The sequence below is a fragment of the Pelagibacterium lacus genome, assembly GCF_003345525.1.
Taxonomy (GTDB): domain Bacteria; phylum Pseudomonadota; class Alphaproteobacteria; order Rhizobiales; family Devosiaceae; genus Pelagibacterium; species Pelagibacterium lacus.
This window is the reverse complement of record NZ_QQNH01000001.1, coordinates 1-55,960: the sequence shown is the minus strand read 5'-3', so window position 1 is coordinate 55,960 and position 55,960 is coordinate 1. Positions and strand designations below refer to the sequence as shown.

Here is a 55,960-nt window from a genome sequence, read left to right as displayed (position 1 = left end):
CAGGAACTCCCAAGGACCCACGCGGCGCCCCTGGATGACGCCATCACCCCGCAAGAGGCCGAGGCCATGGCGCGGGCGGTGGTCAATCTGTTCGGAAAATGGCAGTTGAGCGATGCGCAGGCCCGCGACGTGCTCGGCGGGCTGGCGGCGCGCACCTATGCCCGCTGGAAGGCCGGCGATATCGGGCGGATCGACCGCGATCTGGCCACCCGCCTGTCGCTGCTCATGGGCATCCACAAGGGGCTGCGCTATCTTTTTACCGATCCGCAGCGGGGCTATGACTGGATCAAGGTTCCCAATGCCGTGTTCGGCGGCAAGACGCCTCTGGCGCTGATGGTGGAGGGCGATATCTTCCAGCTCGGCCGCGTCCGCTCCTATCTCGACGCCGAGCGCGGCGGCTGGTGACGCCTGAAATCGCCACGGTGCGGGTCGCCTGGCCACGGGCCTGCCGCGTCATCCGCTCTATCCATCCCCCGATCGATCTCTTCGAGGATATCGCCGATCCGCGCGATTGGGAGGCCTTGGCCTCGGCTGAATCCAAGACCAATCCGCGCCTCTGGGACAAGCTGGGCCGGCTCGATCTCGTGCCCCCGGCGCGGCGCGTCTCGGGGCCTGGCGCGAGCTGGCTGATGGCGCCCTTCGTGCATGTGAGCCATGACCGCCCCGGACGCTTCACGGCTGGCGGCTATGGGGTCTACAGCGCCGGCGACAGCGAGGAGGTCGCCTTGCGCGAAGTGGCCCATCATCACGGCCGCGCCATGGCCGTCAGCGCCCAGGCGCCCGGCTGGACCTCGCAGTTCCGCGTGCTGGTCAACAGCATCGACCTCGACCTCCACGACGTGCGCGACCTTGAAGACTGCCACCATCCCGACGATTACGGGCCGGCCCAACGCCTCGGCCGCTCCTTGCGCGAAGCGGGCAGCAATGGTGTCCTCTACCGCAGCGTGCGCGCGCCGGGCGGGCAGTGCGTCGGCATTTTCTGGCCCGACCTTCTCCCGATTCCCGCCCAGGCCGATCACTATGATTTCCACTGGGACGGCCAAACCGTCGACCGCATCCGCAACGCCCGCACCCACGCCATCTACGCCCTCGCGTGAGGCGAGGGCGGGACGGGGGCGTCGCACACGTCGATCAACGCATGCACGGCGGCGATCTTGGAGCCGGCGCGGTTCCACAGGATGCCCGTTTCCCGGACCGCCGCGTCGGGAAGCGCGATCTTGCGCAGCTTGAGGCCTTCGGGCCAGGGCGGCGCCCAGTCGGGGACGATGGCCACGCCCAGTTCCCGGTGCACCAGGGCGGCTATGGCGTCCAGCGCGTCGAGCTCGAGCCATTCGCGCACCTTGATCCGGTGCAGCCGCAGATAGTCGTCGACCAGTTGCCCGCCCCACTGGTTGCGGTCGTAGCGGATGAAGCGGTGCCGGGCGATGATGGCGTGTGGATCGTCCGGCGCGAGGGCGCGCGAGGCGATAAGCACCAGCGGCTCCTCGCGCAGCGTCAGCCAGCCCATGGATTTGGGGATCGGGAATTGCGGCCGCACGATGATGGCCGCGTCGAGCTCGCGCGCCAGCACGGCGTGATAGAGATCGACCGAGGAGCCGGGCCGCACGAAATAATCGATGCCGGGATAGCGCGCGCTAAGGCCGGCGATGATGCCGGGGAGGAGGCCGGTCAGCGCCGTGGCGGTCGAGCCAAGGCGCAACTGCCCGGCCGGCATGTCGTTGGCGGCGATCGCCTTGAGGTCGTGGGCCGCCTTCACCAGTTCGCGGGCGTGGGGCAGCACGGCCAGCCCCGACCCCGTGGGGCGCACCGTGCGCCCGGTGCGGTGGACGAGGGCATGGCCGAGGTCGCTTTCGAGGGTCCTGAGCCTTTGCGCCAGGGTGGCGGGGGTGACGTTGAGCCGTCTTGCGGCTTCGGCGATGGAGCCGAAGTCTGCGACGGCGACGAAACTTTCGAGAAAGCGGATGTCCATGAAGATGGATTTTCTATCTTTTGAAACTGTAATTGGGAAGATTATATTTCTTCCCCAATGCCTCTAGAAGGGGCTTGTCATTGATTTCATCCACTGTCTGCAAGGAGCGTCCGCGTGTCGATCGAAACCAAATTCGCAAGGTTGGGCACGGACAATGCGCCCGGGCAGGAAGTCCGGCAGGATGCCGGCGCGGTCGAAACCGTGCTGCGCGGTGAGCGCCTCGAGGGCGTTCCGGTCGATTTCTCCCATGGCGACGTCGATGCGCATGAACCGACGCCGGGCGCGTTCGAGGTGTTTTCGGCGGGCGTGGCGCTGGGTGGCAAGCAGGCCTATACCGAATATCGCGGCGATATCGGCATCCGCGAAACGCTGGCCGAACGGCTGGCCGGTTTCACCGGCGCGCCGCTCGATGCCAGGGACGGGCTGATCATCACCCCGGGCACGCAAGGGGCCCTGTTCCTGGCGGTGGCCAGCACCGTGGCGCGCGGCGACAAGGTCGCCATCGTGCAGCCCGATTATTTCGCCAACCGCAAGCTGGTCGAGTTCTTCGAAGGCGAGATGCTGCCGGTGCGGCTCGATTATGCCGGGGCCGAGCCGGGCCGCTCGGGGCTGGATCTCGGCCAGCTCGAAGACGCCTTCCGCAAGGGCGCCAAGGTCTTTCTCTTCTCCAATCCCAACAATCCCACCGGCGTCGTCTATTCCGCGGACGAGATCGCCCGCATCGCCGCGCTGGCGGAGCGCCATGGCGCGACGGTCATCGTCGACCAGCTCTATTCGCGCATGCTCTATTCCGGCGTGACCTATACCCATTTGCGGGCCGAGCCGGGCACGGCCGGCAATGTCCTGACCATCATGGGGCCGTCCAAGACGGAATCGCTTAGCGGCTATCGCCTCGGCGCCGCGTTCGGGCCGGCGGAGATCATCGCGCGCATGGAAAAGCTGCAGGCCATCGTGTCGCTGCGCGCCGCGGGCTACAGCCAGGCGGTGCTGCGCACCTGGTTCGATGAACCGGCGGGGTGGATGGAAGAACGCATCCGCAGGCACGAGGCCATTCGCGACGATCTGGTGGCCATCCTGGGCGGGGTGGACGGCGCCTTCGTGCGCACGCCCGAGGCGGGCAGCTATCTATTCCCGCGCCTGCCGGCGCTCGGCGTGCCTTACGACCTCTTCGTCAAGATCCTGCGCGAGCAGGCCGGCGTGGTGGTGACGCCTGGCACAGAGTTCGGTCCCCATTCGTGCGACAGCGTGCGGCTGAACTTTTCCCAGGACCGCCAGGCGGCCATCGCCGCAGCCGAGCGCATGGCGCATCTCGTCGCGCGGTATCGCGCATGACGGCGGGGATCGCTCACGGACAGCCCGTGCCGCAGGGCGCCTATGTCGCGGCCAAGCGGCATGGCAATTTCATCTTCACTTCGGGGATGACTCCGCGCCGCGACGGCGTGCTGATGTTCGAGGGGCCGGTCCGCAGCGATGTCGGGCTGGAAACCTATGAGCCTGCGGTTGTACTGGCCGCCAGCAACGCGCTGGCCGCCGCCCGCAACCTTTTGGCAGAGGGCGAGGCGATCGCAACGGTGGTGAGCCTCACGGTCTACATCGCCGCTGAGGCCGGTTTCACCGGCCATTCCCTTCTGGCCGACTACGCCTCGCGTTTCCTCGCCGAAAAGCTCGGCCCGGCCGGCATCGGGGCGCGGGCCGCGGTCGGCGTCGCCACGCTTCCCGGCAACGCGCCGGTCGAAATCCAGCTCGTCGCCGCGCTCTGACGAGAGCGATCATGCGGCCTTGCCCCTGCCGCGGCATTCCGGCCGGGGCCATTTCCGGGGTTGCGTCGGCGAATTTGTAATGTAATAACATGACAAATTCGCTTCCCCCAAAGGCTCGCAAATCCCCGTCATGGCCGACGCTTGTATCACCTTTTCCGATCTGACTCTGGGCTATGACAGCCATCCGGCCATCCATCACCTCGATGGGGTGGTGGAGAAGGGGGCTTTGCTCACCGTGGTCGGCGGCAATGGCTCGGGCAAGTCGACGCTGATGAAGGGCATTGTCGGCATGCTTAAGCCGATGGGCGGCGCCTGCGCCGTCGCGCCGGGCACCCGTATCGCCTATCTGGCGCAGCAATCGGAACTGGATCGGTCTTTCCCCGCACAGGTGCGCGATCTGGTCGCGCTCGGCCTCTGGCCGCAGCGGGGCCTTCTCGGGCGCCATACGGTTAAGGATCGCCAAACCGTCTCCAAAGCGCTTGCCGCCGTGGGGCTGGAAGGGTTCGAAAAGCGCCCCATCGACACGCTGTCCGGCGGGCAATTGCAGCGGGCGCTGTTCGCCCGGGTGCTGGTGCAGGACGCCGACCTGATCCTCCTCGACGAGCCCTTCAACGCCATCGACGCCAGAACGGTCGCCGATCTCATCGCGCTGATCAAGGGCTGGCACGGCGAGGGCCGCACCATCCTCGTCGTCGTGCATGATCTCGATCTGGTGCGCGAGCACTTCCCCGCCGCTCTGCTGCTGGCGCGCCAGCCGGTCGCCTGGGGCGAGGCGCGCAAGACACTCTCGGCCAAAAATCTGCTGCGTGCCCGTCAATACCACGAAGCCTGGGATCGGCACGCGCCCTGGTGCGCGCCGGACAATGCCGTCAGTACTGCGCGCAATCACACGGGAGCCGCGTGATGGGCTGGATCGAAGCGGCCTTCCTCGTGCCTTTTGTCGAATTCGCCTTCATGCGGCGCGCGCTTCTGGGCGCGCTGATGCTGTCGCTCAGCGCCGCGCCGGTCGGCGTGTTCCTGATGCTTCGCCGCATGAGTCTCACCGGCGATGCCATGTCCTACGCCATCCTGCCCGGCGCGGCGGCGGGGTTCCTGCTCTATGGCCTCGAGATCGTGCCCATGACCCTTGGCGGGCTCGTCGCCGGCATTGTCGTGGCGCTGGCGGCGGGGGCGGTGTCGCGTCTCACCGTGCAGAAGGAGGACGCCTCCATGGCCGCCTTCTATCTGATTTCCCTGGCGGTCGGGGTGGCCATGGTGTCCATTCGCGGCTCCAGCGTCGATCTCATGCACGTGCTGTTCGGCACCGTATTGGCCCTCAATGACGATGCCCTCATCCTCATCGGCCTTGTGACCGCGACGACGCTGATCACGCTGCTGGTCTTCAAGCGCGCCCTGATCGCCGAATGCCTCGACCCCCTGTTCCTGCGTTCGGTCTCCAAACTGGGTTCGCCGGTGCATTTCGTCTTTCTGGGGCTGGTGGTCATCAACCTCGTGGCCGGCTTTCAGGCGCTGGGCACGCTGCTCTCGGTCGGGCTGATGATCCTCCCCGCCGCTGCCGCCCGCTTCTGGAGCCAGCGCGTCGAAACCATGTGCCTGCTCGCCATTGTCATCGGCGCGCTGTCCTCGATCTCGGGCCTGCTGCTCTCCTACCACGCCGCGCTGCCCTCGGGCCCGGCCGTCATCCTCTCGGCCGGCTGCGCCTATGTGGCGTCGGTTCTCGTGGCGCCCCGTGGGGTTCTCGTCACCCGCCTGCCGCGCACCGCCCACCGAACCGCTTAGCCAGGAGTTTTTCATGACCACATGCCGGATTCAGCAGGCCTTAATTTGTTATGTTATAACATTTACTTCTCAGGTTGCCTTCGCGCAGGAAGACCGCCTCGTCGAGGCCAGCGGCACCGAGGCGCAAATCGTCGAACTCACCGCCGGCGCCGATATCCTCGAGGACCCGGCGGGCGGGCATTATCACTTCATCGGCGATGAGGCGATCTTCCACGCCGAGCCCCATGATCCCCACGCCTGGCAGTCGGTCGCCAACGCCAAGGTGTATGTCGAGAACATCGCCACCGCCTTTTGCGCCGCCGATGCGGCGGGTTGTACCACCTACGCGGAAAACGCGCGAAGCTATCTCGCGGAACTGACCGCGCTCGATGCGGAAATCCACGAAACCATCGCCGCCATCCCCGAGGACCGGCGTGTGGTCGTCGTCGCCCATAACGCCTTCCGCTATTTCGAGCGCGACTACGGCATCAGCTTCCTGTCCCCACAAGGCGTCTCGACCGAATCCGAAGCCGCCGCCGCCGATGTCGCGAGCCTCATCCGCGAAATCCGCGCGCGCAAGGCCGGCGCGGTGTTCGCCGAGAACATCGCCGATTCCCGCCTGGTCGGGCAGATCGCCTCCGAGGCCGGCCTCGCGCTGGGCGGTACGCTCTATTCGGATGCGCTGTCGGGGTTGGACGGGCCGGCCCCGACCTATGTGCTGCTGATCCGGCACAACCTTTCCACCCTCAGCACGGCGCTCGCCGCCGACTGAACCGATCGTGCGCGGCACGGCCCCCATTCTCAAACCCATGGAGATCAATCGATGAAATCAATGCTGCTTGGAACCTCGGCCCTGACGCTGATTGCGTCACTGGCCGGCGGCGCCCTCGCCGATGAGGAGGTGACCGCCTGGCGGCTGTTCGTCTCCGATCACGGCCAGCCCATCGTCACCGTCATCGACGCGGTCGAAGGCGCGGTGATCGATAGCTTCGCCATCGGCAGCCCCGCCAGCCTTTACCGCAGCGACAGCGGTGAGACGGTGTTCGCCGTGCAGGGCGCGGCCGGAGCCGTCGCCGCCATCTCGACCGGCATCGCCTTTGACGATCACGGCGACCATGCCGATATCGACGTCGATGCGCCGGCGCTCACCGGCTTTGTCGCCGAGGGCCAGAGCCCGTCGCATTTTGTCGAGCATTCCGGCCGGTTCGCCGCCTTCTTCGATGGCGAGGGCGTGGCTCGCGTCTTCAGCGAAACCGATGCGCTGGCCGGGGCGGGCGATCTGCGCGAGTTCGCGGCGGATGCGCCCCATCATGGCGTCGTCATCTCCTACGCCAACCATGACATCGTCTCGATTCCCAATCCCGAGGACCCCTCCAGCGCGCCGGTCGGCGTGCGCATCCTCGACCGCGACGGCAATGCGGTGGGCGACGACATCGCCTGCGCGGGCCTGCATGGCGAAGCCACCTCGGGCAATCTGGTCGCCATCGGCGGCTGCGCCGACGGCATTCTGGTCGTCCACTCCACCGGCGGCGTGCCCTCGGTCGAACCGCTCACCTTCACCGAAGGGCTGGGCGAGGGCCGCGTTTCGACGCTGATCGGCGGCCGGGGCCTGCAATACTTCCTCGGAAATTTCGATGCCGACACGGTGGCTATCATCGACCCGGCCGAGGATGACGCCTTCCGTCTGGTCGATCTGCCCACGCGCCGCGTGCATTTCGTGGTCGATAACGTCCGGGCGCGCTTTGCCTATGTCCTCACCGAGGACGGCCATCTGCATCAGCTCGACGTGCTCTCGGGCGAGATCGCCCAATCGGTACAGGTCACCGGCCCCTATTCGGTCGGTGGCAGCTTTGCCGATCCGCGTCCGCGCGTTGCCGTGGCCGGTGACACGATCGTCGTCACCGATCCGCTCGAAGGCAAGCTGCATCTGGTTGATGCGGCGCGCTTCGAAGTGACTGGCGAGATCGCCGTCGAGGGCATGCCCTTCAACATCGTCGCCGTGGGCGGCACCGGCGTCGTGCATGGCGACCACGATCACGACCACGATGATCACGAAGGCCATGATCACGACTGATCGCGCCGGCTTCCCGTCCTGACCTTCAGCGCCCGGCCACTGGCCGGGCGCATGCCTCACACCCTATCCACGAAGCGGATTTATCCATGCTCGACACCCCCAAACCGCAAACCCGGCTTCCGGTCACGGTCCTTTCCGGCTTTCTGGGCGCCGGCAAGACCACGCTGCTCAACCACGTGCTCAACAATCGCGAGGGCAGGCGGGTGGCGGTCATCGTCAACGATATGAGCGAGGTCAATATCGACGCCGAACTGGTGCGCGAAGGCGGCGCCAATCTCTCGCGCACCGAGGAGCAACTGGTCGAAATGACCAATGGCTGCATCTGCTGCACCCTGCGCGACGACCTTCTCACCGAGGTGCGGCGGCTCTCCGAGGAAGGCCGTTTCGACTATCTTCTGATCGAGGGCACCGGCATCGCCGAGCCGCTTCCGGTCGCCGCGACCTTCGATTTCCGCGACGAGAAGGGCGAAAGCCTTTCCGACGTTTCCCGCCTCGACACCATGGTCACCGTGGTCGACGCTGCCAATCTGCTCAAGGACTATGCCTCCCACGATTTCCTGCGCGACCGCGGCGAGATTTCGGGGAAGGGGGACGATCGCACCCTGGTCGATCTCCTGGTCGAGCAGATCGAATTCGCCGATGTGATCGTGCTCAACAAGGTCTCCGATACCCCGGTCCATGATCTCGACCTGGCGCGCAAGATCATCAAGGCGCTCAACCCCGACGCCGAGATCGTCGAGACCGATTTCGGCAAGGTGCCGCTCGACAAGCTGCTCGATACCGGCCGCTTCGATTTCGAAAAGGCCGAGGAGCATCCGCTCTGGTTCAAGGAGCTCAACGGCTTTAGGGACCACATTCCCGAAACCGAGGAATACGGCATCCGCTCCTTCGTCTATCGCCAGCGCCGCCCCTTCGATCCGGCAAAATTCAAGGCCTTCATCGACCGCTCCTGGCCCGGCGTCGTGCGTTCGAAAGGCTTTTTCTGGCTCGCCACCCGCCCGGACATGGCCGCCGAGCTGAGCCAGGCCGGCGCCCTGGTCCGAACCCAGAAGCGCGGCACGTGGTGGTCGGCGGTCCCCGAAAGCCGCTGGCCGGCCCATCCCGAATGGCGGCGCGTCATGGCGCCCTATTTCGATGTGGAATGGGGCGACCGCCGCCAGGAAATCGTCTTCATCGGCACCGATCCCATGGACGAGAAAAAGATCCGCGCCGAGCTCGATGCCTGCCTCGTGGAGGCCGCCAGCTTCACCCCCGAGACCTGGCGCGGCCTGCCCGATCCCTTCCCCGTTTGGGGCTGAGGCCCCTGAAAACACAGGAAACGACATGACCGAAACAGTGGATTATGACGTGGCGGTCATCGGCGGCAGCTATGCCGGCATGGCCGCGGCGCTGCAATTGGCCCGGGCGCGGCGATCGATGCCGGCCAGCGCCGCAATCGCTTTGCCAGCCATTCGCACGGCTTTCTCACCCAGGATGGCGTCGCGCCCGGCGATATTTCCGGACGCGGCAAGGCGCAGCTTCGCTATTATTTCAACCTCGTCTGGCGCGAGGGAAGCGCCGAGCGGGCGCGCAGGCTCGGCGCCGATGGCTTTGCGGTGACGCTGGACGACGGCTCGGAAATCTCGGCCCGCCGTCTGGTCCTCGCCTGCGGGGTCACCGACACGCTGCCCGATATTCCGGGGCTCGCGGAGCGCTGGGGGCAAAGCGTCTTCCACTGTCCCTATTGCCACGGCTATGAGCTGGATGAGGGGCCTATCGGCGTCCTCGGGGTCGGGCCGATCTCGATGCATCAGGCCATGCTGCTGCCCGATTGGGGGCCGACCACCTTCTTTCTCAACGGGGCGCTCGAACTGACCCCGGAGGACGAGGCGCAACTGGCCGCCCGCCAGGTGAGGATGGAGACGGCGACGGTCGAATCCGTCACCGGCCCATGCGACGTGCATCTGGCCGGCGGCGGGACGGTGTCTCTGGCCGGATTGTTCGTCGTGCCGCGAACCGCCCCGGGCGGTGCCCTCGCAACGCAACTGGGATGCGAGATCGCGCACGGTCCCATGGGGCAGTTCATCGCCACCGACGAGATGAAAAAGACCACTATTCCCGGCGTCTTCGCCTGCGGCGATGCGGCCCGCATGGCCGGATCGGTCTCGCTCTCGGTGGGCGACGGGGCGCTCGCCGGAGCCGTGGCCCATCAGTCGCTGATCTTTGGCTGAGCAGCCTGCCGCTCAGGGTCACCGTCCGTTCGGCTCGACGCAGCCGGCCCGCACTTTGTCCGCATGGCAGAACGGGAGTATGGTGGCGCGCGGCAACCATGCGCGGCGTTGGAGGAAGGGGAACGGCAATGGGGTTCCGGAAACGACTGAACGTCGCGCTGCGTCTCGTCGCGCTGTCCTGCTGCCTTCCGGCGATGGCCACGGCCGAGGAGAACCTTGGATGGCACGGCCAGAAGGGCGAGGGTGGTGCGTCCCTGTTCTACGGCATCCCGCAATCGGATTATGCGCCGCTGTTCTTCTCCTGCGCGCAGGGCAGCGACGAACTTGCCTTCGTCTTCGTATTCGCGCCGATCGAGGCGGTCGATGGCGTCGAGGTCGAGGTTCTGCTCGAGGCCGGCGACATATCCGTGCCGATCGCCACCACCGGGGCGCGGATCGAGATGGACGACAGCTTCATCCTCGAAGGCCGGACGGTGCTCGATGCCCGTCTTGCCGATCTCCTCACCTCGCGCGGCACGTTGAGCGTGTTCGTCGAGGACGGGGCCGAGGACTATCCGCTCGACGGCGCGCGGGAGGCTGCCACGGCGCTGCTCGAAACCTGCACCGGCAAGGCGGCTGCCGCCCCGACGCCCGGGACCACGCAATGCGATCTTGCGGCCTGGGTCATGAAGGGCGCACCCGCCGATCTTGCCGTGCGCGCCGGACCCGGACCGGATTATCCGGAGCTCTCCACCGTGCCGCGTCCCTATACCGACGGCGAGGAGATCTACTTCCCCCAGGTGACGATCACCGGATCGCGCGATGGCTGGTTGCAGATTTCCGAGGTCATCACCGAGCTCTATGGTGGCTGGCCGACCGACCCGATAACCACCTTCAGCGGCGAAGGTTGGCTGCCCGGCGACATGCTCCGGGTCTGGCTGCAATCGCCCCATCTCCTGTCGTGGCCCTCCGACGACGCCCCTATTGCCTTCACCGTGAGCACATCGGGCAGCATCACCGACAATTTCAGGCTCGACACCCTCCATGCCTGCGAAGGTTCGTGGGTCGAGGTGGAGGGGCGCCGCGACGATGAAAGGCCGCGCGGATGGATCAGGGACATTTGCGCCAGCCAGGTGACGACATGCCCGTGAGCGGGGCCGCCATGCCGGTCGCCCTGTTGCGCATGGCGCTGGTTGGATTGGCACTCTGCGGGATGCGCGGCGAGCGCGGCCTCTCTCCAGACCAGTTGTATATCTCCAGCTACTGGAAGCAGGGATTGGTGGAGGACCAGCATCGCGAAGTCAAATATGCCGACTCGGTCGCCGCGTCGGCCTGAGGTCGGGACCTGCCGGGTTTACTCGGAGGCGTGGAACTGTGTCGGCCGGAGGCTTCCAGCTTTCAGTGAGCTTCTGGTCGCTTCGGTTGCCTTCAGCTTGCTTGAGCAAAATGCAGGCCCACGCCGGTGGCCTGTTCCATGCGCTCAATATAGCGCTTGACGTTGGCCGGATACTGAACGCCCTTCACGATGCTGAGCATCCGCAGTGACGGATAAAGCACGAAGTCGTCGGCATCCACATGCTCACGTCCGGCGAGCACATCATCCAGCTCCGTCAATCGCCCTTCAATGTCGCGGATCAGGTCCGGGCTCTGGGCTAGCAAGTCCTCGAACGCGCCGAAATTCTTGGTCTGGCGGCTCTCGAATGCGGCGCGCGCGGTCTCCGTTGCAAACTCCGGCAGGTCCGCACGGGCTAGGCGGGGAATGGACAGCTTGAGGATCGGCCGCCACGCCGCGTCGTGCCACAGCTTGATCGCGCTGTTGTCTTCCACCGGAGTGACGACAGGCGTTCCGTGCAAGCCATCCACATAGCGCACGATATCCATGCTCTCGGCCATATGACTGTGATCGGCCTTTTCCAGAATGGGCGTCGTCTTCTTGCCGACCAGACCGGTCGGGGTGTCGACATCGTCTTCCAGAACGAATTGCAGCTCGACTGGCAGCGATTTGAGCCCGAAGATCATGCGCGCCTTGGCGCAGAACGGGCAATGGTCATAGACATACAGTTTCATTGGTAAAATTCCTTATGGGTTCGGATTGCGGGTGACGCGGTTGGTGTTCCGGCCGGGTTCAGCTTGGGCTCTCCACAATGCCGCCTTCGACCCGAAGCGCCGCGCCGGTGGTCGCGCTCGACAGCGGCGAGGCGACATAGACGGCGAGATTGGCGATTTCCTCCGGCGCGGCGAAGCGGCCGATCAGCGTGGAGGGGCGGTTTTCGGCAAGGAACCGGCTTTCGGCTTCGGCCGGATCGATGCCGCCTTCGCGCGCCAGATCGGCGATGAAGGCGACCGAGCTTTCGGTCCGCGTCGGTCCCGGCAGAATGGCGTTCGATGTCACGCCTGTGCCGGCCAGCGCCTTGGCATAACCGCGCGACAGGGCCTGCAACGCCGCCTTCGACACGCCGTAATGGATCATCTCGACGGGGATGTTCTGCGCCGATTCACTGGAGATGAAGATCAGCCGGCCCCAGCCCTTGTCCTTCATGATCGGCGCATAATGGCGTGCAAGCCGCGCGGCGCTGGTCACGTTGACGTTGAAGATGTGCGCCCAGTCGGCGTCATCGAGTTCAAAGGCCGGCTTCGCGCCATAGATGCCGAGATTGCTGACAAAAATATCCGCCTGCGGCACCTCGGCGATCAGGTCCGCCGCACCTTCCGGGGTGGCGAGATCGGCGGCGACGCCGGAGACTTTGGCGTCCGGCTGCTGTGTCGCGATGGCCGCCACCGCCTTGTCGACCGCCGCCTGCGTGCGCCCGGTGACCACCACGTCGGCTCCCGCCCCGGCCAGACCCTTGGCGATGGCGAAGCCGATGCCGGCCGTCGACCCGGTCACCACGGCGCGTTTTCCTGCAAGATCGATGTTTATCATAGTCTCCGTTCAAGCGTCTGATGGACGCGGCATGCGTCGCAACCGGGCCCGCTCTGTGAATTGGTTCGAGACCTATGTAATTATGTTGATTTGCGCATTAAATAGCGGTTTTATTGTTTGATTGGAAACGCAGGATGTTCAATCATGGACCGGATCACCAGCATGCAGGTGTTCGTCAAAGTCGCCGATCTCGGCTCCTTCGCCGCGGCGGCGGTCGCGCTGGACCTGTCGCCGGCTATGATCGCCAAGCATATCCGCACGCTGGAAGAGCGGCTTCAGGTGACGCTGATCCGCCGCACGACGCGACGACAGAGCCTGACCGATGTCGGGCTGAGCTTTCTGGAGCGCTGCCGTTCGATCCTCGCCGAGGTCGAGGCGGCCGAGAACCTCGCCGCTGAAAGCCAGGGCGCGCCGCGCGGTCTGCTGCGGGTCAACGCGCCGATGACGTTTGGCACAACCAGCCTCGCCGGCGCGTTGCCGGATTACCTGCTGGCCAATCCCGAAGTGGATGTGGAACTGTCGATCACCGACCGCATGGTCGATCTGGTCGATGAAGGCTTCGACGCGGTTATCCGCATTGGAGCACTCGCCGACACCTCCTTACGGGCACGGGCGATGACACCCTACGAGATGGTGCTGTGCGCGGCGCCGTCCTATCTCGCCGGCCACCCCGCGCCGCAGCACCCCGCCGATCTCGCTTCCCATGCCTGTCTCGGTTTCGCCCACTGGGCGCCGCGCGGTCAGTGGACCTTTGAAGGGGCAGGGGGGACAAAGCAAACGGTGGAGGTGCATGGCCCGCTGACCACCAATATCGGGCATGCCTTGCGCGTAGCGGCCCTGTCGGGCCTCGGGATCATCCTCCAGCCGCGCATCCTGCTTGACAACGATATCGAGCGGGGGCGCCTCGTACCGCTCCTGCCGGAATGGCGGCATGCGGCCCGGCCTATGCACATTCTCACCGCCCCGGATCGGCGCAGAACCCGCAAGCTGGGCAGCTTCGTGGATTTCATCGCCCAGCGGTTCCCACCGCGTGGGCTATGAAATAGGGCGCGCGATCATGGGCCATTACAGCAAAAGGCCAGCGTGGGGCGGTATATCCGCGCCACGCTGGCCTCGAAGGAAGCAACAGCTTTTACGGGTTGATGATGCCGTAGAGCAGAAGGCTGGAGAAGTCGACCCAGCCGCCGCCGTAATAGGACGGATAGGCATCCTTGAGCGCCTTGGCATAGCTTTCAGCATCGCTGTTGGCGGCATGGATGTCCTTGGCCTTGCGCAGATAGGCGATATTGCCGTCGATGACGTCATAGCCCACCGGATTGCCGTGGCCGACCATCAGCGTGTCATAGCCCTTGGCCGCGTCACCCTTCAGCGCCTCAAGAATTTCGATCCAGTGGTCGAAATGGCTTGCGACGGTAAAGAGGTGATGTTCGGCAGGGAACACCAGGTCGAAGACCATCACCACCCTCGCGTCAGGCAGGCGCACGATGGTCTGCCAGTCGCTTTCGCCATCGGGCTGGCGCTCGAATTCGAAGCGCACGCCGCCGATGGTCTGGGCGCCGACCGCCAGCTCGTGGTCAGGCAGGGTCGGGGTCTTGGCCACCACATTGCCGAAGGCCTCGTTGCGGGCATCGAGGATCTTCTGGCCGTTTTCCTTGATGTAGGAGATGATTTCCGGCAGCGCATAGATGGGCGCCTGCGGGAAGCGCTGATGCAGCACGCTCAGCCCGGACCAGTGGTCGGGGTGGATGTGCGACAGCACGATGCGGTTCACGGGCTTGCCAAGCCCGGCGATATAGTCGGCCAGGTCTTCGGCGTGCCTGGTGTGGAAGACGGCGTCGAAGACGACGAGGCCGTCATCGGTCTCGACGATCTGCGAGGTGACGTAAAGCCCTTCCTCGGGCGACTTGTAGGTGTGGATGGTCACCCCGCGATAATCCTTGGTGGTGACCTGTCCCAATTTGGCTTGCGTAGTCATGTCAACGTCCTTTCAATAAGAAGAGTGCAGCAGAGGACAAAACGCTTGGCGTCGTGTTCTGGCGATAAACATGACCCTCTCGGAAGGAGTTGATAATCCATCACCCCAGAAGATGATTGCCTCCCTATTGGAACGAATAATCCCTTTTTACATTGCGCCGATGCGGATGACCGGCTTCAACGTGCCGCCCTTTTCGCTATCGGCCGCCGCCTCGTTGATCTGGTCGAGGGAGTAGAACCTGACCAGCTTGTCGAAGGGAAAGCGGCCGGCAAGATAGAGATCGATCAGCTTGGGAATGAAGACATCGGGAACGCTGTCGCCTTCGACAACGCCGCGAATGCTCTTGACGTTCTGCATCAGATCGTTTGCGTCGAGATCGAGCAGCGCACCCGGTTTTGACGCACCGACGATTGCCGCCGAACCCATGGGGCGCAGGGCCAGCACCGCATTGCGGATCACTGCCGGGATGCCGGTCGAATCCATGGCGAAATCCACGCCCTTGCCGGTAATCTTGCGGATCGCCGCGACCGGATCGTCTTTCGAGCTGTCGACGATGTGGGTCGCGCCGAGTTCACGCGCCAGGTCGAGGCGCGACGGTACGACGTCAATGGCGAAGATGGTGGTGGCGCCGGTCGCAGCCGCCGCCATGACGGCGGACAGCCCGACTGCGCCCGCGCCGAAGGCGGCGAAACTTGAACCCGGCTCGACCTTGAGCGCGTTGAGCACGGTCCCGGCTCCGGTCTGGATGCCGCAACCAAGCGGCCCAAGCAGTTCCAGCGGCGCATCCTTGCGCACCTTCACCACGTTGCGCATATTGGCGATGGCGTAGGCGCCGAAGGAGGACTGGCCGAAGAAGCGGTCGTTGAGCGGCGTTCCGTCATGCCCGCACAGCGCATGCGAACCGTCATCCGGTCTTGCGCCTGCGAAATTGTAGTCGTTGAAATTCTCGCAATAGGCCGGATGGCCCTCCTGGCACGGCCGGCAGGCTCCGCAGGAATGAAAGGAGAGGACGACATGGTCGCCCTTTTCGACCTTCGTCACGTTCTCGCCGACCGCCTCGACGATACCGGCGCCCTCATGGCCGAGCACGATCGGCTGCGGCACGGGATAGATCTGGTCGCGCGCCACCATGTCGGTGTGGCACATGCCGGTCGCCACCACCCGCACCAGCACCTCGTCATGACGCGGTGGCGTGATGCTGGCAGTCTCGATGACAAACGGGCCGCCCTTCTGGCGGACAACTGCGGCCTGGAAATCTTTTGCTGCAAATTCCTGTATCGACATTGGAGCTTACTCTCACTTTGGCACATGGGTGCGTGTCGTGGATTGAAGACGTACAATCAGGGAGACTTTGGTTGCACCTGTCGACGTGAGACAATCATTCGCATGGCGCTGATGCAACCAATGTCCTGTTCAAGAATTCGTTTCGCCCCTGACCGGCGCGGTCGTCGATGCTTCGGGTACGCTGGCGCAAGTGGGGCAGGGGAGTGGACAGGCGGCTTTGATGTCGTAAAGCGAGAAAGCAGACCGACGAAACACATACAGGTTGGCCATCGTGAAAGACATCTTCGTCGTCACACATACTGAAGCCGCCCATCACCTGGAAAACAGGGTTGGGGGTTGGTTCGACAGCGATCTGACGCATCGCGGCTTGCAGGAGGCGGAGGCCATCGCTGAACGCTTGGCGAGCTTGATCGGTTCAGGCGCGGTCGAAATCTACAGTTCTGACCTGAGGCGAGCGTCTCAAACTGCGGCCGCGATAGCCAGGCGCTTGGGTCAGACGGTGCAGGAGACCTCAGCCCTGCGGGAAATCAGCTATGGCGTTGCCGGTGGCAAACCTCAAGCATGGCTCGACGCACGCTATACCCCGGCTCCGGATGACAATCGGTTGGACTGTGATGGTGGCATTGACGGTGCCGAGACCAGGCGAGATGTCGCCAGGCGCGTGTTTCCCTTCATCGATGGCGTTGTGCGCCGCCGCTGTGAGAAACAGATCATTGTGACCCACGGTTTCACACTGAGCATGGTCATTGCGGCATGGATGAAAATCCCGATCGATGCCACAGGCTTTTTGGCCTTTCCCGCCAAGTCCGGAAGCATAACGCACCTTCGCCAGGACGACTTCTTCCGCAATCGTGCTGTGCTCTTCATAGGCGACAGGGCACATCTTTCCGGGATCTGATCAGGCGGTCGACCGTGGGAAAAAGCGCCGGGTTTCGTGCCGATCCGCTATCAGCGTCGGCTTGCGGCCGATCAGCACGACACCGTAGGCGGCCTCCTGCAGGCTGTCGAGGACAGCCGGAACCACTTTCGTACGTAGCATCACAAGCTAGGGCATCATGTGCTTCTGCTTTTTGGAGAAGGGATGCGGGGTCGCGAGGCCTTGCGCGGATGGTGCAGATCAAATAATATGAGTTTTATACTCATAATTTGTACAGCCCCGCCGGCAAGGATTGCCGCGTCGGCCGTCATGGAGATCGTCATGCGTCACCCGGTCGAAATCCACGAAGCCTTCGAGGAGGATGCGGAGGTGATGCGCCGCCTGATCCTGGGCGCCTTCTGCGACATGCTGCATAAGCGGAACCTTCCGCCGATGATGGTGCTCGAGCATGCCGCCGCCGCACTGGGCGCGGTTTATCGTGAGGTCGCCGACGCCCATATCGGCCCCGGCGCGTGTCCGTGCGGCTGGCAACCCGATGCGCTCGGCGATGTGGCGAGGCTGCAAACCGCGCTCGCCGACGCGGCCTTGTCGGATATGCAATGCGGGTTGCTGCATGGGCCGGTCGCCGGGCACGGATGACTGGCCAGGACGAGACGCACGGGTCAATTCACATGGACCGCGGCGGCGCGGTCATCTTCCTGCTCGAAAAGCGCGATGATGCGGTCGCGTCATAGATGGGGGCGACCTCCGCGAATGACCGGGATCGGTCGGACCCCGCCGAAGCGGGGCCTCTCCTGTTCAGTGCCGTTCGGCGGTGAACTGACCGCACCAATCGTTGGACTTCACCACCGGCCACAAGCCGCGCGCATCGGGATCTGGCTGAGTGACGGGCGGGTTGATGCGGCACAGGCCGGCATCCGCCGTGGTCTGCGCGGCGGCGTTGATGACGTGATCTTCGAAGAAGACGCAGGAATTGCAGGTGGTCGCGGAATGGTTTGCGGTTGCCATGATGGCCTCCATAAAGATGATATTGCCTGTCAGAAAACCGTTTTCCAACAGCGTGTTACCTTTATAGATTAGAACGATTCCAGACTAAAAGCGCTTTAAAACCTTCCCCTAAACGTCCGGTTTCACTGTGCGCGCTAACCGAGCGGCGGGCGGGGTCGCGGACGCACTGCGCGCCTGAGGGACTTGATTTCACAATGGGTGGTTATCCCTTGAGCGTTCGTCGAAATACTGTTCAAGATCGATGCTATCAAAGGCAGGATATGCTTCCGTCAAAACTGAAAGGCGCTAGGAGCCGGCTTTGGCGACTAAAAAAAGCGTTGGTCTGGTGCTTGGAAGCGGTGCGGCGCGCGGGTGGTCCCATATTGGACTGCTTGAGGTGCTCGATGAGGCCGGCATCAAGCCCGACATCATTTGCGGAACGTCGATGGGGGCGCTTGTCGGGGCGGCCTATGCCTCTGGACGCCTGGCCGAAATAAAGGACTGGGCCATGGCCGCCGACTGGCGGACGGTGGCTTCGCTGGTCGATGTCAATCTGATGGAAGGCGGCCTGGTCGCCGGGAGCCGTATCGTCAACTGGATGGGCACGCTCAGCCTTGCGGCCAATATCGAAGACACCGCCATTCCCTTTGCGGCCGTTGCCACCGATCTCACGACTGGCCGCGAGGTTTGGCTGCGCTCGGGCGCGCTGGCGCCGGCGCTGCGCGCGTCGATCAGCTTGCCGGGGATTTTCAGCCCGGTCCTGTTGGACGGGCAATGGCTGGTGGATGGGGCATTGGTCAATCCCGTGCCGGTTTCCCTCTGCCGCGCCATGGGCGCCGATACGATTATCGCCGTGGATATGAACGAGGATGTTCTCGGCCGCTCGCTTGTCGAGGAGCTCCCGGAGCGGCCGATATCGACCGAAGAACAGACAGCCGGCAACATGATGGACTTGCTCGCGTCCCTGCCGCGCTCCTTGCAGAGGCAGGCATCGAACTTCAATCTGTTCAAATCCCGCACACCGGGCTATTTCGACGTGCTCTCCAATGCGCTCAACATCATGCAGGACCATATTACGCGCTCTCGGCTGGCCGGAGAGCCGCCGCATGTCCTCGTGTCGCCCAGAGTGGCCGAAATCGGGCTCATGGATTTCCACTGCGCCGCCACTGCCATCGCAGCGGGGCGGCAGGCGGCGGAACTAGCCTTGCCGGTCATCGAAGCGAAGCTGTGATCGTTGCGGAAATCGCGCGCGCCGCGAGAGCTGATAAAGCAATAGACCACGTGGCGATGCGGATCTGTGTGTTGGCGGCGGTAAGATTTGGCCCGGCTGCGGAAAAATGGCTCGATCCAGAGTGAGGCGAAAAGGCATGACATATCGGTGTCATGCAAGCCGGTTCCAATGACTGCTTTTGGAGAGACGATCGTGAGCAGCAGGGGTTCGGAAGCATCGTTCTGGAACGGCATCGCCGGCAAATACGCTAGGAGCCCGGTAAAGGATCAGGCCAGCTACAGCCGGACGCTGGATGCCACCCTGGCGTTAACCGGGCCGGACAGCCTGGTTTACGAAATGGGCTGCGGCACGGGATCGACCGCATTACACTTGGCCAGGCATGTTGCCAGGGTCGTTGCCACCGATGTTTCCGATGAGATGATCCGCATTGCGCGCGGCAAGGCCGTCGGAGTCGACAATGTCGAGTTCAGGGTCGAATCGGCGGAGGATGTGGGGCTTGCCGGAGCCTTCGACCTGGCGGTCTGCTTCAATACGCTACATTTGATCGCCGACCGGCAGGCCGCGATACAGAAAATCCACAAGGCGCTGAAAACGGGCGGCCATTTCGTTTCCAAAACCCCTTGCCTGGGGAGTATCTCCCTTATCCTGGCTCCAATCATTGGAGTCATGGCAGCCTTGGGGCAGGCGCCGCGTGTGTATTTTTTCAGTCAGGACGAACTCATCCGTTCCATCGAGGCTGCGGGGTTCGAGATCGTGAGCGTGGAAGGCCACGATGCCAAAAGGCCACAGGCCCGGCCGTTCATCGTGGCAAGGAAATGCTGAATTGAGGCTCTCGGATCATCGGTTCCGCCGCTATCCTGAGGAGCGCGAATTTGCGTTGATCAGGCCGATGAAAAGAACCCTTGCGGCAAGACAACCCTTCTTCGTCTGGTCGCCGGTCTCTTGTCGCCGACCGCCGGTGAGGTACGCATGGATGGCAAAACCGTTGCCAGTGCGACCTCGTTCCTGCCGCCCGAACGCCGCGGCCTGGGCATGGTGTTTCAGGATTATGCACTCTGGCCCCATCTGAGCGTTACCGGCAATGTCGCCTTCCCGCTGGAGATGCGCCGCGTTGGCCGCGCCGAGCGTGAACAGCATGTCGTTGCTGCGCTGCGGCGCGTGGGCCTCGAACACCTTGCAGACCGCAACCCGGGCGCTTTGTCGGGCGGCCAGCAGCAGCGCGTTGCCATTGCCCGCGCCATTGTCGCCGAACCGCGTATTGTGCTGTTCGATGAGCCGCTATCGAATCTCGATAGGGAACTGCGCGAGAGCATGGTCAGCGAACTGGCCGGGCTGATCAAAAGCCTTGATCTCACCGCGATCTACGTGACCCACGACCAAAGCGAGGCATTCACTCTGGCCGATCAGGTCGCGATTCTGGACGGCGGCGCGGTGGCCCAATTGGCCACGCCCAACCAGATTGTCGAAGAGCCTGCCAGTGCCAAGATTGCGGAGTTCCTGCGCCTCGGCGCGATAATGCCCCTGTGCCGGACGGCCGAGGGGTGGTCGCTCGGCGATTCTCAACTGACCCTGACCGGCGCTCCGAAGCTGGGGGTCGGTCAGTGCGCCCGCGCCCTCGTCACGCCACGCGCCCTGATCGCCCGACCGCCGGATATGGCGGGGCTGACCGGTGAAGTCAGCGCCGTTCAGTATAGGGATACATCCTATGCGGTGAGCGTTGCTGTCGCCTCCTCCGGCGCGCCGCTGACCCTGCAAATGACCAGCGACTTCCGGATGCGTCTTGGGGAACGCATCGGACTGGAGATCATCTCCGACCGCCTCCGCTGGTTCCCGGCGGAAGCGCATCCAACCCCCTAGGAGCGTCACATGATGACCCATACCATTCGTGCCGGCCTTGCCGCGCTGAACGTTCTGGCCATGGCTGGCACCGCCTATGCCAATGTCACGGTCTACACCGCCGGCCCCGCTTCGCTGATCGAGCAGCTGGCGGCCGGTTTCACCGAAGAAACCGGCATCAAGGTCGATTTCTTCCAGGCCACCACCGGCCAGGTCATGGCCCGCATTGAGGCTGAAGCGGCCAATCCTGCCGTTGACGTGCTGATTTCGGCCTCGTGGGACACCGCCACCGATTTCGCTGAGCGCGGCTGGCTTCTGCCTTACACTAGCCCCAATGCGGCGACCGTCCCGGATTTCCTCAAATCCGACACCGCCGTGGCCCAGGGCATTTCGGCGCTGGCCATCGCCTGGAACCCCACCAGCGGCACGCCCAAGCCCGCCGAATGGGCCGATCTGGCCAAGCCTGAATATGAGGATCTGGTGAACCTGCCCGATCCGGCCCAGTCGGGCGCCACCTTCGAGCTGGTCGCCGCGCTCGAGGCCCAGAGCGGCTGGTCGCTGTTCGAGGATCTGGCCGCCAATGGCGCCATCGTCGCCGGCGCCAATGCCGAAGCGCTCAACCCGGTGTTGCAGGGCGCCAAGGCCGCCGTGTTCGGCGCCGTGGACTACATCTCCTTCAATGGCCAGCAGAAGGGCGAATCCATCGAAGTCGTCTTCCCGGCTTCGGGCACCGTCATCGCTCCGCGCCCGGCCATGATCCTGAACTGGTCCAAGAACCAGGACGAGGCCAAGCAGTTCATCGACTACATGCTGTCCGATGCCGGCCAGGCCATCGTGGCCGCCACCAATCTGATGCCGGCCCGTACCGATATTTCGGCCAATCGCCCGCTGATCAGCGATCTCAGTATCCTGGCCATCGATGCCGAGGCCGTCTATGCGGGTCGTGAAAACACGCTTGCCGCCTTTGGCGGGATTTTCGGTCAGTAGGGGATCGGCAACAGCATGTCGGCACGCAGCATCCAGGCCGTGAACCCGGCTGTCGCCTTCGCGGCGCTGGGCCTCCTCGTCGTGGTCGCTGTGCCCTTCGCCTTCATCCTGTTGCAGGCCATTTTTCCGGAACTGGGGCGCGGCTCGCTGGCCGCGCCTTTTTCCCGCCTCGCCGATACGCTGGGTGACGTCCGGCTCATCCGCATGACGGGCAACACCATCCTGCTGGGATTGGGCGTCGTGGCGCTGTCCGCCCTGATTGGCGTTCCTCTGGCGGTGGCGCGCGCGCTGTTCAGGGTGCCGGGGGCCATGCTGTGGGACCTGCTGATGCTGGTGCCGTTCATGATCCCGCCCTATATCGCCACGCTGGGCTGGATCATGACGCTGCAGCCGCGCGGCTATGTCCACCAGCTTTTCGGGTTCAATCTCGCGCCATTCCTGCTTTCGGTCTGGGGCATCATCTTCGTGATGACGCTCAACACCTTCCCGGTGATCTATTTCGCGGTGTCGCGCACCGTGGAAGCCATCGGCTCGCGCTATGCCGATGTCGGGCGGGTTTTCGGCGCTTCGGCCTGGCGTGCATTCTGGCGCATCACCCTGCCGCTGGCGACGCCGGGTCTGGCAGCTAGCCTGCTGCTGGTCTTCGCCATGGCTATTGAGGAATATGGCACCCCCGCCGCGCTCGGCCGCCGTGCCGGATTTGACGTGCTGGTGACGGGAATCGATTTGCGGGTCTCGGACTGGCCGATCGACCTGCCCGGCGCGGCCATCCTGTCGCTGGTGCTGGTCGGGCTCAGCTTCGGCGCCTTCCTGATCCAGCGCTGGATACTGACCCGCCGCTCCTATCAGACCACCACCGGCAAGCCGCAGACCATCGACAAGCGCCCGCTCGGCCGATGGACCTTGCCCGTCGTTCTCGGCTTCGCCCTGGTCGCTATGCTCGCCACCGCCGTGCCCCTCCTGGCCATTTTGGCCACGGCGCTCTCACGCACCATTTCGGGTGGCCTGGCGGTAAGCAATCTGGGGCTGGATAATTTCCTCGCCATTTTCACCGACGGCGTCGGAGCGTTGCGCGCGCTGGGCAACAGCCTGTCGCTGGGCGTCGCCGCTGCTCTGTTCACCGGCCTGCTCGGCGCCCTTTCGGCCTATGCCGTGGTCAAGAGCACGTTTCGCGGCCGCAATCTGCTCGATGTGCTGACCATCCTGCCCAATGCCTTGCCCGGCATCGTCGTCGCCGTTGGCCTGATCCTGGCCTGGAACCAGCCCTGGCTGCCGGTTACGCCCTACAATACCGCGCTGATTCTGCTGCTCGCCTATTGCTGCATTCTGCTGCCGCAGCCCGTGCGCTATGCCACCGCCGCCTTCCATCAGGTCGGTGACAATCTGGAAGCGGCGGCGCGCGTCTTCGGCGCCACCCCCATGACCGCTTTCCGCCGCATCCTGTTGCCGCTGATTCTGCCCACTCTCTTGGCGTCCATGCTGCTGGTCTTTGCCGTCGCCACGCGCGAGCTGGTTGCTTCCATTATCGTCGCACCGGTCGGCATGCAGACCATTTCCACCTATATCTGGCGGCAGTTCGAACAGGGCTCGGTCGGGCTGGGCATGGCCATGGCCTTCGTGACCATTCTCATCACCACCATTTTTCCACTTATCGTTCTGAGCCTGCTGGGTAAACGAGGCGGCCTGCTGTGACTGTCGCGCCCATGCAGGTCACCGCGATTTCGGGCGTCGGCGGCAAGTTCCTTGCCTGCTTTCTGATCGAGACGGGCTCCGCCCGCTTTTGTCCGATCTGGGGGAGGCGTCCATAGTTGCCGAATCCTTAGCGATTTTCAAGACAGCACATGGCTTGGAATTCCAAATTGGTTCAATCAGGAACCGACTTGCTCTAGGAAATGAGTCCGTGATGGCATGAGAGCATAATTCACGCTTGGGGAAGGCCTGCTGTGGCTTTGATCTCCAGGTAATCGTGCAAACCCCATTTGCCATGTTCCCGCCCGTTGCCCGACTGCTTGTATCCGCCGAACGGTGCCCGTGCATCCCAGGGCGCGCCGTTGACCCAGATCGAGCCAACACGCAAGCGCCGTGCGATGTAACGGGCTTTGGCAGGGTCGCTGGTTTGGATATAGGCGGAAAGGCCGTAGATTGTGTCATTGGCAATCCGGACCGCGTCGTCCTCGGTGTCGTAGCCGATCAACGCAATGACCGGACCGAAGATTTCCTCCCGCTCGATGGTCATGCCGGGCGTGACGTCGCCGAATACGGTGGGCTGCACGTAGTAGCCCTTGTCGATGCCCTGGGGACGTCCGGGACCGCCGGTGACCAATGTCGCACCTTCCGCGATGCCGGCTTCGATGAGCGCATTGATGCGGTCGAACTGCAGCTTGTTGACGACAGGACCGAGCATGACATCGCTTGAAGGATCTCCGACGGTGTGAGCTTCTGCGGCCTCCTTGGCGTAGCGCTTGGCCAGCTCCATCTGTTCCGCTGGCACCAGCAGACGGGCCGGTGCGCGGCAGGCTTGACCGCAGTTGACGTAGCAGGCGTCGACACCGTCCTTGACCGCCTTTTCAAGGTCGGCATCCCGCAACACGATATTGGCCGATTTGCCTCCCAACTCCTGAGCGACGCGCTTGACTGTATCGGCCGCGGCACGTGCCACGGCGATGCCGGCCCTGGTGGAGCCGGTGATGGATACCATGTCGATGTCGGGATGACGCGACAGCGCTTCGCCAGCAACTTCGCCCGAGCCGGTGATATGATTGTAGACGCCCTTGGGAAAGCCTGCCTCATGCACCAGTTGGGCGAAGAGGAGCGAGGAGAGCGGCGAATATTCCGATGGCTTGGCCACCATCGTGCAGCCGGCCGCGAGCGCCGGCGCCGCCTTGACCACCAGCTGGTTCATGGGCCAGTTCCATGGTGTGATGAGCGCGCAGACCCCGATCGGTTCCAGCGAGATCAGCGTCTCGCCGCGGCGTTCCTCGAACTCGGTCTTCTCAAGCGCCTCGATCGCAGCCTCGAGATGCGCCTGGCCGACCCAGGCTTGCGCGGACTTGGAGAAGGCCAGGGGCGTCCCCATCTCGCGGGTCATCAGTTCGGCGATCTCGTCGTAATGCTCGTTGTACTTTTCGAGCAGGCGGCGGCGGAGCTGCAGGCGCTCCTCTTTCGGGGTCAACTGCCAATCGTCGAAGGCGGCGCGGGCCGCAGCCACGGCGGCATCGACATCGGCCGCCGCTGCCATGGGGATGCGGGCAATCTCCGTCTCGTCGGCAGGGTTGATCAGGAGATGGGTCTGTGTGCCATGCGGCAAGACCCAGCTGCCATCGATATAGAAGCGGTCAAGGGTGTTCATCGGCAGTCTCCCGATCTGAAATGGGACCGTAGCGGTCGAAGGAAGCGCGGAAGCGCGCTTCCGCGTCAGGCAAAGCGTGCGGTCCGGCGAGACGATAAATCAGCGATGTCGTGGCGCTGGTGCGGACCGTTGCGAGAAGATCTTCGTCTACCTGGCCAGCCGGATCGGTGCCGCAAAGGCGAGCGAAGCGCAGGGCCATCATGTGCTGGTCCTGGTAGTCCGTCTGCCGTTCGCGCCGCGCTTCGGCCAGGGCTTGTGCGAACTGGCCGGGCGTCCGCGCGACAAGGCCGGACCAGAGATAGGCGAGGTAGCGCGCCTGTTGTTCGAGAACGGTGATATACCCGCCATTCTGGGCGAACATGCCGACAAAGGCGAGGTTGGGCAGGCCGGGATGGGTAGTGAAATCAGCAAGCGTCAGACCCCTGTCGTCCGCCTCGAGCACGTCTCTCATGGGGTCGGACAGGAAAGGCAGATTGAGATCGAAGCCCGTCCCGAAGATAATTGCGTCGGCTTCGATGCTGGTTCCATCGGCAAAGCTGACCGTTTCTCCGGCAATGGAGGTGATCCACGGCACCGGGCGAATTCGGTCCTCGGCCACAAGGTTGAGATAGTGCTGGGAGCCGGTGAACCCTGCCGCCAAGGTGTCGCTTGCCGGTGCAGGCGCACCATATCGGGCCGGATCGCCGCCGTAGCGCAAGGCAAAGCGGCGAAGATCGTCCCGTGCCTTCTCGATATCGGGTTCCGGCGTACGGGCCGCTTGGGCATAGGTAAAGCCGTAATATTCGAATGGCACCCCGCGAACCATTTTCGGCATGACATAGCGTTGCCGCCGCTGCGCCAGATGCACGGACTGCGCGCCAAGCATGGCCAGGTCGGAGGCGATTTCCAGCGCCGAGATCGCGCCGCCTGCCACCAGGACGCGCGCGCCGCGGAACATGTCCGGAGATTTGTAGCGGTGCGCATGCAGGACGCCCAGCCGCCCCGTAAAACCATCGAGCCCGGCGATCGGGGGAATTTTCGGCTTGTTGTAGCGGCCGGTCGCGATAACCACGCGGTCCGCCTCCACCTCCTCGTCGCCCTCCCTGGTCGCAAAGGTCAGTCGATAGCAGTCATCGGATTGCTCAAGAGCCTTAAGCGTCGTATCGAAAGAGGCATTGGCGAGGAGATCGAACTGTCGCGCATAGGCCTCGAGGTGGTCAAGGATTTCGCCGTTGCGCGGAAAAATCGCCGTCCCCGGGGGGTGATCCAGATCGGAGAACTGCGTGGTCGCGATATAGGTGTTGGTGCGCATCTGGGGCCAGATGCCGGAGAGCGGATTGGCGTTGTTCCATTGCCCGCCCAATGCGGAATGGCTTTCGTAGATCCAGGGATCGAAACCGCATTCCCTGAGCCAGCGGGCAGCAGCCAGCCCGCCAGGCCCGGCTCCGATGACGGCTACCCTCTCCATTGGCGCTCTCCCCGATCAGTGGAAGTAGATGCCACCGCAGACATTGAGCGCCTGGCCGGTGACAAAGGCGGAAAGGTCGGAGGCGAAAAACACCGTAGGTCCGACGATATCCTTGGGATCGCCCAGACGCTTGAGCGCAGCCACTTCCTCCCAATGCCGGATCGCCTCTTCAGAACCCAGATTGTTTTTGCCCATTTCGGTCAGGATGATGCCGGGGCAGATCGCGTTCACGGTGATGCCGTCCATGCCCACCTCCTGCGCATAGACCCGGGTGAGGGTGATGGCAGTCGCCTTGGTTGCCGCATAATGGCCCTGAGTGGGGACGCCCTGCCGCCCCGCGATCGATGCGATATTGATGATCCGGCCGGCCTTGCGCGCGCGCATCTGCGGCAGCACGGCATTGGTCATCAGCAGGATGCCCTTGGCATTGACGTCAAAATGGGCGTCCCAATCCGCCTCGGAGAGGTCTTCCAGGGTAGACGGCTTCAGGATGCCGGCATTGTTGACGAGGATATCGATGGTGCCGGCCTGAGCAACCATTGCTTCAATGCCTGCCTTGTCGGTGACGTCGCAGGGCAGCACAATAGCTTTGCGGCCGATAGACTCGATCTTGCTAGCGACATCCGCCAGGTACCTTTCCTGCACGGGAAGATCGCACAAGACGATGTCTGCGCCAGCTTCGGCAAGGCCTAGCGCGACTGCCGCTCCAATGCCGCGGCTGGCACCAGTCACAAGCGCAGTCTTTCCAGTGAGTTCGGCCATTTCAGTTCTGTCCCTTGAGTGGAAGGCTGTTCATGGCCTCCAGCGTGTCATCGAATGAGGTGAGTTTGCCGTCCGAACCGAGACCCATCGCGACCTTTGCGGCGACAGCAGAGGCAAAGCGCGCGCACTGGCGCAGGTCCCATCCCTTGGTCAGCCCGACAATGATCCCTGCGGTGAAGCTGTCGCCGCAGCCCGTCGTGTCGACGACGTCGATATCATGGGCAGGCAGCGTGAACGGCTCCCCCTGTTCGGGGTCGACATAAACGCCATCCCCGCCCAAGGTGAGAAGCACGTTCCTGACGCCCTGAGCCTTGAAATATCGCGCGACTTCCGCCGGATTTTCGAGACCGGCGATTTCCGCGGCCTCATCGATAGAGGGGACGAAATAGTCGATATAGGGCAGGAGCGGTTTGACCAGCGTGACAGTGTCTGGGTTGGCCTGAATCAGATCGAAAGTCGTGGTGCGGCCGAGTTCCTTTGCTCGCTTGAGGAAAGCAACGGACGGTTCGCCATCGAACGACTTGAGCAGGCCCGTGCCGCCGAGATGGATGATGCGCGCGTCGAGAGCGGCATCGAGGTCGGCCTCAGCAACGGTGAAAGTCGTCGCTGTACCAGGAACATGCAGCGCGGGGCGTTCGCCATTGGGCCGAACTGGAAGGATGGTAGCCGATATCTGGACGCTGCCATCGCGGCGCACGAGGCCGGTGTCCATGCCATAGCGCTGCATCTTGGCGATCAGGAAATCGCCCATATCGTCTTCACCGACCGTGGTCACCATCTGGGTCTTGAGGCCCAAAATGGCGCAGTCCATGCCGGTTGCGGCGGCGGTGCCGGCCACGGTCATGCGGATTTCCTCGATGAAATCGGCACGGCCGCCCTCCGGAATGCGCGTTACCGGGCGGCCCAGAATATCGAGGACCGCGAAACCCACTGCACTTACATCGAATTTGGTCATCTTGTCTTTTCCATCAGTCAGCACGCTTGCGCAGGCCGAATGACAGCCCGAGCACGACAAAGACGAGCACGCCGATGCCGACCTGCTGCCAGAAGAAATTGTAACCCATCAGCAGCAGCCCGTTGCGCATCACCGCCAGCAGCAACACGCCCAGCAGCGTTCCCACGACGGAAGGCCGCCGTTCGGAGCTGATGGCGGTGCCGATAAAGGTGGCGCCGATCGCATCGAGCAGGAACGAGTCGCCGGCAAACGGAACGTAGGACCGGACCGTCGACGACAACAGGATGCCCGAGATGCCGGCCAGGACGGCACAGGCCACGAACACCATGGACATGTGGAACAGGACGCGGATGCCCGAAAAACGCGCCACATCGGCCTGCACGCCAAGCGCCGCCACATAGCGTCCGAAAACCGAGCGATGCATGGCCAGGTAGACCGCGACGAGGCAAAGCGCCAAGACGATCATCGGCGTCGGAATCCCCAACAGCGAGCTGCGGACGATGGCGTTGAACGGCGCGGCGAATTCGGCGCGCGTCAGGTAGATCGGCACGCCGCCCTGGGTGGACAGCCTTTGCACCGACTGGCCGATGAACAGGACGCCGAGCGTCGCGAGGAAGGGATTGATCTTGAGCTTGTTGATGAGCACGGCATTGAGCAGTCCCACGCAGAGCGCCGCCCCGAGGCCGCCCAGCACGCCGACGAAGCCGCCCAGGCCGGCGGCGATCAGCATGATGAACACCATGGAGCTGAGATCCATGGAAACGCCGACCGAAAGATCGATCCCGCCAGCTGCGATGACGATGGTCATCCCCAGGGCCACGATGGCCAGCAGCACCACGCGGTTGGAGATCACGTTGTACAGGTTCTCCCCGCTCAGAAAGCCGGGGGCAAAGGCGGCGAAGAACACGAGCATGGCGCAGAAGGCGCCGATCACCACGTAGTTCGAGATGGTCTCGATGTTGATGGGGAAACGGCGCGTACGGCCGGTTTCAGCTTGCATTGTCATGACGGCCTCCCTCAGTCTCTCTTGGCAAATGACGTCATGGCGACGACACACAGGATAAGGACGCCCTGCACCCCGGCCACCCAGTATGAGGAGATGCCCAGAAGCTGGAATCCATTGGCGAGCACCCCAATGAAAAGGGCGGCCAGCAGGGTTCCGCCGATCGTGGGGATGAAGCGCCTGGAAAACACCGTGCCCAGAAGGGCCGCCGCCAGGATCGGCAGCAGCATGAGGCCGGTGCCGGTCGTGGATGCGGAGAGGCGCGACACGATCAGGATGGAGGTGACTCCCGCCATGAAGCCCGCGAAGATATAGGCGGCATAGACATAGCGTCCCGTGCGGATGCCAGCGGCTCTCGCAGCCTCATGATGGCCGCCCACGGCGTAGAGCCGCAGGCCGAGCGGGCTGTATTGCAGCGCCCAGATCAGCAGCACCGAGATGACGATGAAACACCAGGCCAAAGTGCTGATGCCCAGGAAGCGTCCGAAGGCAATCACTTGCAGGAGTGGCGATTGCACGGGGATCACGGTGTTCTCCGTCAGCACCAGCTCCAGGCCCGCCGCGATATTCATGACGGCCAGCGTGGCCAGCAGGGGAATGATCCTCAACGTAACCACGGCAAGGCCATTGAGCAGGCCGATGATCATGCCCGTGGCGATGGCTGCAACGATCGATACGGCATCGCCGAAGCCCTGACGCATCAGCACGGCATAAACCGCGGCGCACAATCCGGCATTGGCGGCGATCGAAAGGTCGATGCCCCCGCGTTGAACGTCGGTGCCGGTCCCGATGAAGACCACGGTAACACCAAATGCCAGAAGACCCAGAATGGTCGACTGCTCCACGATATTGGTCAGGTTGAACGGGGAGGTGAAGCCGCGTGCCGCAATGGCAAAATAGATGACGATGCCGGCAAAGGCAGCGAAAGCACCCAGGCGAATGGCCAGTTTGGAGAGATTTCCGGAATTGAGCTGGCCTTCCCGGCCGTTGGGGGCGTCGATTGTCGTGGTCATGCGCTCCTGCCTTCCTGTTCCATTTGTGCGCCGGAAGCGGCGGCCAGGAGCCGGTCGGCATCGATCTCACCGCGCTGGTATTCGCCGATCAGCGCGCCTCGGTAGATCACCAGCACGCGGTCACACATCTCGACGATCTCCTCCAGGTCGCTCGAAAGGAAAATCAGCGCCTTGCCTTCCGAAGCGAGGCGATTCATCAGATTGTAGATTTCCACTTTCGCCCCGACGTCCACGGCAACCGTGGGCTCGTCGAGCAGGTAGACCTGACTGTCGCAGGACAGCCATTTGGCAACGACGACCTTCTGCTGGTTGCCCCCCGAAAGGTTTTTGACCATGGTGTGGCGGTCGGGCGTCTTGATGCCCAGTTCCTTGATCAGCGCTTCGGTCTTGGCCGCTTCGGTGCGCGTATTGACGAAACCCCATCCGGACATTTGGTCGAGCGAGGCCAGTGCAATGTTTTCGCCCACTGAAAGCCCGGTTGCCACGCCGTGGGCACGTCGGTCTTCGGGTATCTTGGCAATGCCATGACGCACGGCTTGGACCGGACTGCGGAACGATACCGGCTTGCCGTTGAGCACGATTTCTCCGCGGTCCGGGACCGATTGACCGAACAGCGTGCTGACCAATTCCTTGTCGCCGGAACCCAACAGGCCGGTAATGCCCAAAATTTCACCGGCCCGCACTTCGAGAGAAACGTCGCGGAAATGCCCGGCAAGGGTGAGGCCGTTCACCGAAAGAACGGGTTCGCCGATGGTCACATCGCGACGCGGATACATTTCCGACGTGTCGCGGTTGGTCATCATCTGGACGATGGCCTCGATCCCCGCCTCGGCAGGGGTGACGACGCCGACATCGCTGCCATTGCGCAGAACAGTGACGACGTCGCAAATTTCATCGATCTCCGACATGTAGTGGGAGATGAAAATGATGGCGAGATTATCGGCCTTGAGGCGCCGCAATACGGCAAAAAGGCTGGATACTTCCTTGCTGACCAACGCCGCAGTGGGTTCGTCGAGCACCAGCACCTTGGCGTCGTTCGCCAGCGCCCGGGTAATCTGCACGATCTTCTGCTTGGCGGTCGACAGCTCGGAGATCAGTGTCCTGGGGTCGAGGTCGAGATCGAAATACCGCTTGAGCAGTTCGGTGGCGCGCTTGTTCATCTGCCGATAGTTGATGAAGGGCCCGATATGCGGCTCGTTGCGCAGGAAGATGGCTTCGGCCACCGTGGCGGTGGGAACCAGCAGCCGATCCTGATGGATGAAATGGACACCGCAAGCCTCGATGGCGGCCGGCGTGATGGCGTCGAGTTCCTGGCCATGGACCCTGACCGTGCCGCTGTCGCGTTTGTAGATGCCGGCCAGGACCTTGATGATGGTCGACTTGCCTGCGCCGTTCTGGCCGACGAGCCCGTGTATCGTTCCCGGATGAACAACCAGGTTTGCGTCCATCAGCGCCCTTACAGGGCCGAAAGTTTTGTTGACGCCGTGCATTTCGATGGCGGCCTGCGTCATCGACTCCTCCTTGCGAACAGCAATTGCATCGTGCCGCCCCGGAAGGGGGGCGGCACGTGTTTCCGCTACGCCTTACTGCGCGCCATCTCCGGCTTGGGGCAGGAACGGTCCGGCCACTTCGCCGGCGTTCTGCTTGTTGATCAGAACGGCCGACACGAAGGTAAAGGGCGGCACGTCTTCGCCATTGAGGTAAGCGGCCACGTTGCGCGCTGCCTGGCGGCCGATTTCATAGGGCTGCTGGGCAACCACCGCGCCGGCGGGGCTATCGGGATCGGCGACCATTTCCACGAATTCGGGGCTGCCATCCACGCCATAGGCCTTGACGTCGGTACGACCGGCATCGCTGATCGCCTGGCTGGCGCCGATGGTCGGCACGTCCCAGCAGGCCCAGATCGCCTTGAGGCCGCTGTCCGGGCCATGCTGGGTCAGCACGTCATTGGTGTCGGAATAAGCCTGCTGCACGGTGTTGGGAATGACGTCGCGCAGTTCGGGCTGGATCACCTCGACATTAGGGTAGGATTCCAGCACATACATCAGCTGGTCGTAGCGGATCTTGCAGACCGGCACCGACTGGAAGCCGTTGAACACCGCGATCTTGCCCTCGGCACCCATGTCCTGCATCATCTGCAGGGCCAGCTCGGCACCGATATTGTAGTTGTTCGATGTCGTGTTGTTGATGGCGTGCGGCGTGGACGTGTCGACGGTAAAGAGCGGGATGCCAGCGTCGGTGATGCGCTGGAGCCAGGGGTCGAGCACGTCGATATTGCCGAGCTGTTCCAGGATCGCGTCGGGCTGCTGGGCGATAAGGGTCTGGATCTGGCTGATCTGGGTCTGGTCGTTGCGGCCCGCGTCAAGCGCGATCACTTCGGCGCCAAGCTCCTCCAGCTGATCGATCTGACCGCGATAAGCCATCAGGTCCCAATGGTGATCGGTGCCGATGACGGTCACCCCGATCACTTTGCCTTCCAGCGAATGGGTGCTGGCTTCCTGGGCGTTGACCATGGCCGTTGCCATGGCGTTGAGGGCAACCGAAGCCGCCAGCATACCAAGCGTAGTGTAACGACGTTGATGCATTTGATCCTCCTCTAAGCATCAGAAAATTGCCGATTTCCCGGCGTCTAATCTCCGTGGCCGTATCCGGCCATGCGGGCGATGACGTTCTGGATTTCCTCTTCGCTGAGCAGCGGCGGCTCTCCGAATGGCAGGCAACCCAGATATTGTTTGGCCAGCGTCTCCACCTCCACCGCGCGCCACATGGCCTGGTCCAGCGAACTGCCGGTGGCAATCATGCCATGGTGGGCGAGAAGGCAGGCGGACCGGCCCTCTAATGCGGCGAGCGCGTTGCGAGACAGCTCCGCGGTGCCGAAGGTCGCGTATGGCGCACAGCGGATGTCGTGACCGCCGCAGATGGCGATCATGTAGTGCAGCGGCGGGATGTCCTTGCGCATGATCGACAGCGTGGTGCAGGCGGTCGGGTGCGCATGCACGACGACCTGGACTTCGGGACGCGCCTTCAGAATGTCGAGATGGAACCGCCATTCCGAAGACGGGCGGCGCGTGCCCTCGACCGAGCCATCGAACCCCATCCAGACGATGTCGCTGTCGACCAGGTCGTCGTACGGCATGGAGGTTGGCGTGATCAGCATGCCCTCGCCATGGCGCATCGAGATATTGCCCGACGTGCCCTGGTTGATGCCCGATCTGTTCATCGCCCGGCAGGCATCGATTATCGCGTTGCGCGGATCGAGGGAACCTTGGGAAGCTGCTGGCGCTACAGACATGTATAGCCTCCGTCCACGGCGACGATCGAGCCGGTCATATAGGCGGATGCTGACGAGGCCACCCGGGAATGCCTGGCGCTCATCGCCGATACATCCCTCTCAGGGCTGCGGGTTGCCCGAGAGCTCGAAACGATCATGGCGGCACGGGGCAAGCCGAAGATGATTGTCAGCGACAACGGCACCGAGTTCACCTCCAATGCCATCCTGGGCTTTGTCGACCGGCACAAGATCGATTGGCATTACATCGCACCGGGAAAACCGATGCAGAACGCGTTCATTGAATCGTTCAATGGCAGGCTCAGGGACGAGATGCTCAACGAGACCCTGTTCCAGAGCCTCTCCTACGCCCGCATTGCCCTTCGAGAATGGCGGGCCGACTACAATGGAAATCGCCCACATTCGCGGCTGGGCTTGGCTCACCCCAGCCGAATACGCAACCACCTTGACCCCACGACGGGATCTGGCGCTGCGCTCAATGGCCAGCTCCACGCCAGCCCCCGTCTTCCACCAGGCTCAGCACGGCCAAAACAACCACCGGAGTCTACGTCACGCTGGATAAAAGATGGGGGCAACGTCAGGGTCGTAGCCCGACACGCTGAGCAGTGGAATCCGCTGATCGTTCCCGGCTTTTCGGCGTGGGTCCTTACGGTCTCGGATCAAGAGCATTTTGGAGAATGGATCGTAATCCTCCCATCGGGCGTGGCAGATTTCGTCCTGCCGCATCGCAGTGGCGATGGCAAAACGGATTATGCGTGCGACGGATATCTTCTGATAGGGGTTGGTTTCGAGGGTCGTGATGATTTTCCTGAGTTCGCCCTCGATCGGCCTGCGGTCTCTTTCATTGCTCCTGCCAACCAGGTCGAGTCTGCCCAGCGCAATGCGCGCCCGATCGATACCTTCGGTGGACAGGACCACGCCGTGAACGGCTGCGGCATGAGCGAGAATAATCTTGATGTAGCCGATATCGATGGAGAGCGTGACCGGTCCCGCGCCCCCTTTGGCGCGTTCCTTGCCGAACTCAATAATGCGCTCACGATCAAGTTCTGACGACCGCAGCGTGCCCAGCCGATCGGAAAGAAAATCGAGACTTGCCGCCTTGGAACGTCCGAACGTCTTTCCCACCTCCGCCAGGTCGCTACGATGGAGTTCGATGAGGCCAGCGAAAGTCTTGGTGGTCTCGGGATCGCATAGTATAGGTTCGCCACGATCGATCCTGTGCTCGACTTTGCGTGCCCACGTCTCGGCGTCGCCGCGGCGCAAGAAAGTCTCGCTGGCATATTTTCCCTTGCGTCGCACTTGGGCGCGCCAGGAGCCGGATGGAAGTTTCGTCAGTGTGGCCATTTTCGTGTGCGTTACGTGTGCAATGAAAGATAGAAACATGGCGAATTGGGTTGAATCTGGTCGCAAAATGGAGTGCACACGCCATCGTGCAACACATTGAAGATACTAAAAAAAACGTTATAAACCAAGCGCGTAGGTTGTCCATTGCCCCCATGATGGATTGGACCGACCGCCATTGCCGGTATCTGCATCGGCAGCTCACCGGGCGAGCGTTGCTGTTTACCGAGATGGTGACCAGCGCGGCGCTGGTGCATGGGGATGTGGAGCGGTTGCTGGGATATGACGACAGCGAACATCCCGTGGCGGTGCAGCTGGGCGGGTCGGACCCGCGCGAACTGGCCGCGGCGGTGGCGATCTGCGACCGGTTCGGCTATGACGAGATCAACCTCAATGTCGGCTGCCCGTCCGATCGCGTGCAGTCGGGCAAGTTCGGGGCCTGCCTCATGGCCGAGCCCGATCTGGTCGCCCGATGCCTCGCCGCCATGCGCGAGGCGACCGATACGCCGGTCACCGTCAAATGCCGCATCGGCATCGACGATCAGGACAGCGAGGCCGATCTCGACCGCTTCGTCGACACCATCTTGCCCACCGGCATCGCGGCCCTCTACGTCCATGCGCGAAAAGCCTGGCTCAAGGGGCTGTCGCCCAAGGAAAACCGCGATATCCCGCCCCTCGATTACGGCCGCGTCCATCGCCTCAAGCAGCGCCTGGGCGATGTTCCCGTGTTCCTCAATGGCGGCATCAAATCGCTCGCCGAGGCTGTCACCCATCTCGATCGCCTCGATGGGGTGATGCTGGGCCGCGCCGCCTATCACGAGCCGATGATCCTCGCCGAGGTCGATCGCGCGATCTTCGGCGACCCCGCCGCGCCCGCGACTCTCGCCGACATCGAGGCGGCGATGACCGCCTATGCCGAACAGCAGCGGGGCAGGGGCGTGCGCCTCAATCAGATCACCCGCCACATGCTCGGGCTGGCCAATGGCCTGCCCGGCGCCCGGCGCTTCCGCCAGATCCTCTCGGTCGAGGCGTGCCGGCCCGGCGCCGGCCCCGAAGTGATCGCCGCCGCCTTCGCCGCCATCGATCGCATGGCGGCGCGGGTCGCCTGAGCGGTCCTGCCGGGTCGCGCTTCCGAACCGCAAAAGTGGTGTCCACTTTTGCTGGAAGCACGCCTAATCGTGCAGTTCCAGCGAATCCTGGCTGACCGTGTAGCGCGACAGGGTCTCGAGGAAGGTCATGCCGAGCAGCGAGGTCTCCAGCGCATTGTCCTCGACGATGAAGGCGCGCACGTTCTCGCGCACGATATTGCCCACTTGCAGGCGCTCGATGCGGATCGGCGCCGCCCGTCCTGTGCCGTTGGCGGTCTGGACGGGCACGGAAAAGCGCAGCGCCCCGGTGTCGATCCCGGCGGCCCGGGCATCGGCGAACGACAGCACCACGGCGCTGGCGCCGGTATCGAAGATCATGTCGGTCTTGGTGCCGTTGATCGCCGCGTCGACCCGGAAGCTGCCGCCGAACGAGCGGGCGATATGGACATTCCCCGTCTGCGGATCGACCACCGCGGCGCCCGGCTGCAGCGCGCCCACCACGCGCTGGCTCATGCGTTGCAGGTCGCCGCGATAGGTATAGCCCACCACCAGCGCCGTCCCGATGGCCAGCCAGATGACGAAGGCGGAGACGATTTCGCCCAGCCGGTGGCGGCGCCCAACCACGGCGCTGGCCACCAGCGTGCCGATGATCACCAGCGGGATGGCGCGCGCCGTCTGGTCCTGGGTCAGCCCGATCACCGCGCCGAAATCGGCGCTGATGGCGAGGGCGATGCCGAACACGATCAGAATGGCGAAGGCGACGAACAGCATATGCAATCCCGGCTTATCGAACGACCATACCCATAAAGGTGGCCAGAATGGTGATTTCAACCAGCGCCTGCGCCGCACCGACGAGATCGCCCGTCTGCCCGCCCACCAGCCGGTCACAAAGCCGTGTCCAGCCCCAGAGCACCAGCCCGGCCAGCCCCGCGCCCAGCAGCAGGGCCCAGGGGGCGGCCAGGGGAAGGGCGAGCAGCGCGGCGATGGCGAGGGCCACAACGGCGCCGAGGGCGAAAGCGTTCCGCGACAGCCGCCCGGCCGTCGCCGCCGCGCCGCTGGCGCGGGCCGGGGGGAGGGCGAAGGCGAGATAGAGGGCCCCCGAGCGGGCGAGCACGCCCGCCGCCAGCCACAGCCCCGCGGCGGTCAGCGGCCCCGCGCCGGCGATGGCGGCCAGAGCGGTCGCTTTGAGCCCGACCATGAGGACGATGGCCAGCACCCCATAGGTGCCGTGGCGGCTGTCCTTGAGGATGTCCAGCCGCCGCTCTGGGGTGGAGCCGCCGAACAGCCCGTCCGCCGCGTCGGCCAGCGCGTCCTCGCTCATCGCCCCGGTGACCATGGCCGAGGCGGCCACCGCGAGGAGGGCGGCGAACAGCGGAGGCAACCCGCCCCACAGCGCCGCGATCAGCACCCCGGCCGGCAGCGCCCCGATGGCCAGCGAGGCGAGGGGCAGGGTGGGAGCGATGCGCTCGAGGCTGGGGCGTTCATGGGGCCGCGAGCCCGTTGGCAGGCGCGAGAAGAACCGCAGCGCCATGACGAAATCGGCCACCGGGCCGCGTCCGGGTCCGGCTTCCGCCGTGTCGCTTTCGGGGTCGGCGCCGCTCGGGTTCAATTGCCTTTTCCCTTTCGATGGCTCACAAGAACCAACCCCTTACCATCCGAATCCCGGAGCGACCATGACCGCCCAAGCCTTCGCCGATTTTCAGGACCTTCTGCTGCTCGGTCCCGATGGCAATGAGGAGGCGGTAGCCGCGGTGCGGGCGCGCGACAAGGTGCTCACCAAGCCGGCCGGTTCGCTCGGCCAGCTCGAAGGCCTCGTCGAATTCCTCGCCCGCTGGCAGGGCAAGCCCGTTCCCACCATGGACGATCCCATGGTGGCGATCTTCGCCGCCAATCACGGGGTGACCGATCAGGGCGTCTCCGCCTTTCCCCGCGCGGTGACCCAGCAGATGGTGGCCAATTTCACCAAGGGCGGCGCGGCGATTTCCCAGATCTGCGCCCTGCACGAGATCAATTTGCGGGTGTTCGAGCTGGCGCTCGAAGTGCCCACCGGGGACATCACCGTGGTCCCCGCCATGGATGAGCGCACCTGTGCCGCCACCATCGCCTATGGCATGGAGGCCATCGCCGGCGATGTCGATCTGCTCTGCATCGGCGAGATGGGCATCGGCAACACCACCGTCGCCGCCGCCATCTATGCCGCGCTCTACGGCGGCTCGGGTGCCGATTGGGTCGGCCGGGGCACGGGTCTCGACGACGAGGGCCTCCGGCGCAAGGCCGGGGCGGTGGATCGCGCCCTGCAGCGCCATGCCGGACGGCTCGACGATCCCTTCGATATCCTCGCCAATCTGGGCGGGCGCGAAATCGCCGCCATGCTCGGCGCCATCATCTCGGCGCGCCACCAGAAGGTGCCGGTGATCATTGACGGCTTCGTCGCCACCGCCGCCGCCGCCATCGCCCACGCCATCCATCCCGGTTCCATCGACCACTGCCTGTTCGGCCATCTTTCGGCCGAGCCCGGCCATGCCCGGGCGCTTCAGGCCATGGGCCGGACGGGGGTGCTCGACCTCGGCATGCGGCTGGGGGAGGGGACGGGCGCCGCCCTCGCCGCCATCCTGTGCAAGACCGCCCTGCACCTGCACAAGAACATGGCCACCTTCACCGAGGCGGCGGTCAGCGGCAAATCCGCTTAAGGAGTGCTTCCCATGTATGCCCTCTATATCGCCAACAAGAATTATTCCTCCTGGTCGCTGCGCCCCTGGGTTCTGCTCAGGACCCTGGACATCGCGTTTGAGGAGCGCTTCGTGCCCTTCCTGCAAGGGTCGAGCCGCGAGGCCTTCCGCCGCTTTTCGCCCACCGGGCTGGTGCCGTGCCTCGTCGATGGCGCGGTGACCGTCTGGGATTCCCTCGCCATCGCCGAATATGTGGCCGAGGACCATCCCCGGGTCTGGCCCGCCGATCGCGCCGCCCGCGCCTGGGCGCGCTCGGCCTCGGCCGAAATGCATTCGGGCTTTTCCAGCCTGCGCACCATTTGCGGCATGAATGTCGGGGTGCGGGTGGAGCTTTTCGACCATCGCAAGGCGGAGCTGGCCGGGGATCTGGCCCGGCTCGAAGAGCTCTGGGCCGATGGCCTCGACCGCTTCGGCGGCCCCTTCCTCGCCGGTGGGGAATTCATGGCGGTCGACGCCTTTTTCTGCCCCGTGGCCTTCCGTATCCTGAGCTATGGGCTCGATCTCGGCCCGGCGGCCATGGCCTATGCCGAACGCCTGCGCGCGCTGCCCGCCATGCAGGACTGGTATCGCGCCGCCCTGGCCGAAACCCTGCGCGACGATCCCCATGACGCCGAGATTGCGCAAATGGGCACGCTCACCGAGGATTTGCGGGCCGTTTGAGGGGCGCCCGCTGCGTCAGGACGCTTCGGAATAGATTTCGAGCCGGTTGCGCGTCTCGACCACCGGCGCCATGCCTTCCATGACGCGGGCGCGCGGGAAGGTGGCGATCACCTCGGTGCCGAAGCGCAGCTTGGAAAACAGGTCGAACCGGCCCTGATGCAGCTCCATGATGCGCTGCACGATCGGCAGGCCAAGCCCGGCCCCCTGTTCCGCCGTCTTGTGGGCGAGCGAGCCCTGTCCGAACGAGGACAGCACGGTCTCGATCTCGTCCTCGGGGATGCCGGGGCCGTTGTCGATCACCGAGATGAACTGCCCGCCATCCGGGCTGCGCCCCACCGAGAGCACGATCTTGCCCGATTGCGGGGTGAACTTGATGGCATTGGAGAGCAGGTTCAGCACCACCTGGCGCACCGAGCGCTCGTCGCCCCAGATCTTGGCGAGGCTGTCCGGCGCCTCGAAGTGCAGGTCGATGCTCTTGGTCCGCGCCCTGATGTCGAGCATGCGGCGGCAATCGTCGGCGATGTCGATGAGGCTGATCGCCTCCTCGGTCAGATCGTATTTGCCTGCCTCGATGCGCGAGAGGTCCAGCAATTCGTTGATGAGGTTGAGCAGGTGCTGGCCGCTGGCATGGATGTCCCCGGCATATTCCTTGTACTGCGCCACCCCATGCGGGCCCAGCAGCTCCGATTTCAGCACCTCGGAAAAGCCGATGATCGCGTTGAGCGGCGTGCGCAGTTCATGGCTCATGGTGGCCAGGAAACGCGACTTGGCGATACTGGCCTGCTCCGCCTCGCGCCGTGCCTCGTCCGACATGGTCCGCGCTTCCTGCAATTCGAGGATCAGCGCGTCCTTTTCCCATTGGTGTTCGAGGTTGACGATCTCGGATTTGTGCAATTGCCGCGTGAGGAACAGAAAGAAGAAGAACGCCCCGATGACCACCACCGACATGGCGTAGTTGAGCGTGCCGCCCGACAGCGTCAGCATGATCGCGACGCTCACCGTGCCGGGAAAGGTCGCCGCCAGCGTGGCCGAGGGCAGGGTGCGGGTCGCCACCGCATTGGCGGCGATCCCCACCAGCAGCATGGCGAAGATGATCACCTCGATGTCCTGCCCGCCGCCGGAAATGGCCAGCACCGGCAGGGTGGCCCAGGCCAGCCCGTTGACGGTTTCGGCGGTGACGAAGGTCCGCGTCCAGCGTTTGGGATCGAACTTCTTGCCATGGCTCGCCCGGAAGCGGCGGCTGATCAGCGTGACCCCGAGATTGGAGACCCCGACCACGCTGGCCCACACGACCACCGTGGTGGCCGGTATCCACAGCACCGCCGCCAGCGACAGGATGGCGACCAGGAGCAGGGTCGGGACCACGCTGGTCAGCCGCGCCTTGGCGTAATCGTCGAGAAGCTCGAAATCGAAGGTGGAGCGGGTGCCGGAGCTCGACGTCAGTTTCTGCCGCGCGTCGAGGACGGCACGCTGCACGGTTCTGCGCGGTTCGCGCGAAGGACGCGGTGCTTCCGCTGCTCGGCTGGTCGGGCTGGGGGCCATGCAGGAACTCGTTACACTACCACTAACTCATCGGACCGAAATACCCTCGATCCGTACGCGAGCTTCAAAGTTAGGCCGTGCGTGGTTAACAGCGGGTTGAGGGCGCGGCGCGGTTTAGCATCATCTTCACCATAGCGTCCGGCGCGGCCCGGAAAACCGGGCCGCGGGAGGGACGGGGGTTAATCGGCGCCTCAGCTTGACATAAGCAACATCGTACCCTCAAATGCGCCGCGATAACGGATGATTTTGCGTTTCTCCGAGCAATATTGCTGAAAATTAGAAATTGTATTCCAAGGAGGCTGCGCAATGGCGCTCGACAAGCTGGATCGTAAGATTCTTCAACTTCTCCAGAAGGATGCCACGATGCCGGTTGCTGAAATCGGCCGCAAGGTGGGGCTGTCCACCACCCCCTGCTGGCGGCGCATCCAGAAGATGGAGGAGGAGGGGGTCATCCGGCGCCGGGTCGCCGTGCTCGATCCCGAAAAGGTCAATGCGGGCGTCACCGTCTTCGTCGCGGTCAAGACCAATGAGCACAACGATGCCTGGCTGCGCAAGTTCGCCGGCATCGTCGAGGACTTCACCGAAGTGGTCGAATTCTACCGAATGAGCGGCGACGTGGATTATCTCCTGCGGGTCGTGGTGCCCTCGATCCAGGCCTATGACATCTTCTACAAGAAGCTGATCGCCCGCATCGCGCTCACCGATGTCAGCTCGTCCTTCGCCATGGAGCAGATCAAATACACCACCGCCCTGCCGCTCGAATACGCGGTGGTGGAATAAACGCGTTTCCGGTTCGTAAAACGCGATAAAGGAAGGCTACCCTCCGGTCACCGACATGTGGCGCCCCACGGCCGGGGCGCTGCGGCGCTCGATGACGAAGTCGTGCCCCTTGGGCTTGAGGATCATCGCCCGCTCCAGCGCCGCATCGAGGCCCTCGCGGCCGCCCTCGCGCAGCGCCCGCCGCAGGTCGACCCGGTCCTCCTGGCCGAGGCACATATAGAGTTGGCCGGTGCAGGTGAGGCGCACCCGGTTGCAGCTTTCGCAGAAATTGTGGCTCAGCGGCGTGATGAACCCGATTGTCCCGCCGGTTTCCTCCACCGTCACATAGCGGGCCGGCCCGCCGGTGCGCTTGGCGATTCGGGTGAGGGTGTAGCGCTCGGCGATGCGGTCGCGCACGCTGCGCAGCGACAAATGGGTGTCGACCCGGTCCCCCGCCACCTCGCCCAGCGGCATCTCCTCGATCAGCGTCAGCTCGTACCCCTCCCCATGCGCCCATTCGAGCATGGGGATGATCTCGTCCTCGTTGACGTTCTTCATCGCCACCATGTTGAGCTTGATGGCCAGCCCTGCGGCGCGGGCGGCCGCGATCCCCTCCAGCACCTGCTCCAGCCGGCCCCGCCGCGTGATGGCCGTGAACTTTTCCCGATCCAGCGTGTCGAGCGAGACGTTGATGCGCCTGATGCCCAGTTCGGCCAGCCTTTGCGCGTGCCGCGACAGCTGGCTGCCATTGGTGGTCAGCGTCAATTCGTCGATCGCCCCGCTGGCCAGATGGGTGGCCGAGAGGGTCTCGATCAGCTTCATGATGTCCCGGCGCACCAGCGGCTCGCCGCCGGTGAGGCGCACCTTGCGCACCCCGCGCGCCACGAAGGCGCCGATCACCTCCTGGATTTCCTCAAAGCTCAGCACTTCGCTCTTGGGCAGGAACACCATGTCCTCGCCCATGCAATAGGTGCAGCGGAAATCGCAGCGATCGGTCACCGACACCCGCAGATAGGTGACGTGCCGGCCGAACGTATCGACGAGGGGGCGCTGGGAAAGGGGCGTCTGGGCTGTCATGGGCCCCAATATAGTCATTCCCGGCGCCCGGCGAAAGCATGGCGGGCAAATTGGCCTCTGCAACCGACTTTCGATGCGTTGACAGAGCGCCGCATCTGCCGTTCTTGGGGGTGAGATCCAAGCAGGGAATAGTCATGAGCGAAGAACTCAAGCGCAAGGCGGCCGAAGCGGCCATGGGCGAAATCAGCTCCGGCATGCGCATCGGCCTCGGAACAGGCTCGACCGCCCGCCATTTCGTCGATCTTCTCGGCGCAGAAGTGGCGCGCGGCTTCCAGTGCCTCTGCGTTCCCACGTCCGAGGCCACCGCCGCTCAGGCTCGCGGCCTCGCTATTCCGCTGACCACGCTCGAGGAGATCGACCGCCTCGACGTCACCATCGACGGCACTGACGAGATCGATGGCGCGTTCCGCCTCATCAAGGGCGGCGGCGCGGCGCTGCTGCGCGAAAAGATCGTCGCCGCCGCCTCCGAGCGCATGGTGGTCATCGCCGACGATTCGAAACTGGTCGAGACGCTGGGGCGGTTTCCGCTCCCCATCGAGGTCAATCCCTTCGGCCTTGCCGCCACCGCGCGGGCCATCGGTGAGGCGATGGCGCGTTTCGGCGCCGAAGGCGGCCACGCCCTGCGCCGCAAGCCCGATGGAACGGCGCTGCTGACCGATGGCGGGCACCACATCATCGATGCATCTTTTGGCCGTATTTCGGACGCAGAAGCGCTTTCGGGCGCCCTGCTGGAAATCCCCGGTGTCGTCCAGCATGGACTGTTCATCGGTTTGTGTTCGGAAGCGTATTTGGCTAGTGTTTCAGGGACCATCCGGCTTTCGGGCCACGCCAAACCATAATCCATTCGATCAAGGGACCGCACATGACCTTTCTGCCCACTCTGCGCCGGCTGACCGCGGCGATCCTTCTTTCCGGCACCGTGCTGGTTTCGGCCGCGCCCCTCCAGGCGCAGCAGGAAATCTCGCCCGAGCATCTGGCCGCCGCGCGGCAATATGTGGACATGACCGATTCCGCCCAGCTCTATGAGCGCACGCTCATCGAGATGGGCCTGCAGGTCATGCGCCTTTTGATCCAGGAAGATCCCTCCCTGCGCGAGCCCCTGATCAACGCGCTGCAGACCGTCTATGACGGCTACCTGCTCAACCGCGATCCGCTCTACAACCAGTTCGCGCGCATCTACGCCATCCGCTTCTCGACCGAGGAACTCACCGAGATCATCGAATTCTACGAAAGCGATGTCGGCCGCAAGCTGCTCGGCCAGAACGCCGGCATCAACGAGGACCTGCAGACCGTCCTCGCCGTGTGGAGCCGCAACACCTCCAACGAGTTCCTGAGCCGCGTGCGCGCCGAACTGCGCAATCAGGGCTTCAACGCCCCCGCGCCCGAGGACGACGCTGCCGCCGGCGAAGGCGAAGAGGCCCCGGCGCAGTAGACTGCGGCGTTCCGACCCCATGGCCCCCGTCCTGCCGGACGGGGGTTTTTTTGTCTGCCGCGCCCGCCTATATGGTGACCTCGAAGCATCAGCATAGAGGGGCCTCCACATGAGCGAAGTTTTTGATCTGGTCGTGATCGGTGGCGGCTCGGGCGGCGTCCGGGCCGCGCGCATGTCGTCCCAGATGGGCGCCCGCGTGGCCATCGTGGAGGAATACCGCTTCGGCGGCACCTGCGTCATCCGCGGCTGCGTGCCCAAGAAGCTCTTCGTCTATGCCTCGCGCTTCGGCGAGATGTTCGACATCGCCGAGAGCTTCGGCTGGTCCGTCGAGGCCTCCTTCGACTGGAAGACGCTATTGGCCAACAAGGACAAGGAAATCGCCCGGCTCGAACGCATCTACGAGACCCTGCTCGACGGAGCCGGCGTCACCCTCTATCACGCGCGCGCCACGGTGACCGGGCCCAACAGCGTGAAACTCTCCACCGGGGAGACGCTGGAAGCGAAAAACATCCTCATCGCCACCGGCGGCACGCCCTTCAAGCCCTCCATCGAAGGCGCCGATCTCGCCATCACCTCCAACGAGGCCTTCCATCTCGAAGAGCTGCCCCGCACCATCCTCGTCGAGGGCGGCGGCTATATCGCCGTCGAATTCGCCACCATCTTCCGGGGGCTGGGGGTCGATACCACGCTGGTCTATCGCGGCGACAAGATCCTGCGCGGCTTCGACAAGGATCTGCGCGAGGGGCTGGAAGAGGCGATGCAGGAGCGCGGCATCCGCTTCCGCTACGGCTACAACATCTCCCGCCTGCGCAAGGATGGCGAGGGGGTCTGCGTCTCCTTCTCCCATGGGGAGGAAGCCACCTTCGACGCCGTCATGTTCGCCACCGGCCGCCGCCCCAATATCGCGGGGCTGGGCCTCGAGGAGACCGGGGTCAAGCTCGATCAGTCCGGCGCCGTGATGGTGGACGATTATTCGCGCAGTTCCATGCCCTCGATCTACGCGGTGGGCGACGTCACCGGCCGGGCGGCGCTGACCCCCGTGGCCATCCGCGAGGGCGCGGCCTTCGCCCAGACGGTGTTCAACGACATCCCCACCACGGTGCCCTACGACCTCATCCCCACCGCCGTGTTCACCGAGCCGGAAATCGGCACGGTGGGGCTCACCGAGGAGGCAGCGGCCTCGCGCCACCGCTCCATCGACGTCTATGTCACGCGCTTCCGCCCCATGGTGAACACGCTGTCGGCCAATCAGGAAAAGATGATGCTCAAGCTCATCACCGACACCGCCACCGGGCGGGTTCTGGGCTGCCACATCTTCGGGCCTGGGGCAGGGGAGATGATCCAGCTCGTGGCCATCCCCCTGGGCATGAACGCCACCAAGGCCGATTTCGACCGCGCCATCGCGGTCCATCCCACCGCCGCCGAGGAGCTGGTTACCTTCAAGGCGCCCAGCTACCGCGTCGTCGACGGCAAGAAGCAGAACCCGACCTAATTTGCCTTGGCGTGGCGGGCCAGGAAGGCGTCGATGCCGGCCTGGGCGCAGCTTCGGTCCTGGTCGGGCGTGCCCGAGCTGATGCCGATGCCGCCCACCGTCTCGCCATCGACCACCAGCGGCAGGCCGCCGCCCACCACCATCAGCCGGCCGCCAATGGCCGCGTTGATGCCATAGGCCGGCTTGCCGGGCTGGCTGGCCTCGCCATATTCATGGGTCGCCTTTTTCGCGGCGGCGGCGGTATAGGCCTTGTCGATGGCGATGGTGATGCTGGTCACCTTGCCCCCGGTCATGCGCTCGAAGGCCACCAGATTGCCCGATTCGTCGACCACCGCGATGCACATGGGCACGCCGATCTCCCGCGCCTTCTCCGTCGCCCCCGCGATGAGGATGCGCGCATCCTCGACATCGATCCGGTTGAAGCTCTGCATCGTTCTGTCCTCCAATGATGTGCCGGCACCTTGAACCACATCGCGCCGCTCCGGGCCGCCACTTTAAAATGATTTCCCATCATGCGGAAATCCATCGCCGGCTTCACAGGCCGAGCACCACCCCGCCCAGCGCGCCCACCAGCACCACCAGCCAGGGCGGCGCGCGCCACGCCATCAGCAGCACGAGGCAAGTGAGGGCCAGCGCGAACGAGGATGGTCCGACAACGGCGCTGATGAACACCGGATCGTAGAGCGCGGCGCCCAGAATACCCACCACCGCCGCATTGGCGCCTCGCATCAGCGCCTGCGCCCCGCCATTGCCGCGCAGGCCGTCCCAGAACGGCAGCACGCCGATGAGGAGCAGGAACCCCGGCAGGAAGATCGCCGCCAGCGCCAGCGCCGCCCCGGACACTCCGTTGGGCATCGGCTGGAGCACGGCGCCGAGATAGGCCGCGAAGGTGAAAAGCGGTCCCGGCACCGCCTGCGCCGCGCCATAGCCGGCGAGGAAGGCATCGGCCGATACCCAGCCGGTCCGCACCGTTTCGGCCTCCAGCAGCGGCAGCACCACATGCCCGCCCCCGAACACCAGCGCGCCGGAGCGGTAGAAGGCGTCGAACAGCGCCAGCGCCGGCCAATTGCCGCTGGCGGCCATCCCCGGCAGGTCGATGAGCAGCACCACGAACAGCGCCAGGCTGGCCAGCCCGACCCGGCGCGAGATGCCGAAGGAGAGGCGTCCGGAGGTCGCGGCCGTCTCCCCGCGGCACCAGATCAAACCCGCCACGGCCCCGATGGCGATCGCCGCCACCTGCCCGAAGGCCCCGGCCATGGCGATGGCGAAAATGGCCGCCGCCAGCGCGATCGTCGCCCGCTCGCGATCTGGGCACAGCGTCCGCGCCATGCCCCACACCGCCTGGGCGACAATGGCCACCGCGACCACCTTGAGCCCGGCGATCACGCTGCCGCCCACCGGCCCGCCGAACAGGTCCGCGCCATAGGCGAAGGCCAGCATCGCCAGCGCCGAGGGGAGGGTGAAGGCAAGGAAGGCGGCCAGCGCCCCCGCCTTGCCGGCCCGCAGCAGCCCCATGGCGAAGCCCACCTGGCTCGAGGCCGGGCCGGGCAGGAACTGGCACAGCGCCACGATATCGGCAAACCCCGCCTCGTCGATCCATTTGCGGCGCGCCACCAGTTCGGCGCGGAAATATCCCAGATGCGCGATGGGCCCGCCGAACGAGGTCAGTCCGAGCTTGAGGAACACCCAAAACACTTCCGCCGCCGAGCCCTGCCGGGCGGTTGCCGTCTCCGGGCTGTCGGTCATCCCCATCTCCTGCCGTCCCGCGCAAATCAGTCATTTTTCGCACCCTATGGCGCCGCTTGTGACACAGGCACGACAAAACGGACATGCGCCCCGGGCCGATCACAATACTATAGGCTACTTGGCAGGCGGTCTCCCGCTTGCTATGCCCCCTTGACCCGACCGGCCCCGCCGGGGCGGGCATACCTCTATTTGAAGTGAGAGAAACGATGAGCACGTGGACACCTGACAGTTGGAGGACGAAACCGATCCTGCAGGTCCCGACCTATCCGAGCCAGTCCGAGCTTGAGGCGGTCGAGGCCCGGCTCGCTTCGTTTCCCCCCTTGGTTTTTGCCGGCGAGGCCCGCGACCTCAAGGCCAATCTGGCCGAGGTCGCCAAGGGCAATGCCTTCCTGCTTCAGGGTGGCGATTGCGCCGAGAGCTTTGCCGAGCATCACGCCGACCATATCCGCGATTTCTTCCGCGTCTTCCTGCAGATGGCGGTGGTGCTGACCCATGGCGCGACCAAGCCCGTGGTGAAGGTCGGCCGCATCGCCGGCCAGTTCGCCAAGCCCCGCTCGGCCGATACCGAAACCATCGGCGGCGTGGAACTGCCCTCCTATCGCGGCGACATCATCAACGGCATCGATTTCACCGAGGAAGCGCGGATGCCCGATCCCAGCCGCCAGCTCGAGGCCTACCGCCAGTCGGCGGCGACGCTCAATCTGCTGCGCGCCTTCTCCATGGGCGGCTTCGCCAACCTGGCCCGCGTCCATGAGTGGACGACCAGCTTCATGAAGCAGTCCAACTGGTATCCGCGCTACGAGGAAGTGGCGCGCAAGATCGACGACGCCATCGCCTTCCTGGGCGCCCTCGGGCTCAACCCGGACAACACCCCCGTGCTGCGCGAGACCAAGTTCTTCACCTCGCACGAGGCGCTGCTGCTCGGCTATGAGCAGGCGATGACCCGGCGCGACTCGATCACCAATGACTGGTACGCAACCTCGGGCCACATGATCTGGATCGGCGATCGCACCCGCAATCCCGACCACGCCCATGTGGAATATTTCCGCGGCATCAAGAACCCCATCGGGGTCAAGTGCGGGCCGTCCTTGACGAGCGACGACCTCAAGCGCCTGATGGAGGTCCTCAACCCGGCCGATGAGCCCGGGCGGCTGACGCTGATCGCCCGCTTCGGCTCCGACAAGGTCGAGGAGCATCTGCCGCGCCTCATCGAGACGGTGAAGGCCGAGGGCCGCACCGTGGTCTGGTGCTGCGATCCCATGCACGGCAATGTCGTCAAGGCCTCGACCGGCTTCAAGACCCGGCCCTTCGACCGCATCCTGTCGGAAGCCAAGTCGTTCTTCGAGATCCACCGCAGCATGGGCACCATCGCCGGCGGCGTGCATGTGGAGATGACCGGCGAGGATGTCACCGAATGCACCGGTGGCGTTTCGGCGGTGACCGACGAAAGCCTGTCGGACCGCTACCACACCCATTGCGATCCCCGGCTCAATGCCAGCCAGGCGCTGGAACTGGCCTTCCTCATCGCCGAGGAAATGCGCGGCCAGCGCACCACCGAGGCGCCGAAGGCGGTCGGCTACTGACCGTTCCTTCCCTGTGACGGCCGAAAAGGCGCCATCTTTCCCGATGGCGCCTTTTTCTATGCCACCATTTAGCCAACATTAACCCTAACCGCCGCATAACTGGCCCCGAAAGACTGTTTGGTCGCGTTCGGAGGCCCCCGATGTCCCGCACTGTCACTGCACTCGCAGCAATTGCGCTGGCTGCTGCCGGCACGGCTCCCGTCCTGGCCGCCGATTGGGGCACCTCCCAGCCGCCTGTGTTCCGCCCCGCCTATCCGGTGAACATGGCACCGCTGGAAGACAGCCTCGATTTCGAGATCGGGCTGCGTTACGTCTACGGCATCGGCCGTCAGTCGGCGACCTTGTCCGGCAGTCCGCTGACCGGGGGCGGAACCTATTCGAGCAACGACACCAGCCACATCATCGAACTGGCCGGCCGGATCGACGACCATTCCACCAGCACCTATCTCAAGGGCGCCATCGGCTACGCCGCCTATATTGACGGAAGCTACGACGATCCCTTCGGCAGCGGCCCGATCAGGGGCGGCAGGGTGGCCAGCCTCGGCGCGGATTTCGGCTATACGCCGCTGCGGTCCAGCGGCTTTTCCGCCGGCGGCTTCATCGGCTATCAATATCTCAATGAATCCCCGGACACCGACCGGGGCGTCTTTCTGGTGCCTGACAGCCTGAACTGGTCGTCCGGCAGCCCGCTCTATACCATTGGACGCGACAACAGCCCCAATCTGCTGGAAGTCCACGCCCTGCGTCTGGGATTGACCGGCCGGGCGGAACTCGGTCCGATGTTCGATATTTCGGCTGAAGTCGCCGCCATCCCCTATGCCAATCTGAGCGGCACGCTGGGCGCGCACTCCTTTGCCGAAAGCTACGTAGGCGGCGTTCTGGTTGGAAAGTCTTCCGCCACTTCGGTTGAAGGCCACCTTTATGGTGGTGCGGCCGAACTGATGGCCGGTTTCAATCCGACGGAAAATCTCTCGGTCCGCTTCGGCGCGCGCGGCTATTATCTCACCGGCCCGGTCATGGCCAATTACTCGGTCACCACCATCGCCGACGCCATGGATATGGACGGAGACGGCACCTACGAGACCGGCCCCACCTCCGCAACCCAGTATTACGAGCGCCAGCTCACCAATTTCGACATGTTCCGCTGGGGACCGGTCATCGAACTGACCGGGCGCTTCTGACCGTATCGGTTTCCTCATCGCAAAAGCCGGGCCACCAGCCCGGCTTTGCTTTTTGGCCGCCTTGCTCTTGCGTGTCCGCCACTATAAATCTGGCCGCGCCTCCCTCGACGCCGGACCCGACTCGTGACCGACATCCTCCGCATCGCTCTTGCCCAGCTCAATCCCAAGGTCGGCGCCATCGGCGAAAATCTTGCGGCGGCGCGGCGCGTCGTGGCCGAGGCCGAGGCGGCGGGCGCCGATGTGCTCCTGTTCACCGAGCTCTATCTCACCGGCTATTTCCCCGAGGACCTGCTGCTCAGGCCCCGCTTCGTCACCGAGGCCATGGAGGCGGCCAAGACCCTGGCGCGCGAGACGAAGGGGCTGAACGTCTCCCTGCTGCTCCCCACCCTGTGGAGCGCCGACGGGCAGCTCTACAACAGCGTTATCCTCGCCGAGGACGGGGCGATCATCGACCGCCGCAACAAGGTCGAACTGCCCAATGACGACGTTTTCACCGAAAAGCGCTATTTCACCGCTGGAACGCTTCCCGAGCCGATGATCGTCAAGGGCATTCCGGTCGGCGTGCCGGTCTGCGAAGACATCTGGCACGAGGCCATCTGCCGCAATCTCGCCCGGCACGGCGCCGAAATCCTCCTCTGCCCCAATGGCTCGCCCTATTGGCGCAACAAGCAGCATATGCGCATCGATCTGGTGCGCCGGCGCGTGGCCGAAACCGGGCTGCCGCTGCTTTATTCCAACCAGGTCGGCGGGCAGGACGAGTTGGTCTATGACGGCGCGAGCTTCGGCATCGATGCCGATGGCGCTCTCGCCTTCCAGGGCAAGAGCTTCGTCACCGATCTCGTTCTCTCCGACTGGCAGAAGCGCGACGGAGCCTGGCAGTGCGTCGCGGGGGAGGTCCACGATCTCGCCCCGGTCCGCGAGGCGCCGTGGCGCGCCGCCATGCTGGGCCTCTGCGATTACGTGGAAAAGAACGGCTTCCGCTCGGTGCTGCTCGGGCTCTCGGGCGGCATCGATTCCGCCGTGGTCGCGGCCATCGCGGTCGATGCGCTGGGCGCGGAGAACGTCCATTGCATCATGCTGCCCTATCGCTACACCACGCCCGCCAGCCTCGCCGATGCCGAGGCCTGCGCGAGGGCCCTTGGGGTGCGCTACGATATCGTCCCCATCGGCGGCCCGGTCGATGCGGCCAACGCGGCGCTGGCCCCGGTCTTTGCCGGCGCCGCTCCCGACCTCACCGAGGAGAACCTGCAATCGCGCATGCGCGGCGCCATCCTCATGGCCATCTCCAACAAGTTCGGCGCGCTGCTGCTCACCACCGGCAATAAGTCGGAAATCGCCGTGGGCTATTCCACCCTTTATGGCGACATGAACGGCGGCTACAACCCGATCAAGGACATGCTCAAGACCCAGGTCTATGAACTGGCCGCCTGGCGCAATGCCCACCAGCCCGCCGGCGCGCGGGGACCTTCCGGGGTGGTGATCCCGCCCGCCATCATCTCCAAGGCCCCCAGCGCCGAGCTGCGCCCCGACCAGACCGACCAGGATTCCCTGCCGCCCTATCCGGTGCTCGACGCCCTCATCGAGGCGCTGGTCGAGGACGACCTCTCGCTCGCCGAAACCGTGGCCAGGGGGTTCGATGCCGATCTCGTCGCCCGCGTCGAGCGCCTGATCGCCATTGCCGAGTTCAAGCGCCGCCAGTCGGCGCCCGGTCCCAAGCTGACCCCAAAAGCCTTCGGCATGGGCCGCAAATATCCGATCACCTCCGGCTATCGCGATGGGAGCCTCCGCTGATGACTGTAATCGTGCGCTACGCCCCATCTCCCACCGGCCGGCTGCATCTGGGCAATGCCCGCCCCGCCGTCCTCAACTGGCTGTTCGCTCAGCGCCAGGGCGGCCAGTTCGTGCTGCGGCTCGACGACACCGACACCGCCCGCTCGACGGAGGAGTTCGCGCAAGGGATCGAGACCGACCTCGCCTGGCTCGGCATCGTCCCCGACCGCAAGGCGCGCCAGTCCGACCGTTTCGCCTCCTATGACGCCGCCCGCGACAGGCTGATCGCCATGGGACGGCTCTATCCGGCCTATGAGACCGCCGACGAACTCGACCGCAAGCGCAAGCGCGCCCGCGCGCTGGGCAAGCCGCCGGTCTATGACCGCGCCGCGCTTTCGCTCACCCAAGAGGACAAGGCGCGGCTCGAAGCGGAGGGCCGCAAGCCCCATTGGCGCTTCCGGCTCGATGGCCGCCCGGTCAAATTCCTCGACCTCATCAAGGGCGAGCAGACCGTCAACACCGCCTCCATGTCCGACCCGGTGCTCATCCGCGAGGACGGCACCTATCTCTATACGCTGCCCTCGGTGGTCGACGATATCGAGATGGGCATCACCCATGTGATCCGCGGCGAGGACCACGTTTCCAACACCGGCACCCAGATCGAGATCTTCGAGGCGCTGGGCGGCCCGGTGCCTGTTTTCGCCCATCATAACCTCCTCACCGATTCCGAAGGGCAGGGCTTTTCCAAGCGTTTGGGCTCGCTCTCGCTGGCCCAGTTGCGCGCCGAGGGCTATGAGCCGCTGGCCGTCGCCATCATGGCGGCCATCACCGGCACCTCCCTGCCGGTCGAACCCTATGCCAGCCTGGCCGACATCGCCGAAAAGCTCGATTTCTCGATGATTTCCCACGGCTCGGCCCGCTTCGATGTCGCCGAGCTGGCCGGCCTCAACGCTCGCATCGTCCACGCCCTGGATTTCGCCGCGGTTCAGGATCGGCTCGGCGCAAAAGGCGAGGGGATAAGCGAGCCCGTCTGGCTCGCCCTGCGTGAAAACATCGCCCGTTTCCCGCAATTCCTGCCGCTTTACGAGGAGATCTTCGTCTCCGCCACCCCGCTGATCGCCGATGAGGATCGCGACTTCATCGCCACGGCCCGCGACCTGCTCCCCCCCGAGCCATGGGACGGGGACACCTGGGGCGCCTGGACCGGCGCCATCAAGGCGGCGACCGGCCGCAAGGGCAAGGCCCTGTTCCTGCCGCTGCGCCGCGCCCTCACCGGCCGCGACGAGGGCCCCGAGCTCAGGGCGCTTCTGCCCCTTCTGGGACGTAAGGCGTCTCTGGACCGACTATCCTGACCTCGCGGTCGCCGAACTCGACGATGCGCAATTCCGTCCCCTCGCGGTCGGGCTGGGCGGCGACCGCTGCCCCGGTGCCGTCGGCGCGCGGACGCGGGCGGGGCAGGGGGATATGGATCGCTTCCGCCACGGTCAGCTCCGGCCCGCGCGGATCGGGTTGCGGCAGCGGAAAGCTCAGATCGCCGAGGGCGACCACCGCCTGGCTCCCGCCGCCCGCCTCGGCCAAAGTCAGCGTTCCCGCCGGCTCGCGCGTATTGCACGAGCAGCTCATGTCCACCTCCTGGCGGAACCGGAACGCATAGGGCATGGAGCGATAGGGCGCGCCCGAAAGCGAGATCATGTCCTCGGGCTCCTCCCCGGGATTGCGATAGGAGAACAGCGCCACCTCGGTCCCGGGGCACATCTCATGGCACTGGATGGCGTCCTGGGCGATATAGCTGTCGGTGGTGGAAAAGCTGATCGGCCAGTAAAACCCGTCGCAGGTCCGCACGCAGACGGTCCGCCGCGTCTGCTGGCTGGCCCAGGGGTCATAGGGCGGCATATAATCATAGCCCCCCTGGCCGCCGAACATCCCGTCGAGCAGGCTGCCCCGCTGGCCGGCATCGCATCCGTTGCGTTGATAGTCGGCCATCATCGCCTGATGGTTGCGGGCAAGACTCTGCCCCTCCTGCGCCATGGCCTGCAATTGCTGCACCTGGGTGCGGCCGACCGTGATGATCTGGGCCAGAGACCGGCATTGCTGCGTCATGGCCTGCCCGGCATTGTACATCTGCTGGCAGCCATCGGAGATCCATTGCCGCTCCCCCTGCATCACCTGTTGCTGGCGGGCGCGCAATTCCTCCACGATGCCGTTATGGCCGGCAAAGGCCTGGTTGCGCTCGATGCCGCGCAAAATCGCCGTGATCTGGGCGCAGCTCTGGCTCTGGGCCTGCGCCACCGCGAGATCGGCGGCGATGAACGCCGCTGCCGCCGCAAGGGCGGTGACGATGCGCAAAAAGGCCGCAAGGGGAGAATGAAAACCGGTCATGATATCCCGTAACGCTGACGACGACCCGCCGATCCGGGCCTAGGCAATCAATTGTTTCGACCCTAACTGTACGATAGCTTGAGCCATCCTAAACATTTGCATCAATCACGTTCCGGTATTTTTGTTCGCATGAAACTCGCCACGCTGCGCAATGGCCGCCCCGATGGACATCTCGTCGTCGTCTCGCGCGATCTCACCCGCTTTGCCTCGGCGGGCCGGGTCGCCCCCAATCTCCAGGGCGCCCTCGACGAGTGGGAGCGTTGCGCCCCCATCCTGCGGGCGGTCAGCGACCAGCTCAACAATGGCGAGATTTCCGGAATGACCTTCGATGCGCGCGAGGCGCTGGCCCCGCTGCCCCGCGCCTATCAGTGGATCGACGGCTCGGGCTATCTCGTCCATCTCGACCGCGTGCGCTCGCTCAAGGGCTCCATCGACGCGCAGCTCCAGGATGAGCGCCCGCTGCTCTATCAGGGCGGGTCGGACAGCTTTCTCGCCCCCACCGGCGCCATCGTTATCCCCAGCGACGACCTGGCCCTCGATTACGAGGCCGAGGCCGTGGTGGTGACCGGCCCGGTCCCCATGGGCGTCAACCGCGTCGATGCCAGCGCCGCCATCCGCCTTGTCGGAATCTGCAACGACGTTTCCCTGCGCCGGCTGGTCGTCGACGATCTCGAGAACGGCTTCGGCTTTTTCCACGCCAAGCCCGCCACCAGCTTTTCCCCCGTCTTCGTCACCCCGGACGAATTGGGCGAGGCCTGGGGCAATAACCGCCTCAACCTCCGGGTCCGCATCCACGTCAACGAAAGCCTTTACGGCCAGCCCAATGCCGGCCGCGACGTCAAGTTCGATTTCGCCGACCTCCTGGTCGCCGCCACCCGCACCCGCGAGCTGGGCACCGGCACCATTGTCGGCTCGGGCACCATCGCCAACGCCCATGACGATATCCTGCCCCTAAAGCATGACGGCATCGGCTTCGGCTGCATCGCCGAGGCCCGCACCGCCGAAAAGGCCGTGCTCGGCAAGGCCCGGACGCCCTTCCTCAAGCCCGGCGACCGCGTGCGCATCAACGCCGTCGACGCCGACAACCGCTCCGTCTTCGGCGCCATCGACCAACTCGTGCAACTGGCCACGTAGACGCCCCCCCCCCCCCCGAGCCTCCCTTCTCCCCTGGTGGGAGAAGGTGGATCGCGAAGCGAGACGGATGAGGGGGCGCTGACTCACGATAAGCACCTACGCCCGCGATCCCTTGCCGCCACCTCAGCACCCCCACCCTCGATCCCTCCCCGCAAGGGGGGATTGTTTACACGGGCCTCTTTTTGGATTCTTGTGGAGGGGTGATTTGCGCAAGGAGGAACGCGATGGATTGCCCCAGTTGCCACGGCACGGACCTGATCAAACGCGGGCGCAAGGCCGGCCATCAACGCTATTGCTGCCTCACCTGCGGCCGCTACAGCACCGACAGCCAGCCCCGCTTCAGCGCCAAGACCAAGGCGATGGCGATCGAGATGTACAT

Annotated in this window: 55 protein-coding genes and 2 pseudogenes (1 of these 57 cut by a window edge); 34 read left to right on the top strand and 23 right to left on the bottom strand. The window is 64.5% G+C overall.

Annotation, left to right across the window (positions count from 1 at the left end):
* Window positions 1-405, top strand: partial view of an antitoxin Xre-like helix-turn-helix domain-containing protein gene (locus tag DVH29_RS00285; RefSeq protein ID WP_439331601.1) — the 3' portion only. It extends 9 nt beyond the left edge of the window; only the last 405 of its 414 coding nucleotides appear in the window; its start codon lies beyond the left edge, outside the window; its stop codon occupies window positions 403-405.
* Window positions 399-1,097, top strand: a complete 699-nt coding sequence (locus tag DVH29_RS00280; RefSeq protein WP_439331600.1) for an RES family NAD+ phosphorylase — start codon at window positions 399-401, stop codon at window positions 1,095-1,097. The genes DVH29_RS00285 and DVH29_RS00280 overlap by 7 nt, the downstream gene beginning before the upstream one ends.
* Here DVH29_RS00280 and DVH29_RS00275 read toward each other — a convergent pair.
* Window positions 1,082-1,969 (bottom strand): LysR family transcriptional regulator, encoded by an 888-nt coding sequence (locus tag DVH29_RS00275; protein WP_114644148.1) that lies wholly within the window; start codon window positions 1,967-1,969, stop codon window positions 1,082-1,084. The genes DVH29_RS00280 and DVH29_RS00275 overlap by 16 nt on opposite strands.
* 114 nt (window positions 1,970-2,083) lie before the next feature.
* On the opposite strand from DVH29_RS00275, the gene DVH29_RS00270 reads away from it, so the two are divergent.
* The 10 genes and pseudogenes from DVH29_RS00270 (at window position 2,084) to DVH29_RS16470 (ending at window position 11,086) form a co-directional block, all read left to right on the top strand.
* On the top strand, window positions 2,084-3,301 hold the full coding sequence (locus DVH29_RS00270) for a pyridoxal phosphate-dependent aminotransferase (RefSeq protein WP_114644147.1): 1,218 nt from the start codon (window positions 2,084-2,086) through the stop codon (window positions 3,299-3,301).
* Entirely contained in the window at window positions 3,298-3,729 is a 432-nt protein-coding gene (locus DVH29_RS00265) for a RidA family protein (protein ID WP_114644146.1), read from the top strand. Before DVH29_RS00270 ends, DVH29_RS00265 begins: the two co-directional genes overlap by 4 nt.
* A gap of 130 nt (window positions 3,730-3,859) precedes the next feature.
* Complete coding sequence (gene aztA, locus DVH29_RS00260; protein ID WP_114644145.1) at window positions 3,860-4,633, top strand: zinc ABC transporter ATP-binding protein AztA; 774 nt, start codon at window positions 3,860-3,862, stop codon at window positions 4,631-4,633.
* On the top strand, window positions 4,633-5,508 hold the full coding sequence (aztB, locus tag DVH29_RS00255) for a zinc ABC transporter permease AztB (protein WP_114644144.1): 876 nt from the start codon (window positions 4,633-4,635) through the stop codon (window positions 5,506-5,508). The genes aztA and aztB overlap by 1 nt, the downstream gene beginning before the upstream one ends.
* A gap of 13 nt (window positions 5,509-5,521) precedes the next feature.
* A complete protein-coding gene (locus DVH29_RS00250) occupies window positions 5,522-6,259 on the top strand; it encodes a metal ABC transporter solute-binding protein, Zn/Mn family (protein WP_245944832.1) in 738 nt (245 codons plus the stop codon).
* A 51-nt stretch (window positions 6,260-6,310) separates the two neighbouring features.
* Window positions 6,311-7,561, top strand: a complete 1,251-nt coding sequence (locus DVH29_RS00245) for a metallochaperone AztD (protein WP_114644142.1) — start codon at window positions 6,311-6,313, stop codon at window positions 7,559-7,561.
* Window positions 7,562-7,647: 86 nt separating this feature from the next.
* Window positions 7,648-8,859: a zinc metallochaperone GTPase ZigA gene (zigA, locus tag DVH29_RS00240; RefSeq protein WP_114644141.1), complete on the top strand. Its 1,212-nt coding sequence runs from the start codon at window positions 7,648-7,650 to the stop codon at window positions 8,857-8,859.
* Between the two features lie 25 nt (window positions 8,860-8,884).
* Window positions 8,885-9,771: pseudogene (locus DVH29_RS00235) on the top strand (NAD(P)/FAD-dependent oxidoreductase).
* Between the two features lie 128 nt (window positions 9,772-9,899).
* Window positions 9,900-10,901 carry an SH3 domain-containing protein gene (locus DVH29_RS00230; RefSeq protein ID WP_147275960.1) on the top strand — a complete coding sequence of 334 codons (1,002 nt, stop codon included), beginning with the start codon at window positions 9,900-9,902 and terminating at the stop codon, window positions 10,899-10,901.
* Entirely contained in the window at window positions 10,892-11,086 is a 195-nt protein-coding gene (locus DVH29_RS16470; RefSeq protein WP_199562491.1) for a hypothetical protein, read from the top strand. The genes DVH29_RS00230 and DVH29_RS16470 overlap by 10 nt, the downstream gene beginning before the upstream one ends.
* A gap of 92 nt (window positions 11,087-11,178) precedes the next feature.
* Here DVH29_RS16470 and grxB read toward each other — a convergent pair whose 3' ends face one another.
* Both grxB and DVH29_RS00215 read right to left on the bottom strand, forming a co-directional pair.
* A complete protein-coding gene (grxB, locus tag DVH29_RS00220; protein ID WP_114644139.1) occupies window positions 11,179-11,817 on the bottom strand; it encodes a glutaredoxin 2 in 639 nt (212 codons plus the stop codon).
* 58 nt (window positions 11,818-11,875) lie between these two features.
* Window positions 11,876-12,670, bottom strand: a complete 795-nt coding sequence (locus DVH29_RS00215) for an SDR family NAD(P)-dependent oxidoreductase (protein WP_114644383.1) — start codon at window positions 12,668-12,670, stop codon at window positions 11,876-11,878.
* A 147-nt stretch (window positions 12,671-12,817) separates the two neighbouring features.
* On the opposite strand from DVH29_RS00215, the gene DVH29_RS00210 reads away from it, so the two are divergent.
* Complete coding sequence (locus DVH29_RS00210; RefSeq protein ID WP_199562490.1) at window positions 12,818-13,714, top strand: LysR substrate-binding domain-containing protein; 897 nt, start codon at window positions 12,818-12,820, stop codon at window positions 13,712-13,714.
* Between the two features lie 91 nt (window positions 13,715-13,805).
* Here the strand turns inward: DVH29_RS00210 and DVH29_RS00205 are convergent, their stop codons facing one another.
* Both DVH29_RS00205 and DVH29_RS00200 read right to left on the bottom strand, forming a co-directional pair.
* On the bottom strand, window positions 13,806-14,648 hold the full coding sequence (locus DVH29_RS00205; RefSeq protein ID WP_114644138.1) for an MBL fold metallo-hydrolase: 843 nt from the start codon (window positions 14,646-14,648) through the stop codon (window positions 13,806-13,808).
* Between the two features lie 147 nt (window positions 14,649-14,795).
* Window positions 14,796-15,932, bottom strand: coding sequence for an NAD(P)-dependent alcohol dehydrogenase (locus tag DVH29_RS00200; RefSeq protein WP_114644137.1), 1,137 nt, complete (start codon window positions 15,930-15,932; stop codon window positions 14,796-14,798).
* Window positions 15,933-16,203: 271 nt separating this feature from the next.
* On the opposite strand from DVH29_RS00200, the gene DVH29_RS00195 reads away from it, so the two are divergent.
* Together DVH29_RS00195 and DVH29_RS00190 are read left to right on the top strand one after the other, a co-directional pair.
* Window positions 16,204-16,830 (top strand): histidine phosphatase family protein, encoded by a 627-nt coding sequence (locus tag DVH29_RS00195; RefSeq protein WP_114644381.1) that lies wholly within the window; start codon window positions 16,204-16,206, stop codon window positions 16,828-16,830.
* Between the two features lie 300 nt (window positions 16,831-17,130).
* Entirely contained in the window at window positions 17,131-17,448 is a 318-nt protein-coding gene (locus tag DVH29_RS00190; protein ID WP_245944831.1) for a hypothetical protein, read from the top strand.
* A 159-nt stretch (window positions 17,449-17,607) separates the two neighbouring features.
* Here DVH29_RS00190 and DVH29_RS00185 read toward each other — a convergent pair whose 3' ends face one another.
* Window positions 17,608-17,817, bottom strand: a complete 210-nt coding sequence (locus DVH29_RS00185) for a hypothetical protein (RefSeq protein WP_114644379.1) — start codon at window positions 17,815-17,817, stop codon at window positions 17,608-17,610.
* 298 nt (window positions 17,818-18,115) lie between these two features.
* Between DVH29_RS00185 and rssA the strand changes: the two genes are divergently transcribed.
* The 5 genes from rssA (at window position 18,116) to DVH29_RS00160 (ending at window position 23,542) form a co-directional block, all read left to right on the top strand.
* Window positions 18,116-19,027, top strand: a complete 912-nt coding sequence (gene rssA / locus DVH29_RS00180; RefSeq protein ID WP_114644136.1) for a patatin-like phospholipase RssA — start codon at window positions 18,116-18,118, stop codon at window positions 19,025-19,027.
* Between the two features lie 192 nt (window positions 19,028-19,219).
* Window positions 19,220-19,849: a class I SAM-dependent methyltransferase gene (locus tag DVH29_RS00175; protein ID WP_158541503.1), complete on the top strand. Its 630-nt coding sequence runs from the start codon at window positions 19,220-19,222 to the stop codon at window positions 19,847-19,849.
* Between the two features lie 48 nt (window positions 19,850-19,897).
* Complete coding sequence (locus tag DVH29_RS00170) at window positions 19,898-20,884, top strand: ABC transporter ATP-binding protein (RefSeq protein WP_114644134.1); 987 nt, start codon at window positions 19,898-19,900, stop codon at window positions 20,882-20,884.
* A gap of 9 nt (window positions 20,885-20,893) precedes the next feature.
* Window positions 20,894-21,850 carry an ABC transporter substrate-binding protein gene (locus DVH29_RS00165; protein ID WP_114644133.1) on the top strand — a complete coding sequence of 319 codons (957 nt, stop codon included), beginning with the start codon at window positions 20,894-20,896 and terminating at the stop codon, window positions 21,848-21,850.
* A 15-nt stretch (window positions 21,851-21,865) separates the two neighbouring features.
* The gene (locus DVH29_RS00160; protein WP_114644132.1) at window positions 21,866-23,542 is read left to right on the top strand and encodes an ABC transporter permease; all 1,677 of its coding nucleotides are present in this window, start codon (window positions 21,866-21,868) and stop codon (window positions 23,540-23,542) included.
* Window positions 23,543-23,771: 229 nt separating this feature from the next.
* Here the strand turns inward: DVH29_RS00160 and DVH29_RS00155 are convergent, their stop codons facing one another.
* The 9 genes from DVH29_RS00155 to DVH29_RS00115 form a co-directional block, all read right to left on the bottom strand.
* Window positions 23,772-25,199, bottom strand: coding sequence for an aldehyde dehydrogenase family protein (locus tag DVH29_RS00155; RefSeq protein WP_114644131.1), 1,428 nt, complete (start codon window positions 25,197-25,199; stop codon window positions 23,772-23,774).
* Entirely contained in the window at window positions 25,186-26,646 is a 1,461-nt protein-coding gene (locus tag DVH29_RS00150; protein ID WP_114644130.1) for a flavin-containing monooxygenase, read from the bottom strand. The genes DVH29_RS00155 and DVH29_RS00150 overlap by 14 nt, the downstream gene beginning before the upstream one ends.
* Before the next feature lie 15 nt (window positions 26,647-26,661).
* Window positions 26,662-27,408 (bottom strand): SDR family NAD(P)-dependent oxidoreductase, encoded by a 747-nt coding sequence (locus tag DVH29_RS00145; protein ID WP_114644129.1) that lies wholly within the window; start codon window positions 27,406-27,408, stop codon window positions 26,662-26,664.
* 1 nt (window position 27,409) lies between these two features.
* Window positions 27,410-28,423, bottom strand: coding sequence for a carbohydrate kinase family protein (locus DVH29_RS00140; protein WP_245944829.1), 1,014 nt, complete (start codon window positions 28,421-28,423; stop codon window positions 27,410-27,412).
* Window positions 28,377-29,369, bottom strand: a complete 993-nt coding sequence (locus tag DVH29_RS00135) for an ABC transporter permease (protein WP_245944828.1) — start codon at window positions 29,367-29,369, stop codon at window positions 28,377-28,379. Before DVH29_RS00135 ends, DVH29_RS00140 begins: the two co-directional genes overlap by 47 nt.
* 11 nt (window positions 29,370-29,380) lie before the next feature.
* On the bottom strand, window positions 29,381-30,379 hold the full coding sequence (locus tag DVH29_RS00130) for an ABC transporter permease (RefSeq protein WP_114644126.1): 999 nt from the start codon (window positions 30,377-30,379) through the stop codon (window positions 29,381-29,383).
* Window positions 30,376-31,890, bottom strand: a complete 1,515-nt coding sequence (locus tag DVH29_RS00125) for a sugar ABC transporter ATP-binding protein (RefSeq protein WP_114644125.1) — start codon at window positions 31,888-31,890, stop codon at window positions 30,376-30,378. The genes DVH29_RS00130 and DVH29_RS00125 overlap by 4 nt, the downstream gene beginning before the upstream one ends.
* Window positions 31,891-31,962: 72 nt before the next feature.
* The gene (locus DVH29_RS00120; RefSeq protein ID WP_245944827.1) at window positions 31,963-32,964 is read right to left on the bottom strand and encodes a sugar ABC transporter substrate-binding protein; all 1,002 of its coding nucleotides are present in this window, start codon (window positions 32,962-32,964) and stop codon (window positions 31,963-31,965) included.
* Window positions 32,965-33,008: 44 nt separating this feature from the next.
* Entirely contained in the window at window positions 33,009-33,671 is a 663-nt protein-coding gene (locus tag DVH29_RS00115; RefSeq protein ID WP_114644123.1) for a class II aldolase/adducin family protein, read from the bottom strand.
* 51 nt (window positions 33,672-33,722) lie between these two features.
* On the opposite strand from DVH29_RS00115, the pseudogene DVH29_RS00110 reads away from it, so the two are divergent.
* Window positions 33,723-34,230: pseudogene (locus DVH29_RS00110) on the top strand (integrase core domain-containing protein); the annotation flags it as partial.
* Here DVH29_RS00110 and DVH29_RS00105 read toward each other — a convergent pair.
* On the bottom strand, window positions 34,218-35,012 hold the full coding sequence (locus tag DVH29_RS00105) for a site-specific integrase (protein ID WP_158541502.1): 795 nt from the start codon (window positions 35,010-35,012) through the stop codon (window positions 34,218-34,220). The pseudogene DVH29_RS00110 and the gene DVH29_RS00105 overlap by 13 nt on opposite strands.
* Window positions 35,013-35,131: 119 nt before the next feature.
* Here DVH29_RS00105 and dusA point away from each other — a divergent pair, with 119 nt between their 5' ends.
* Complete coding sequence (gene dusA, locus DVH29_RS00100) at window positions 35,132-36,118, top strand: tRNA dihydrouridine(20/20a) synthase DusA (RefSeq protein ID WP_342769861.1); 987 nt, start codon at window positions 35,132-35,134, stop codon at window positions 36,116-36,118.
* A gap of 63 nt (window positions 36,119-36,181) precedes the next feature.
* Here dusA and DVH29_RS00095 read toward each other — a convergent pair whose 3' ends face one another.
* Window positions 36,182-36,868, bottom strand: coding sequence for a retropepsin-like aspartic protease family protein (locus tag DVH29_RS00095; protein ID WP_114644121.1), 687 nt, complete (start codon window positions 36,866-36,868; stop codon window positions 36,182-36,184).
* Between the two features lie 13 nt (window positions 36,869-36,881).
* Window positions 36,882-37,706 (bottom strand): adenosylcobinamide-GDP ribazoletransferase, encoded by an 825-nt coding sequence (locus tag DVH29_RS00090; RefSeq protein WP_199562489.1) that lies wholly within the window; start codon window positions 37,704-37,706, stop codon window positions 36,882-36,884.
* A gap of 64 nt (window positions 37,707-37,770) precedes the next feature.
* On the opposite strand from DVH29_RS00090, the gene cobT reads away from it, so the two are divergent.
* Together cobT and DVH29_RS00080 are read left to right on the top strand one after the other, a co-directional pair.
* The gene (cobT, locus tag DVH29_RS00085; protein ID WP_114644120.1) at window positions 37,771-38,787 is read left to right on the top strand and encodes a nicotinate-nucleotide--dimethylbenzimidazole phosphoribosyltransferase; all 1,017 of its coding nucleotides are present in this window, start codon (window positions 37,771-37,773) and stop codon (window positions 38,785-38,787) included.
* A gap of 12 nt (window positions 38,788-38,799) precedes the next feature.
* Window positions 38,800-39,486, top strand: coding sequence for a glutathione S-transferase family protein (locus tag DVH29_RS00080; RefSeq protein ID WP_114644119.1), 687 nt, complete (start codon window positions 38,800-38,802; stop codon window positions 39,484-39,486).
* 15 nt (window positions 39,487-39,501) lie between these two features.
* Here the strand turns inward: DVH29_RS00080 and DVH29_RS00075 are convergent, their stop codons facing one another.
* Window positions 39,502-41,028 carry a sensor histidine kinase gene (locus DVH29_RS00075; RefSeq protein ID WP_114644118.1) on the bottom strand — a complete coding sequence of 509 codons (1,527 nt, stop codon included), beginning with the start codon at window positions 41,026-41,028 and terminating at the stop codon, window positions 39,502-39,504.
* Window positions 41,029-41,334: 306 nt separating this feature from the next.
* On the opposite strand from DVH29_RS00075, the gene DVH29_RS00070 reads away from it, so the two are divergent.
* Complete coding sequence (locus DVH29_RS00070; protein WP_114644117.1) at window positions 41,335-41,808, top strand: Lrp/AsnC family transcriptional regulator; 474 nt, start codon at window positions 41,335-41,337, stop codon at window positions 41,806-41,808.
* 36 nt (window positions 41,809-41,844) lie between these two features.
* On the opposite strand, the gene moaA is transcribed toward DVH29_RS00070, so the two are convergent.
* Entirely contained in the window at window positions 41,845-42,882 is a 1,038-nt protein-coding gene (gene moaA / locus DVH29_RS00065) for a GTP 3',8-cyclase MoaA (RefSeq protein ID WP_245944826.1), read from the bottom strand.
* A gap of 116 nt (window positions 42,883-42,998) precedes the next feature.
* Between moaA and rpiA the strand changes: the two genes are divergently transcribed.
* The 3 genes from rpiA to gor all read left to right on the top strand — a co-directional run bounded on the left by rpiA (window position 42,999) and on the right by gor (window position 45,788).
* A complete protein-coding gene (rpiA, locus tag DVH29_RS00060) occupies window positions 42,999-43,703 on the top strand; it encodes a ribose-5-phosphate isomerase RpiA (protein ID WP_114644115.1) in 705 nt (234 codons plus the stop codon).
* 23 nt (window positions 43,704-43,726) lie between these two features.
* Window positions 43,727-44,296, top strand: a complete 570-nt coding sequence (locus DVH29_RS00055; protein WP_114644114.1) for a DUF2059 domain-containing protein — start codon at window positions 43,727-43,729, stop codon at window positions 44,294-44,296.
* Between the two features lie 109 nt (window positions 44,297-44,405).
* Window positions 44,406-45,788, top strand: coding sequence for a glutathione-disulfide reductase (gene gor, locus DVH29_RS00050; RefSeq protein ID WP_114644113.1), 1,383 nt, complete (start codon window positions 44,406-44,408; stop codon window positions 45,786-45,788).
* Here gor and DVH29_RS00045 read toward each other — a convergent pair.
* Entirely contained in the window at window positions 45,785-46,219 is a 435-nt protein-coding gene (locus DVH29_RS00045) for a GlcG/HbpS family heme-binding protein (protein WP_114644112.1), read from the bottom strand. The genes gor and DVH29_RS00045 overlap by 4 nt on opposite strands.
* 103 nt (window positions 46,220-46,322) lie before the next feature.
* Entirely contained in the window at window positions 46,323-47,534 is a 1,212-nt protein-coding gene (gene chrA, locus DVH29_RS00040; protein ID WP_114644377.1) for a chromate efflux transporter, read from the bottom strand.
* A gap of 206 nt (window positions 47,535-47,740) precedes the next feature.
* Here chrA and DVH29_RS00035 point away from each other — a divergent pair, with 206 nt between their 5' ends.
* The 4 genes from DVH29_RS00035 (at window position 47,741) to gltX (ending at window position 53,420) form a co-directional block, all read left to right on the top strand.
* Window positions 47,741-49,117 carry a class II 3-deoxy-7-phosphoheptulonate synthase gene (locus DVH29_RS00035; protein ID WP_114644111.1) on the top strand — a complete coding sequence of 459 codons (1,377 nt, stop codon included), beginning with the start codon at window positions 47,741-47,743 and terminating at the stop codon, window positions 49,115-49,117.
* A 140-nt stretch (window positions 49,118-49,257) separates the two neighbouring features.
* A complete protein-coding gene (locus tag DVH29_RS00030) occupies window positions 49,258-50,298 on the top strand; it encodes a hypothetical protein (RefSeq protein ID WP_147275959.1) in 1,041 nt (346 codons plus the stop codon).
* Window positions 50,299-50,421: 123 nt separating this feature from the next.
* The gene (locus DVH29_RS00025; protein WP_114644109.1) at window positions 50,422-52,089 is read left to right on the top strand and encodes an NAD+ synthase; all 1,668 of its coding nucleotides are present in this window, start codon (window positions 50,422-50,424) and stop codon (window positions 52,087-52,089) included.
* Window positions 52,089-53,420: a glutamate--tRNA ligase gene (gene gltX, locus DVH29_RS00020; protein ID WP_114644108.1), complete on the top strand. Its 1,332-nt coding sequence runs from the start codon at window positions 52,089-52,091 to the stop codon at window positions 53,418-53,420. The genes DVH29_RS00025 and gltX overlap by 1 nt, the downstream gene beginning before the upstream one ends.
* On the opposite strand, the gene DVH29_RS00015 is transcribed toward gltX, so the two are convergent.
* A complete protein-coding gene (locus DVH29_RS00015; RefSeq protein ID WP_114644107.1) occupies window positions 53,365-54,447 on the bottom strand; it encodes a DUF2865 domain-containing protein in 1,083 nt (360 codons plus the stop codon). The two genes, gltX and DVH29_RS00015, sit on opposite strands and share 56 nt — an antisense overlap.
* 129 nt (window positions 54,448-54,576) lie before the next feature.
* Between DVH29_RS00015 and DVH29_RS00010 the strand changes: the two genes are divergently transcribed.
* The gene (locus DVH29_RS00010) at window positions 54,577-55,581 is read left to right on the top strand and encodes a fumarylacetoacetate hydrolase family protein (protein WP_114644106.1); all 1,005 of its coding nucleotides are present in this window, start codon (window positions 54,577-54,579) and stop codon (window positions 55,579-55,581) included.
* 224 nt (window positions 55,582-55,805) lie between these two features.
* Window positions 55,806-55,960, top strand: a 155-nt coding sequence (locus DVH29_RS16725) for an IS1/IS1595 family N-terminal zinc-binding domain-containing protein (RefSeq protein ID WP_369333222.1), incomplete at its 3' end; no start/stop codon positions are given.

Bases quoted from the DNA above. Each gene is read 5' to 3' on its own strand.
- DVH29_RS00230 (WP_147275960.1), top strand. From the start codon at position 9,900: ATGGGGTTCCGGAAACGACTGAACGTCGCGCTGCGTCTCGTCGCGCTG.
- DVH29_RS00190 (WP_245944831.1), top strand. From the start codon at position 17,131: ATGCGTCACCCGGTCGAAATCCACGAAGCCTTCGAGGAGGATGCGGAG.
- aztB (WP_114644144.1), top strand. From the start codon at position 4,633: ATGGGCTGGATCGAAGCGGCCTTCCTCGTGCCTTTTGTCGAATTCGCC.
- zigA (WP_114644141.1), top strand. From the start codon at position 7,648: ATGCTCGACACCCCCAAACCGCAAACCCGGCTTCCGGTCACGGTCCTT.
- DVH29_RS00125 (WP_114644125.1), bottom strand. From the start codon at position 31,890: ATGACGCAGGCCGCCATCGAAATGCACGGCGTCAACAAAACTTTCGGC.
- cobT (WP_114644120.1), top strand. From the start codon at position 37,771: ATGACCGCCCAAGCCTTCGCCGATTTTCAGGACCTTCTGCTGCTCGGT.
- DVH29_RS00080 (WP_114644119.1), top strand. From the start codon at position 38,800: ATGTATGCCCTCTATATCGCCAACAAGAATTATTCCTCCTGGTCGCTG.
- DVH29_RS00010 (WP_114644106.1), top strand. From the start codon at position 54,577: ATGAAACTCGCCACGCTGCGCAATGGCCGCCCCGATGGACATCTCGTC.
- DVH29_RS00045 (WP_114644112.1), bottom strand. From the start codon at position 46,219: ATGCAGAGCTTCAACCGGATCGATGTCGAGGATGCGCGCATCCTCATC.
- DVH29_RS00135 (WP_245944828.1), bottom strand. From the start codon at position 29,369: ATGACAATGCAAGCTGAAACCGGCCGTACGCGCCGTTTCCCCATCAAC.
- DVH29_RS00155 (WP_114644131.1), bottom strand. From the start codon at position 25,199: ATGAACACCCTTGACCGCTTCTATATCGATGGCAGCTGGGTCTTGCCG.
- DVH29_RS00095 (WP_114644121.1), bottom strand. From the start codon at position 36,868: ATGCTGTTCGTCGCCTTCGCCATTCTGATCGTGTTCGGCATCGCCCTC.
- grxB (WP_114644139.1), bottom strand. From the start codon at position 11,817: ATGAAACTGTATGTCTATGACCATTGCCCGTTCTGCGCCAAGGCGCGC.
- DVH29_RS00185 (WP_114644379.1), bottom strand. From the start codon at position 17,817: ATGGCAACCGCAAACCATTCCGCGACCACCTGCAATTCCTGCGTCTTC.
- DVH29_RS00130 (WP_114644126.1), bottom strand. From the start codon at position 30,379: ATGACCACGACAATCGACGCCCCCAACGGCCGGGAAGGCCAGCTCAAT.
- DVH29_RS00150 (WP_114644130.1), bottom strand. From the start codon at position 26,646: ATGGAGAGGGTAGCCGTCATCGGAGCCGGGCCTGGCGGGCTGGCTGCT.
- gor (WP_114644113.1), top strand. From the start codon at position 44,406: ATGAGCGAAGTTTTTGATCTGGTCGTGATCGGTGGCGGCTCGGGCGGC.
- DVH29_RS00205 (WP_114644138.1), bottom strand. From the start codon at position 14,648: ATGACTACGCAAGCCAAATTGGGACAGGTCACCACCAAGGATTATCGC.
- DVH29_RS00250 (WP_245944832.1), top strand. From the start codon at position 5,522: ATGACCACATGCCGGATTCAGCAGGCCTTAATTTGTTATGTTATAACA.
- DVH29_RS16470 (WP_199562491.1), top strand. From the start codon at position 10,892: ATGCCCGTGAGCGGGGCCGCCATGCCGGTCGCCCTGTTGCGCATGGCG.
- DVH29_RS00015 (WP_114644107.1), bottom strand. From the start codon at position 54,447: ATGACCGGTTTTCATTCTCCCCTTGCGGCCTTTTTGCGCATCGTCACC.
- DVH29_RS00160 (WP_114644132.1), top strand. From the start codon at position 21,866: ATGTCGGCACGCAGCATCCAGGCCGTGAACCCGGCTGTCGCCTTCGCG.
- DVH29_RS00245 (WP_114644142.1), top strand. From the start codon at position 6,311: ATGAAATCAATGCTGCTTGGAACCTCGGCCCTGACGCTGATTGCGTCA.
- DVH29_RS00030 (WP_147275959.1), top strand. From the start codon at position 49,258: ATGTCCCGCACTGTCACTGCACTCGCAGCAATTGCGCTGGCTGCTGCC.
- DVH29_RS00115 (WP_114644123.1), bottom strand. From the start codon at position 33,671: ATGTCTGTAGCGCCAGCAGCTTCCCAAGGTTCCCTCGATCCGCGCAAC.
- DVH29_RS00070 (WP_114644117.1), top strand. From the start codon at position 41,335: ATGGCGCTCGACAAGCTGGATCGTAAGATTCTTCAACTTCTCCAGAAG.
- rpiA (WP_114644115.1), top strand. From the start codon at position 42,999: ATGAGCGAAGAACTCAAGCGCAAGGCGGCCGAAGCGGCCATGGGCGAA.
- DVH29_RS00165 (WP_114644133.1), top strand. From the start codon at position 20,894: ATGATGACCCATACCATTCGTGCCGGCCTTGCCGCGCTGAACGTTCTG.
- DVH29_RS00200 (WP_114644137.1), bottom strand. From the start codon at position 15,932: ATGTCGATACAGGAATTTGCAGCAAAAGATTTCCAGGCCGCAGTTGTC.
- DVH29_RS00265 (WP_114644146.1), top strand. From the start codon at position 3,298: ATGACGGCGGGGATCGCTCACGGACAGCCCGTGCCGCAGGGCGCCTAT.
- moaA (WP_245944826.1), bottom strand. From the start codon at position 42,882: ATGACTATATTGGGGCCCATGACAGCCCAGACGCCCCTTTCCCAGCGC.
- DVH29_RS00145 (WP_114644129.1), bottom strand. From the start codon at position 27,408: ATGGCCGAACTCACTGGAAAGACTGCGCTTGTGACTGGTGCCAGCCGC.
- DVH29_RS00210 (WP_199562490.1), top strand. From the start codon at position 12,818: ATGGACCGGATCACCAGCATGCAGGTGTTCGTCAAAGTCGCCGATCTC.
- DVH29_RS00105 (WP_158541502.1), bottom strand. From the start codon at position 35,012: ATGGCCACACTGACGAAACTTCCATCCGGCTCCTGGCGCGCCCAAGTG.
- gltX (WP_114644108.1), top strand. From the start codon at position 52,089: ATGACTGTAATCGTGCGCTACGCCCCATCTCCCACCGGCCGGCTGCAT.
- DVH29_RS00120 (WP_245944827.1), bottom strand. From the start codon at position 32,964: ATGCATCAACGTCGTTACACTACGCTTGGTATGCTGGCGGCTTCGGTT.
- DVH29_RS00035 (WP_114644111.1), top strand. From the start codon at position 47,741: ATGAGCACGTGGACACCTGACAGTTGGAGGACGAAACCGATCCTGCAG.
- aztA (WP_114644145.1), top strand. From the start codon at position 3,860: ATGGCCGACGCTTGTATCACCTTTTCCGATCTGACTCTGGGCTATGAC.
- DVH29_RS00055 (WP_114644114.1), top strand. From the start codon at position 43,727: ATGACCTTTCTGCCCACTCTGCGCCGGCTGACCGCGGCGATCCTTCTT.
- DVH29_RS00275 (WP_114644148.1), bottom strand. From the start codon at position 1,969: ATGGACATCCGCTTTCTCGAAAGTTTCGTCGCCGTCGCAGACTTCGGC.
- chrA (WP_114644377.1), bottom strand. From the start codon at position 47,534: ATGACCGACAGCCCGGAGACGGCAACCGCCCGGCAGGGCTCGGCGGCG.
- DVH29_RS00075 (WP_114644118.1), bottom strand. From the start codon at position 41,028: ATGGCCCCCAGCCCGACCAGCCGAGCAGCGGAAGCACCGCGTCCTTCG.